Source organism: Kitasatospora sp. NPDC048239 (genome assembly GCF_043202015.1).
In the GTDB taxonomy this organism is placed as follows: Bacteria; Actinomycetota; Actinomycetes; order Streptomycetales; family Streptomycetaceae; genus Kitasatospora.
This window is the reverse complement of record NZ_JBICZP010000007.1, coordinates 1-57,671: the sequence shown is the minus strand read 5'-3', so window position 1 is coordinate 57,671 and position 57,671 is coordinate 1. Positions and strand designations below refer to the sequence as shown.

General features: G+C 72.3%; 42 protein-coding genes and 2 pseudogenes (1 of these 44 running past the window's edge). 32 read left to right on the top strand and 12 right to left on the bottom strand.

Features of this window, described 5'->3' with window-relative positions; translation table 11 throughout:
• From ACGFZP_RS20500 to ACGFZP_RS20475, 6 genes are all read right to left on the bottom strand, one after another.
• On the bottom strand, window positions 1–1,745 hold the 5' portion of the coding sequence (locus ACGFZP_RS20500) for a bifunctional lysylphosphatidylglycerol flippase/synthetase MprF (protein WP_392934797.1). It extends 418 nt beyond the left edge of the window; the window shows 1,745 of its 2,163 coding nt (coding positions 1–1,745); it begins with the start codon at window positions 1,743–1,745; the stop codon falls past the left edge of the window.
• Between the two features lie 430 nt (window positions 1,746–2,175).
• Window positions 2,176–3,543, bottom strand: a complete 1,368-nt coding sequence (locus tag ACGFZP_RS20495; protein WP_392934795.1) for an NAD(P)/FAD-dependent oxidoreductase — start codon at window positions 3,541–3,543, stop codon at window positions 2,176–2,178.
• A gap of 402 nt (window positions 3,544–3,945) precedes the next feature.
• Complete coding sequence (locus ACGFZP_RS20490) at window positions 3,946–5,103, bottom strand: terpene synthase family protein (protein WP_392934792.1); 1,158 nt, start codon at window positions 5,101–5,103, stop codon at window positions 3,946–3,948.
• A 210-nt stretch (window positions 5,104–5,313) separates the two neighbouring features.
• Complete coding sequence (locus ACGFZP_RS20485; protein WP_392934790.1) at window positions 5,314–6,711, bottom strand: cytochrome P450; 1,398 nt, start codon at window positions 6,709–6,711, stop codon at window positions 5,314–5,316.
• A 1,280-nt stretch (window positions 6,712–7,991) separates the two neighbouring features.
• On the bottom strand, window positions 7,992–9,011 hold the full coding sequence (locus ACGFZP_RS20480; protein ID WP_392934787.1) for a BtrH N-terminal domain-containing protein: 1,020 nt from the start codon (window positions 9,009–9,011) through the stop codon (window positions 7,992–7,994).
• Complete coding sequence (locus ACGFZP_RS20475; RefSeq protein WP_392934784.1) at window positions 9,008–9,814, bottom strand: MerR family transcriptional regulator; 807 nt, start codon at window positions 9,812–9,814, stop codon at window positions 9,008–9,010. Before ACGFZP_RS20475 ends, ACGFZP_RS20480 begins: the two co-directional genes overlap by 4 nt.
• Window positions 9,815–9,970: 156 nt before the next feature.
• Here ACGFZP_RS20475 and ACGFZP_RS20470 point away from each other — a divergent pair, with 156 nt between their 5' ends.
• Entirely contained in the window at window positions 9,971–11,035 is a 1,065-nt protein-coding gene (locus ACGFZP_RS20470; protein WP_392934782.1) for a saccharopine dehydrogenase NADP-binding domain-containing protein, read from the top strand.
• A gap of 149 nt (window positions 11,036–11,184) precedes the next feature.
• Window positions 11,185–13,236 carry an NAD-dependent DNA ligase LigA gene (gene ligA, locus ACGFZP_RS20465; protein ID WP_392934780.1) on the top strand — a complete coding sequence of 684 codons (2,052 nt, stop codon included), beginning with the start codon at window positions 11,185–11,187 and terminating at the stop codon, window positions 13,234–13,236.
• Between the two features lie 482 nt (window positions 13,237–13,718).
• On the opposite strand, the gene ACGFZP_RS20460 is transcribed toward ligA, so the two are convergent.
• The gene (locus ACGFZP_RS20460; protein WP_392934778.1) at window positions 13,719–14,633 is read right to left on the bottom strand and encodes a LysR family transcriptional regulator; all 915 of its coding nucleotides are present in this window, start codon (window positions 14,631–14,633) and stop codon (window positions 13,719–13,721) included.
• Window positions 14,634–15,083: 450 nt separating this feature from the next.
• On the opposite strand from ACGFZP_RS20460, the pseudogene ACGFZP_RS20455 reads away from it, so the two are divergent.
• The 3 genes and pseudogenes from ACGFZP_RS20455 to ACGFZP_RS20445 form a co-directional block, all read left to right on the top strand.
• Window positions 15,084–15,233, top strand: a pseudogene (locus ACGFZP_RS20455) (IS5/IS1182 family transposase); the annotation flags it as partial.
• Window positions 15,234–15,671: 438 nt separating this feature from the next.
• Complete coding sequence (locus ACGFZP_RS20450) at window positions 15,672–16,391, top strand: hypothetical protein (protein WP_392934775.1); 720 nt, start codon at window positions 15,672–15,674, stop codon at window positions 16,389–16,391.
• A 536-nt stretch (window positions 16,392–16,927) separates the two neighbouring features.
• Window positions 16,928–16,990 (top strand): annotated as a pseudogene (locus ACGFZP_RS20445) (transposase); the annotation flags it as partial.
• 49 nt (window positions 16,991–17,039) lie between these two features.
• Here ACGFZP_RS20445 and ACGFZP_RS20440 read toward each other — a convergent pair.
• Window positions 17,040–17,417, bottom strand: coding sequence for a nuclear transport factor 2 family protein (locus ACGFZP_RS20440; RefSeq protein ID WP_392934774.1), 378 nt, complete (start codon window positions 17,415–17,417; stop codon window positions 17,040–17,042).
• A gap of 108 nt (window positions 17,418–17,525) precedes the next feature.
• On the opposite strand from ACGFZP_RS20440, the gene ACGFZP_RS20435 reads away from it, so the two are divergent.
• From ACGFZP_RS20435 to ACGFZP_RS20420, 4 genes are all read left to right on the top strand, one after another.
• Window positions 17,526–17,825, top strand: coding sequence for a hypothetical protein (locus ACGFZP_RS20435; protein WP_392934771.1), 300 nt, complete (start codon window positions 17,526–17,528; stop codon window positions 17,823–17,825).
• A 21-nt stretch (window positions 17,826–17,846) separates the two neighbouring features.
• On the top strand, window positions 17,847–18,032 hold the full coding sequence (locus tag ACGFZP_RS20430) for a hypothetical protein (protein WP_392934769.1): 186 nt from the start codon (window positions 17,847–17,849) through the stop codon (window positions 18,030–18,032).
• Between the two features lie 293 nt (window positions 18,033–18,325).
• Window positions 18,326–20,971, top strand: a complete 2,646-nt coding sequence (locus ACGFZP_RS20425; protein WP_392934767.1) for an RICIN domain-containing protein — start codon at window positions 18,326–18,328, stop codon at window positions 20,969–20,971.
• Between the two features lie 318 nt (window positions 20,972–21,289).
• Complete coding sequence (locus ACGFZP_RS20420) at window positions 21,290–23,713, top strand: non-reducing end alpha-L-arabinofuranosidase family hydrolase (protein ID WP_392934765.1); 2,424 nt, start codon at window positions 21,290–21,292, stop codon at window positions 23,711–23,713.
• 94 nt (window positions 23,714–23,807) lie between these two features.
• On the opposite strand, the gene ACGFZP_RS20415 is transcribed toward ACGFZP_RS20420, so the two are convergent.
• Window positions 23,808–23,930 (bottom strand): hypothetical protein, encoded by a 123-nt coding sequence (locus tag ACGFZP_RS20415; protein ID WP_392934762.1) that lies wholly within the window; start codon window positions 23,928–23,930, stop codon window positions 23,808–23,810.
• An 807-nt stretch (window positions 23,931–24,737) separates the two neighbouring features.
• Between ACGFZP_RS20415 and ACGFZP_RS20410 the strand changes: the two genes are divergently transcribed.
• From ACGFZP_RS20410 to ACGFZP_RS20310, 21 genes are all read left to right on the top strand, one after another.
• On the top strand, window positions 24,738–26,222 hold the full coding sequence (locus ACGFZP_RS20410) for a sugar transferase (RefSeq protein ID WP_392935527.1): 1,485 nt from the start codon (window positions 24,738–24,740) through the stop codon (window positions 26,220–26,222).
• A 73-nt stretch (window positions 26,223–26,295) separates the two neighbouring features.
• Window positions 26,296–27,612, top strand: a complete 1,317-nt coding sequence (locus ACGFZP_RS20405) for a nucleotide sugar dehydrogenase (RefSeq protein ID WP_392934760.1) — start codon at window positions 26,296–26,298, stop codon at window positions 27,610–27,612.
• Window positions 27,602–28,882 (top strand): glycosyltransferase, encoded by a 1,281-nt coding sequence (locus ACGFZP_RS20400; RefSeq protein WP_392934757.1) that lies wholly within the window; start codon window positions 27,602–27,604, stop codon window positions 28,880–28,882. The genes ACGFZP_RS20405 and ACGFZP_RS20400 overlap by 11 nt, the downstream gene beginning before the upstream one ends.
• On the top strand, window positions 28,879–30,246 hold the full coding sequence (locus ACGFZP_RS20395) for a Wzz/FepE/Etk N-terminal domain-containing protein (protein ID WP_392934754.1): 1,368 nt from the start codon (window positions 28,879–28,881) through the stop codon (window positions 30,244–30,246). The genes ACGFZP_RS20400 and ACGFZP_RS20395 overlap by 4 nt, the downstream gene beginning before the upstream one ends.
• On the top strand, window positions 30,243–31,772 hold the full coding sequence (locus tag ACGFZP_RS20390; protein WP_392934752.1) for a Wzz/FepE/Etk N-terminal domain-containing protein: 1,530 nt from the start codon (window positions 30,243–30,245) through the stop codon (window positions 31,770–31,772). The genes ACGFZP_RS20395 and ACGFZP_RS20390 overlap by 4 nt, the downstream gene beginning before the upstream one ends.
• Before the next feature lie 3 nt (window positions 31,773–31,775).
• Window positions 31,776–33,710 (top strand): asparagine synthase (glutamine-hydrolyzing), encoded by a 1,935-nt coding sequence (asnB, locus tag ACGFZP_RS20385; protein ID WP_392934749.1) that lies wholly within the window; start codon window positions 31,776–31,778, stop codon window positions 33,708–33,710.
• A gap of 43 nt (window positions 33,711–33,753) precedes the next feature.
• The gene (locus ACGFZP_RS20380; RefSeq protein WP_392934746.1) at window positions 33,754–35,952 is read left to right on the top strand and encodes a bi-domain-containing oxidoreductase; all 2,199 of its coding nucleotides are present in this window, start codon (window positions 33,754–33,756) and stop codon (window positions 35,950–35,952) included.
• A complete protein-coding gene (locus ACGFZP_RS20375) occupies window positions 35,949–37,922 on the top strand; it encodes an alginate lyase family protein (protein ID WP_392934743.1) in 1,974 nt (657 codons plus the stop codon). Before ACGFZP_RS20380 ends, ACGFZP_RS20375 begins: the two co-directional genes overlap by 4 nt.
• 15 nt (window positions 37,923–37,937) lie before the next feature.
• Complete coding sequence (locus ACGFZP_RS20370; RefSeq protein ID WP_392934741.1) at window positions 37,938–39,464, top strand: right-handed parallel beta-helix repeat-containing protein; 1,527 nt, start codon at window positions 37,938–37,940, stop codon at window positions 39,462–39,464.
• A gap of 1 nt (window position 39,465) precedes the next feature.
• Window positions 39,466–40,770, top strand: coding sequence for an O-antigen ligase domain-containing protein (locus ACGFZP_RS20365; protein WP_392934738.1), 1,305 nt, complete (start codon window positions 39,466–39,468; stop codon window positions 40,768–40,770).
• A gap of 2 nt (window positions 40,771–40,772) precedes the next feature.
• Window positions 40,773–42,047, top strand: a complete 1,275-nt coding sequence (locus tag ACGFZP_RS20360) for a glycosyltransferase (protein WP_392934735.1) — start codon at window positions 40,773–40,775, stop codon at window positions 42,045–42,047.
• Window positions 42,048–43,283 carry a methyltransferase domain-containing protein gene (locus tag ACGFZP_RS20355; protein ID WP_392934733.1) on the top strand — a complete coding sequence of 412 codons (1,236 nt, stop codon included), beginning with the start codon at window positions 42,048–42,050 and terminating at the stop codon, window positions 43,281–43,283.
• A complete protein-coding gene (locus ACGFZP_RS20350; protein WP_392934730.1) occupies window positions 43,280–44,083 on the top strand; it encodes a glucose-1-phosphate cytidylyltransferase in 804 nt (267 codons plus the stop codon). Before ACGFZP_RS20355 ends, ACGFZP_RS20350 begins: the two co-directional genes overlap by 4 nt.
• Complete coding sequence (locus tag ACGFZP_RS20345) at window positions 44,080–44,727, top strand: PIG-L deacetylase family protein (protein WP_392934727.1); 648 nt, start codon at window positions 44,080–44,082, stop codon at window positions 44,725–44,727. Before ACGFZP_RS20350 ends, ACGFZP_RS20345 begins: the two co-directional genes overlap by 4 nt.
• 3 nt (window positions 44,728–44,730) lie before the next feature.
• A complete protein-coding gene (locus ACGFZP_RS20340; protein ID WP_392934724.1) occupies window positions 44,731–45,756 on the top strand; it encodes an NAD-dependent epimerase/dehydratase family protein in 1,026 nt (341 codons plus the stop codon).
• Window positions 45,744–47,027 carry a DUF4910 domain-containing protein gene (locus ACGFZP_RS20335; RefSeq protein WP_392934722.1) on the top strand — a complete coding sequence of 428 codons (1,284 nt, stop codon included), beginning with the start codon at window positions 45,744–45,746 and terminating at the stop codon, window positions 47,025–47,027. The genes ACGFZP_RS20340 and ACGFZP_RS20335 overlap by 13 nt, the downstream gene beginning before the upstream one ends.
• Window positions 47,028–47,032: 5 nt before the next feature.
• Window positions 47,033–48,382 (top strand): hypothetical protein, encoded by a 1,350-nt coding sequence (locus ACGFZP_RS20330; protein WP_392935525.1) that lies wholly within the window; start codon window positions 47,033–47,035, stop codon window positions 48,380–48,382.
• The gene (locus tag ACGFZP_RS20325) at window positions 48,379–49,326 is read left to right on the top strand and encodes a glycosyltransferase family 2 protein (RefSeq protein WP_392934720.1); all 948 of its coding nucleotides are present in this window, start codon (window positions 48,379–48,381) and stop codon (window positions 49,324–49,326) included. The genes ACGFZP_RS20330 and ACGFZP_RS20325 overlap by 4 nt, the downstream gene beginning before the upstream one ends.
• Entirely contained in the window at window positions 49,323–50,588 is a 1,266-nt protein-coding gene (locus tag ACGFZP_RS20320; RefSeq protein WP_392934717.1) for a polysaccharide pyruvyl transferase family protein, read from the top strand. Before ACGFZP_RS20325 ends, ACGFZP_RS20320 begins: the two co-directional genes overlap by 4 nt.
• The gene (locus ACGFZP_RS20315; protein WP_392934715.1) at window positions 50,585–51,136 is read left to right on the top strand and encodes a dTDP-4-dehydrorhamnose 3,5-epimerase family protein; all 552 of its coding nucleotides are present in this window, start codon (window positions 50,585–50,587) and stop codon (window positions 51,134–51,136) included. The genes ACGFZP_RS20320 and ACGFZP_RS20315 overlap by 4 nt, the downstream gene beginning before the upstream one ends.
• A gap of 8 nt (window positions 51,137–51,144) precedes the next feature.
• A complete protein-coding gene (locus ACGFZP_RS20310) occupies window positions 51,145–52,479 on the top strand; it encodes a glutamate-1-semialdehyde 2,1-aminomutase (protein ID WP_392934714.1) in 1,335 nt (444 codons plus the stop codon).
• Window positions 52,480–52,538: 59 nt separating this feature from the next.
• Here ACGFZP_RS20310 and ACGFZP_RS20305 read toward each other — a convergent pair whose 3' ends face one another.
• Both ACGFZP_RS20305 and ACGFZP_RS20300 read right to left on the bottom strand, forming a co-directional pair.
• A complete protein-coding gene (locus tag ACGFZP_RS20305) occupies window positions 52,539–53,204 on the bottom strand; it encodes a phosphatase PAP2 family protein (protein ID WP_392934711.1) in 666 nt (221 codons plus the stop codon).
• Window positions 53,205–53,641: 437 nt separating this feature from the next.
• On the bottom strand, window positions 53,642–55,258 hold the full coding sequence (locus tag ACGFZP_RS20300) for a serine/threonine protein kinase (RefSeq protein ID WP_392934709.1): 1,617 nt from the start codon (window positions 55,256–55,258) through the stop codon (window positions 53,642–53,644).
• A 257-nt stretch (window positions 55,259–55,515) separates the two neighbouring features.
• Between ACGFZP_RS20300 and ACGFZP_RS20295 the strand changes: the two genes are divergently transcribed.
• Window positions 55,516–55,788 (top strand): hypothetical protein, encoded by a 273-nt coding sequence (locus ACGFZP_RS20295; RefSeq protein ID WP_392934706.1) that lies wholly within the window; start codon window positions 55,516–55,518, stop codon window positions 55,786–55,788.
• Between the two features lie 147 nt (window positions 55,789–55,935).
• A complete protein-coding gene (locus ACGFZP_RS20290; RefSeq protein ID WP_392934704.1) occupies window positions 55,936–56,979 on the top strand; it encodes a S66 peptidase family protein in 1,044 nt (347 codons plus the stop codon).
• A gap of 79 nt (window positions 56,980–57,058) precedes the next feature.
• On the opposite strand, the gene ACGFZP_RS20285 is transcribed toward ACGFZP_RS20290, so the two are convergent.
• Window positions 57,059–57,457 (bottom strand): DUF4440 domain-containing protein, encoded by a 399-nt coding sequence (locus tag ACGFZP_RS20285; protein ID WP_392934702.1) that lies wholly within the window; start codon window positions 57,455–57,457, stop codon window positions 57,059–57,061.
• Window positions 57,458–57,671 lie beyond the last annotated feature (214 nt).

The window sequence follows — 57,671 nt, the reverse complement described above, 5'->3', positions numbered from 1 at the left end:
ATCCACGACGTCACGCCGTGGATGCGCCGGTCGCCGTCCATCGCCAGACCGACCCGCATCCGGGGGTCCAGGGCCTCCTCCACGCCGCCGAGCGTGAACCCCATCTCCGGCAGGCCCATGTCGCCGACCCACTCCTCGGAGATGCCGCGGACCTGGGAGAGGACGTGCCGGGGCTGTTCGGCGAGCGCGCCCAGGTGGTACTCCACGCCGTCCTTCTTCGCCCGGTTCAGCGCGGTGCGCACGTCCTGCCAGGCCTTGCCGCGGAACTCCAGGTCCGGCAGGTCGATCACGGTGTCCTCGGCTACCTGCACCGACCGCCAGCCCAGCCCGTCGGTCGCCTCGGCGGCCTCGGCGGTGGCCGAGAACAGGCACGGAACCAGCCCCGAGCGGTCACACATCTCCGCGAAGCGCTTGATCGTGCGGGCCCGGTGCTCCGCCGCGCCCACCGGATCGCCCAGCCCGACCGCCACGCCGGCGTGCGCGCGGTAGGCGAGGTAGCTCGCGCTGTCGTCCTCGGGGAAGAAGTAGGCGTTGTCCGGCCAGGTGGTCATCCAGGAGAGGTTTCCGCCGCCGCGCCGCACCAGCAGGTCCGCGGCCCGCTCCCGGGGGCTCCCGTCCGCCGACTGGGCCGGCGGGCGGTCGCCGCGTGCGGCGGCCCGCTTCGCCGCCCGGCTGCGCGGCCGCCGTGCCTGGAACGCGTCCCGGCCGGCGAGCAGCACGAGGAGTTCGGCGGTCCAGACGACGGAGGTGGGGACGAAGACCGCGGCGCCGGTCACCGTCACCTCCTGGTCGAAGGCCTTGCCGATCACGTACACCACCGCGACGAACAGGCCCAGCAGCGCGTTGAGCGCGCAGAGCAGCACCGTCCAGCGCCAGGCGGTCCGGCCGCCGCGGCGCAGGCCGTTGACGAGCAGCCCGACGACCACCAGGAAGGCCAGGATCTGCCAGCCCGGGCCGCCCAGGCCCTTGGTGTCGCCGACCAGGGTGCGGCCCGGCACCAGCCAGACCACCACCAGGATCGCGGCGAGCAGGATCAGCCCGGCCACCGCGAGCAGCCGCCACTCGCGGCGGCTCAGCCGGCCGGAGGTCCGGACGGCATGGGGCACCCGCAGCCAGTGGGTCACCGCCAGGCCGCCGGCCACCGCCAGGGCGTGTTCGAGGTCGTCGAGCCCGCCGACGAAGAGCAGCGAGACGCCGGTGTAGGCGGCCAGGCCCAGGCGCAGCCGCTGGCGCCACGGTGAGGGCAGGGTCGCCGAGGCCACCGCGCCCGCGCAGAGCACGCCCGCCGAGATCCCCACGTCGATGTCGCCGGCCAGGTCCTGCGCCCAGGACCACGCGGTGTGCCGCAGGACGAACAGCACCAGGGCCGCCAGCAGTACGGCGCCGATCTGGCCGGCGGCCGTCACCGCGGCGGTCCAGCGGGTGCCCATCCGGGCCTCTGCCAGACCGCAGAGCAGGACGACCCCGACGATCACCGGGAGGTAGTCGACGGGCGTGGCGCAGAACAGCGGGCCGGTGACCACCGTCCACCAGCGGCCCTTCTCGAACGAGGGCAGCCCGTAGGCGACGTTCGGGTACCAGGAGCGGTCGGACAGCGCGTCCCACAACCCGCCGACGCCGAGTCCCACGAGCAGGATCACCGCGGTCGTGGCGAAGGTGAAGGGGAACCGCCGAACCGCCCCGGCCACCGCGCCCGCAGCGGACCGGGCGCCGCGCCGCCAGCGGGGCTCTGATTCTCCCGGCACCTCGCACCTCCGCACGGTGTGGCCGAACTTCACCCCCACCTCGGGCCCGGAGCCTCCTTGCTCAGCGTATCCGGATTCGGCGGCCGCGGCCGTTCGGGGGGCGGGTGGCCACCACGCCGACGGCCACGGCGAGTTCGCACGGAGGCGGGCACGTACGGCCACGGTCCGTGCGCGGCGAGCGGCCGCCGCGCGGGTCGGGGGGCGGGGGCCGTGGGTGGTGGGTGGTGGGTGCGGTGGTGGGTTCGGTGGTGGGCGGCGGCGCTCACCGGTGGGGAGTCGCGGTCGCCGACCGACCCGGCCCGGGCGGGAACCGGGTCGGGTCGGGTCAGGTCGGGCCGCCGTCCTGTATGGCGGCAGCGGACGGGTCACTGCAGCCGGCCGCCCGGCCCTTCGGTCGCCGTGGCCGGCTCGGTCCTCGCGGTCGGCCCGGTCACCGTGGTCCGCTCGGGCGGGCGGTTCGGCCGGTCGGCCCGCCCGCCGCCGTGAGGACCTTCAGGGCGACGGAGGGGTGGAACAGCAGGGCGGGCGAGGCGGTCATGTTGACGACCCGGACGAACCGCGCCCAGACGCCCGCGTCCCGCACCGCCACGCGGAACAGGCGGGCGTTGTACCAGTGCGCGATCCGCGCGCCGAGTGGCTGCCGGTCGGGGTTCCACATCAGGTCGGAGTTGGTGGAAAGCACCCATGGTGGGAGCAGCAACCGCCCCACCTGCTTCTGGAAGGCCCGGGAGAGGCCGTCCAGCCCCTGCTCCGTGCGCCGCCTCGCGAGCATCCGGCGCAGCAGGTCCGCCTCCATCGCGGCGACCGTCAGGCCCTGCCCGTAGACGGGGTTGAAGACGCAGACGGCGTCGCCGAGGGCGAGCAGCCGCTCCGGCCAGTCGCGGACGGCGTGGAACCGGCGCCACTGGTTGTCGAGGTTGGTGTAGCGGTGGGTGGGTTCCTGGACGGTGCGCCGCTCGATCTGTTCGGCCAGCCGCGGGTTGCGCAGGCCCTTGGCGAAGGCGAGGTACCCGTCGTCGTCCTTCGGCGGTTCGTCCTCGAAGGCGAACAGCGAGCACGTCCAGCGGTCGCGTTCGACCGCCAGGAGCACGCCCGCCTCCCGCACGGTGGGCGCGGAGAGCATCTGGTAGGCGATCTGGTAGTCGGCCTGGTCCTCCGCGGACCGGTCGAAGTTCATCGAGGTGTAGGTGACCTTCGCCCGGACCACCCGCTTCGGCGGTACCGTCACACCGCTTTCGCTCAGCCACTCCGTCAACTTGCTGGTACGGCCGGACGCGTCGATCACCAGATCGGCGGTGACGTCCTGCGGGTCCCCTCCCTCGCTGGCGATCCGGACCCCGGTCACCCGGCCGGACGGCCCGTGGAGCAGCCCCTGGCACCGGGTCGAGGAGAGCAGCGTGACCTCGGGGAGCGCGAGCACCCTGGCCCTGATCCGCCGCTCCAGCTCGTCCCGGGTGAAGGTCTGGATCATGACCCCGGTCCGCTGCCGCGGCGCGAAGCCGGTCGGCAGCAGGAAGTCGATGCCCTCCCCGTAGTCGAACACCGGCGCCCCGAGGGCGGCGAGTTCATCGCGCAGCCCGGGGAACAGCCCCTCCAGCACCTCGCCGCCCCGGGCGAGCATCGCGTGCGCGTGGTACCCCTGCGGAGCGCCCGGATGGACCCCGGTCCGGTCGTCCACGGCATCCCGCTCGATCACCACCACCTCGCCGAAGAACTCGGCCAGAACCCGCGCCGTCACCAGCCCCGCGTAACTGCCGCCGATCACGACGGCCTTCCCCGATGCGTACTTCTCGCCCATACGGCCTCCGCCGGCAGATTCCGATCCCGTTCCGATCCCGGACCAGCCTTGCGCCAACTCCTCCCTTGTCGCAGGGGATTGGCGAAAAGTACACCCAAACGAGGTACGTACGGGCGTTCGATCGCATCCGTCACCCCAGCCGCCGCCCCAGGCGGCACCCGGCGGCCGACCCGCTGACGGCCCGGACCCGGCAAGGGAGCGTGCCGCCCCCCTTCTTTTGCCGGGCCCTCTCCGCCTCATCGGCTGCCTTCTCCAGCGGTCCGTCTCCGATCCAGATCTGCGACCAACCAGCCGCTATTGCAGCAGCGGGCCGCGCTTCCCGGGGTCGTCCAACCGCCTGCTGAAGCACCCGCGACAAGGGGGCGACGGATCCAGGCCCGTCGCCCCCTTTTGGAGGCGGCCTCAGCTCGTCGCAGGGAGGACGAGGACGTCCTCCACCGACGAGTCGCTGCCCCGCACGTAGTAGGTGTCGCCGCCGAAGCGCTCAATGGCGTCGATCTCCCAGTCCGCCGATGCGCGGATGTGCGTGCGCAGTGACTGGACCGCCCTGCGGGCCGATTCCTGCATCGCCGGGTCGATTCCCGCATCCTTCAGCTGGAGGTAGAAGCGCTGCTCGGAGTCGAGGAATGCCCGAAGGTACCGGTTCACCATGGCCACCACCATCGCCAGTCCCTCTTCCTCCGAGCACCCCTTCTCCTTGACCAGGATCGTGATGGCGTCGTCCTGGCGACCGAGTTCGCGCTGCTTCTCGTAGGAGAGGATGTCGTTGGTGAGAGCGACGTGCATGGCCATCGGAATCCGCATCTCCTGATAGGAGGGGAGTCGGCGGACCTGCTCTGACAGCTCATCGCGGTTGGCGAGCTCGCAGAGGTCGCTGTAGGTCCAGCTCGCGATGGAGTCGCGGCGGTACGACAGATATTCCTCCAGTGATGGAACGTGGCCGTCCGCCCAATACCGCGCCTCTCGCGCGTAGGTCCACAGCCACAGTCCCGCGGAGTTCACGAACTGGGAGCGCCAGCTGTCCGTACAGAAGCCGGTGACGCGGCGCCACCAGTCGGCCAGTGCCCTACCCGCCGGCGTCATGGTGGAGGGCGGACTGTCGTTGAGGATGCTGACGAACTCGGCGATGACCGCTGCGGTTCGGTCGGGGTCGAGCCCGACCGTGCAGTCATCCACCTGGTCGTCGATGATGAACCCCCATCCCATGAACTGATCGAGCAGTTCCAGGGTGGGAAGGTCGGCGTTCGGGTAGTAGCAGCCGGTCAGCAGGTCGCAGCGAGATCCCTTCAATACGCTGAGGTTGTTTCCGGGGAGCAGTCCGTAGCCGGAGAGCCAGTCGAACATGCGGTCGTGAGCTGCCCAGATATGCCGGTTCATCCCCCCGTAGGGTATGGGCATGTCGATGGCGAGCTCCGGGTGCCCGGGCACGATGAGTTTCGTCTCCGCATCCGCCCCGACGGCGGAGGCGGCATCAGAGAGCCTGGAGGGGACCGAGAACGGATCCCTCTCCGCACTGGCGACGTATCCGAGGAGGCCACCGGCATGTGCAAGTTCTCGCATGTCCCTGATCTCTCTGTTGGTGGGTTTCGTCTTCTCCGCAAGTGCGGCCGGGTGAACCGATTCCTGGGCCGCCCGGGCAATGCATGAGGAAATGCGGCGGTCGTCCTGTGCACGGGTCGCCGCTTCTCTCGGAAGGTGTGCGCGCTCAAGGTGTGCGCGCTCGCTGGCGCTCCGCTGAACCGTCCAGGGGCCGGCGGCTCAGGCGCGGAATCACGAGCCAGTCGCCTGTGTGACAGCGGCTCCAGGGGAACCCGCCGTATCGCTCGCCGTGGCCGCTCGACGCCGATGCACACGCAGAGTGAGCGGAGGCGGGTTGAGGGTGAGCCTCAGCACCGGGCTGACGCGGGCTGCAGGCTTCCCGAGACGCCAGCGATCGGCGAGGGTGGCCAGGGCGAGGGTGGCCTCGACCAGCGCGAACTCGTTGCCGATGCACTGGCGGGCGCCCGTGGCGAAGGGCATGAAGCCGCTGTCGGGCCGTTCCGAGAGCGCGGGGTCCTGCCAGCGGTCCGGAGCGAACCTCTCGGGCTCGTCGAAGAGGTCCGCGCGATGGTGCAGGAGATAGGGGCTGTAGAAGACGGTGGCACCGGCGGGGAGGGACACGCCGGCCAGTTCGGTGTCATGCCGGACGGTCCGGGTGAACAGCCATCCGGGCGGATACAGCCGCAGTGTCTCGTGGACGACGCGACCGGCCAGTTGGAGGTGGGGCAGATCGTCGAATCGGGCCGCCCTTCCGTTGAGCACGGCGTGGGCTTCGGCGTACACGGCGTCCTGAATCTCGGGGTGACGGGCGAGCAGGTAGCCGGCCCACGACAGTGTGCTGGCGGTGGTTTCGATCGATGCCAGCAGAAGCGTGACCACCTGGTCGTAGACCTCGGAGTCGCTCAGCCTTCCCTCGCCGTCCTCGTCTCGGGCGGCCAGGAGTTTCGACAGGATGTCACCGTGGTCGATGCCGCGACGGCGGTACTCCTTGATGATCTGATCGGATGCGACCCTCAGATGGGTGTTCGCCCGCGCGTACCTGCGGTTCTCCGGGGTCGGCAGCCTACGCAGCATCCGTGGCATGATCATCTGCCGGAATCCGCTGGCGAAGACCGTGTTGACGGACTCCCGCAACTTGGCGGCCGCCGACTCGTCCACGCCCGTGGTGAACAGGGTGTCCGTGGCAACGCTGATGGTGATGCTGCACATCTCCTTGAGCACGTCGATGACTTGACCGTCGTGCCAGGCACCGGTCACCCCGTCGATCCGCTCGCTCATAACCTCCGCGTATCCAGGGATCCGGTCACGGCCGAACGCGGGCTGGAGAAGCCGACGCTGGCGGCGATGGTCGCGATAGGGGCAGGTCGCCATCCCGTTGCCCGCGAAGTCCCGGGCCTGGTCGTAGATCGGGCCGCCCTTGTCGAAGGTCCGGTCGTCCCGCAGGATCTGTACCGCGAGCTCCGCGGAGCAGACTACGTACGCACGCCACCATCCGACCCTCACCTCCACCAGATCGCCGTGCGCGGGCAAGGATTCCAGGAATTCCGGCAGGCCCCGCGCGATGCGGGGAACATGACCAACAAGGGGCCAGGCACCAGGAGCCTTGGCGAATTTCGTTCCTTCGGTCACAGCGCGTTTCTCCTTCGTGTTCGACGGGGAGTGCGTCCCGAGGACGGGCGTTGGAGAGATTGCCAACGCGAGCCGCAGTGGGATTCGAACGGGATTTCCCTCCACAGCCCGGGCAGCAGGGCCCTGCGGGGCGCGGAGTAAAGCTCAGCGCCGCCGCCTCGGAGCTGGTAGGGCGGCCGGGCTGTATGCCGTCTGAGCTGCATTGGACGCCTCATGGATCCGCGCCAGGGCGGCCAGTGTCTCTTCGGCGCTCGTGGTCGAGAACATTACGAGTTCCGCCCGTGCTGCACGCTCGACGTCAGCCCATGCCTGACGTGAGCGCCTGTTGCCGCGACCCGCTGGTCGGTTCGCACATAGCCGAGGACGGCTGTCAGCGCGGCAGAGACGAGAGCAGGTGTCCCGGCAAATACGCGCATTCCGGCATTAGCGAGGCCGCCTCCGCCTGCGCCTGCGGTTCCCATTCCAACTGCACGATGCTCCGGGGCTTGACGCACTGTTTCGCTCGGGCCGCCTTGCCGGCGGCCTGATCCCGGATGCGCGGGAGCTTTCCCGTGCGGGGCCGCAAGAGGCCAGACGATGTCCGTCAGCGTGGCGCGGCCAGCGCGAGCAGGGTCAGGTCGGTGCCACCGCACAGGCGGACGTCGACCGCCGGACCGACTTCATGGTGAACCCCAAGTCTGTGAATGTATTGCGCCGACGCCGTGTCGACACCAAAAAGAAGCTAGCAGCCCGAGCGGCGCCGCGCACGGATTAATATAATTATTCTGACAGATTGCTTGGAGTTATCAATTCCGCTTTTATTCACCCGGCATCGTATGCTGCTTTTTGCCTGATTATTCCTGGAGGATTGTGGGGAATTGCCCGGCGTGCTCCGCCGGTCCGCGCGGGACTTCGTGACTCGATGTGATCACGCAAGAGGGTCGACCGGGGCTGGTCCGCGTGAGGGTGCCGTGGCCACGGGGGCGGGTGCGGCGGACGGGGTCGGAGTGGCCCCGAGCGGGGAACGGTGAGGAGGGCCGCCTCCCGGGGCGGAAGACTCCCGTGCTGCTGTTCCCTCCGGTGCGGGCGGCGGGTCTGTGGAGGGTCCGGGCAGGCACGGCGGAGCGGCCCACCGCTTGGCCGCCCGCCCTCCCCCTGCGCACGAACCCGGGTTCCCGCCGTGTCCGTCGTCCACGTCGTCCTCGCCGTCGTCATTGCCCTGTGGGTCAGTTCTCCCGCGTGACGCTCGCTCGCCGGGCGGAGCTCGTGGCGCAGTCGTCGGTGGAGTACGGGCGCGACGGCTACGCCGTGGAGCCCGCCGGCGCCGGCCCGGGCGCCTCCAGCCGGCTCAACGCCCGCATGGCGTCCCGCTCCAGGCGCGCGAGGTCATGGAGGATGGCGCCCGCCTGCGTGAGGTGCGCCGCATCAGCGGACTCTCCCGCCGCTGCGATCAGCGCGGCCACCTCCGTCCACAACGCGGCGGCCTCGGTGTACAGCCTGTGGCCGGTGCGCAGGTCGCCGCTGTCGATCGACGCGGCGCACTCGCCGAGGAAGTCCCGGTAGAGGTTGCGGAACAGGGCGCCGCCCGTCCCGGCCCGTTCCATGAGGACCGCGGCCTGTGCCAGGTCCACCTGCGGGTCGTCGGTGCGTTGCAGCCACCTCGGAACCAGCGCGGCGGCCCTCTCGATGCCCCGGTAACCCAGGTTCGCGATGGGCGGGTTGAGGAAGGACTCGGCGCAGGATCTGATCGCCGGGACGATCCGGTCCTGCGGGGCGGGCGCGCCGCCGGGCACCGTGAGGGTGAAGGACCGGTTCCTCGCCGTCATCGGGCCGCGTTCAGCCCTGGCCAGGGCCAGGCTGGCGAGGCTGGTGGACACCGCTCCGCCCTGCGGACCGGTGTCCACCAGGTAGGCGTCCTGGTCGTCGTAGCCGTACACGGCCACCACGTGGCCGCCGAAGTGCACCTTGGACGTGAAGTACTCCAGGTGGTGGCTGTCGAGCTGCAGGCCCACCGGTCGGCCGGCATCGATCGCGGCCGCCACGTTCTGCCACGCCTTGCGCGGGGACGCGGTCTCCTGGACCAGCAGCTCCAGCCCCAGCCGGGCGGCCAGGTTCCGGGTGAGCTCGAACGGTTTGACCCGGCCCCCGAGGAAGGGGAAGCCCATGCCCTTGCCGTCCCAGTAGACGAAGGACAGGCCGGAGGCGAGTCCGAACAGCACGGGCTCGGAGAGGTCGAGGCCTTCGTGGCGCAGCAGCACGCCCAGTGCCGTCGTCTCGCAGTGCCGTGTTCCGCGGGATTCGACGCCCGTCACCGTGCTCATGCCGCGCTCCGCTCGACGGGGATGGTCAGCCGGGTCATCAGGTCCTCCTGCGGCGCCTCGCCCGGCCCGACGAGGTAGGCCTCCCGGACGGGTGCCTGCGGGCGCAGCCCGCGCTCGTGGATCGTGGCGAACAAGGCGTTGTAGGCCAGGGGCAGTTGGGTGTACGGGCCGGTGTGCACGGTCTCGGCGACGAGTCCGCCGCGCAGTACCTCGTACTCCAGGCCTGGCGCGTCCGGACCGTGCGGGGCCTGCGCCCCGATGGCGATCCGCAGGCGGTCCTGCAGGTCGAGCGGGTACAGCCCCCACAGCGGCGGCTCCCAGGCGGTCCCGGCCTCGGCGAGCGCGGCCAGCAGGCGGCCAACGCAGGCGCCGGCCGTCTCCCCGAGCTGCTCCCGGGTGCAGACCGCGCGCACCACGGCGAGCCGCCGCTCCGGCTCCCGGCCCGTACTGACCTCGTAGCCGGGCAGACCGCCCTCCACCAGCCGTTCCAGGATCTCCAGCCGCTGTTCGTCCCGGCTGATCCGCTCGGCCAGCCGGTCCCGCTCGGCTCGCAGGATGCGCGCCCTGGAGGCGCCCTCGGCGGCCAGGGCTTCGGCGATCACCGCCAGGGGGAGGTCCATGTCGCGCAGCAGGGAGATCGTCAGGGCATCGCGCGCCTGTTCCGGGGCGTAGTACCGGTAGCCCGTGCCGCGGTCCACCCGGACCGGGGCCAGCAGGCGCAACTCGTCGTAGTGGCGCAGCTGTTTGACGCTCAGCCGGCAGAGGCGGGCGAAGCGTCCGATGGTGAGGAGTTCGTTGGGCACGCCGCCATCGTGGACCCTCCCACCGTGGGAGGGTCCACTGCCACCCGGTCGGACCACCGGCTCGGCCGTGTCCAGGCGCCGCCGGGGAACGGCGACCGGTCCGGGCGAATTCCCCAACTCCGACCGCCCGGGGCGTCCTTGGCTTACGATCACCCGATGAGCACAGTGTTGATCATCGGCGTGGGTGACATGGGTGAGCGGCTCGCGGCCGGGCTGGCCGCCGAGGCCGGGGTCCGGCGACTCGTCCTCGCCGGCCGGTCCCAGGCGACGGTGGCCGCCGCGGCCGCGGGCATCGCCAGCTCCTCGGACTGTCTGGTCGAGGCGGTCCGGCTCGACGCCGAACGGGTTGACGACGTCGCGGAGCTGCTCGTCCGCACGGCTCCCGATCTGGTCGTGCAGTGCGCCGCCCTGCGGAGCCCGTGGGCGCTGGCCGGACGCGAGGACGAGGTGGCGCGGGGCATCATCGCCGCCGGGCTCGCCCTCCGACTGCCCTACCAGCTGCCCGTGGTGCTGGCCGTCATGCGGGCCGCGCAGCTGGCCGGCTACTCCGGGCCCGTCGCGAACCTGTCGTTCCCGGACGTGACCGGGCCGATCCTCCGCTCCCAGGGCCTGGCGCCGACGCTCGGGCTGGGGAACGCGGGGATGGTCCTGCGGCGTGTACGCGCCGCACTGCGAACGGCGGAGCCGGGTGCCGAGCCGCCCCTGGTCCGCATCCTCGGACAGCACGCCCAGGTCTTCGACGTGATGCAGGCCCGTGAGCCGGCCGACCCCGAGGACCGCTGCCGTGTCTACCTGGACGAGGACGGGCGGCGGGAGGACGCACTCGCCTACCGGGCGCCCGCGCTGGAGCCCGGGGTGCGCTACAACCCGGTCACGGCGGCGGCCGCCCTGCCGGTGCTGGGGGCGCTGCTCCCGGGTGCGGCTCCGCTGCGCTGGTCGACCCCGGCGCCGCTCGGCCTGCCCGGCGGGTACCCGGTGCGGATCGCGAACGGTTCGGTCGCCCTCGACCTGCCGCCGGGTCTCACGGTGGACCAGGCGGTCGCGTTCAACGAGCGCATGGGCCGTGGCGACGGGGTCGAGCGGATCGACGAGGACGGCACCGTCCACTTCACCCCGGCCTGCCGGGAGGCGGTCGCCGACTTCGCCCCGGATCTCGCGGAGCCCCTGGCGGTCGGCGAGATGGCGGCGCGGGCCGCCCGGCTGGACGCGCTGCTCGGGTAGGCCCGGTCCGGCGGGTCCTGCCGGGCGCCCGCGGTCCACGATCCGCGATCCGCGACCCAGCGTCCGGGGTCCGGGGTCCGCGACCCGGGGTCCGGGGTCCGGGGTCCGGGGTCCCGTCGAATGTCAGTGCCACCCGTGATGATGTCGGTATGAAGGACGCAGCCGACCAGGCCTCTCCCGTTGTTCTGGCATCCCCGGACGCCTACGCCGACGCCGTCGCCACCGCCGTGAGGGCGGCAGCGGCCTACTACGCCGACGGGGACACCCCGCTGGGCGACGACGAGTACGACGCCCTGGTACGGGCCGTCGAGGCCTACGAGCGCGCGCACCCGCAGGAGGTCCTGCCCGACTCGCCGACCGGGAAGGTGGCCGGCGGGGCCGCGGTGGGCGACGTCCCGCACTCGGTACCGATGCTCTCCCTCGACAACGTGTTCTCCGGCGAGGAGCTGGAGGCCTGGGCGGCCGGGGTGGAGCGGCGGCTGGGCCGACCGGTGGAGGCCTGGTGCGTGGAGCCGAAGCTGGACGGCCTGGCGATCGCCGCCCGCTACCGGTCCGGGCGGCTGGTCCAGGTACTGACCAGGGGCGACGGCCTGGCCGGCGAGGACATCACCCACGCCGCCGACGCCGTCCTCGGCCTGCCCGACCGGCTCACCGAACCGCTCGACGTGGAGCTGCGCGGCGAGGTCCTCCTCACCAACGAGCAGTTCGAACACGCCAACACCCTGCGCACCGCCCACGGCGCCACCCCGTTCGCACACCCGCGCAGCGGCGCCGCCGGCACCCTGCGTGCCAAGGACCGCGCCTACCGCGTCGAGCTCACCTTCTTCGCCTACGACGCCGTCGGGCTGCCAGGCCTCGACCACCACGACCTCCTGACCCGCCTCGCCGCCCTCGGCTCCCACACCGCGGCCACCACCCCCGCGGCCCCACTGCGCTGTCTCGCGGTCGCCGAGGTCCAGCAGCGGATCGAGGAGATCGCCGCGCTGCGCGGGGAGCTGCCCTTCGGCATCGACGGGGTGGTGGTGAAGGCGGACGCCGCGGCGGACCAGGAGCAGGCCGGTTCCGGCTCGCGGGCGCCGCGCTGGGCGGTGGCGCGCAAGCTCCAGGCCCGGCACAAGGTCACCCGCCTCCTGGGCGTCGAGTGGAACGTGGGCCGGACGGGGATCATCGCACCGCGCGCCGTCCTGGAGCCGGTGGTCATCGACGGCGTCACCGTCACCTACGCCACCCTGCACAATCCGGCCGACATCGAACGCCGCGGGCTGATGATCGGCGACCAGGTCTTCGTGTACCGGGCCGGCGATGTGATCCCGCGCGTGGAGGCTCCGCTGGTGGAGGAGCGCACCGGGGCGGAGCAGCCGATCGTCTTCCCCGCGGTCTGCCCGCAGTGCGGTGACGCCATCGACGCCTCCGAGCAGCGCTGGCGCTGTGTCAGGGGGCGCGGCTGCCAGGCGGTCGCGTCGATCCTGTACGCGGCCGGCCGCGACCAGCTCGACATCGAGGGCCTCGGCCGCACCCGGGCCGTTCAGCTCGTCGACGCGGGGCTCGTCGCCGATGTCGCCGACCTGTTCACCCTGGACAAGGCCCGGCTCCTGACCCTGGAGCGGATGGGTGAGGTCAGCGCGGACAACCTGCTCGCCGCGATCGAGACCGCCCGCGGCGCAGCCCTGGGGCGGGTGCTCTGCGCACTCGGTGTGCGGGGCACCGGCCGGACCATGTCGCGGCGGATCGCCGCACACTTCGGCAGCATGGCGGCGATCCGGGCCGCCGACGCCGAGACCCTCGCCGCGGTCGACGGCATCGGCACCGAGAAGGCCCAGCTGGTCGTGGCCGAGCTGGCCGAGCTCGCCCCGGTCCTGGACAAGCTGATCACCGCCGGAGTGGGTACCGCCGTCACCGAGCCCACCGCCCCGGCCCCCACGGGTGAGGGGGAAGAGGCCGCGTCCGGGCCGCTCGCCTCGCAGGGCGTGGTGGTCACGGGAGCGATGACCGGCCCGCTCGCCGCGCTGTCCCGCAACGAGATGAACGAGCTGATCGAGCGGGCCGGCGGCAAGGCCTCCGGCAGCGTCTCCAAGCGCACCGCGCTCCTCGTCGCCGGCGAGAAGGCCGGGTCCAAGCGCGCCAAGGCCGAGGAGCTGGGCATCCGGATCCTCACCCCGGAGGAGTTCGCCGACCTCGTCGCCGACTACCTCGGCACGTGACACCGGCCGGTGGCCGGGCGTGAGGGCCCCGAGGGGTGGGATGCGGGGGTGGGATGCGGGAGAGCGAGTCCGTCCACACCCCAGGGCGGCGTCGTTCAGGCCAAGTATCCGTCTTGATGCCGGGGGCGGGCGGCCAGGACGTTCACGCCGCCCGAGCGCCGCGAGATCACGAAGATCGCCACCGGCGTATGCATCTCGCCCACCACCAGCCGCTTGGCGTGCCGGCCCACGAGATCTGCAACATCCGTGATCGCCGGCCCTGGCCGACGTCCCCTGCGCCTTCCGGGAACTCGCCTTCTGGTGAGCACGCGCGGCCTGGGTTTCGCGCGGACGGCGGGCCGGCGCGCATGCAGGGGAACCGGCACCTGGTCTGCCTTCCCGCTGCTGCCACCGACGACGGGACAAAGCCGAGCGGCTTTACAGTCGCGATCCTCGCAATGGTCCCCGGGCCCATCGCGGTTGTGCTGACGGAACGCTACTGGTCAAAGGTGTGGGGGGGTGGTGAACAGGTCCTGGAGGGTCTGTGTCGCTGTGTTGAGCAGCCAGGTGTGAGCGGGGTCGTCGTCGTAACGCTGGTGCCAGAGCAGATAGAGAGGTACGGGCGGCAGGTCGAATGGCAGCGGCAGCGTGGTCAGGCCCAGCTGGTCACGGGCGGAGCGGGTGACCGCGTCGGGGAGGGTGACCACGACGTCGGCGTCACGGGCGAGCTGCAGCGCGGTGTCCGTCGCGGGGGCGGAGACGATGACACGGCGCTCGTGGCCGAGGTCGGCGAGGACCTCGTCGACCCGGTCGCGCAGGCTTCCATGCCGGGAGACGGCCACGTGATCGGCCGCCGCGTACCGCTCGACGGTCACCGGCCCTTCAGTGAGCGGATGATCCGCCCGGACAGCGACGATGATCCTGTCCTGGCCGATGAGGCGGTGACGGATGGCGGGCTGAGACGGCGGGCTGGCACTTGAGGCCACATCGACCTCCCCGCGACGCAGCTCAGGGGTGTCGTGGCCGGGCTCGACCGTGAGACGCATCCTCACCCCCGGGGCCTGGCGGCGCACCGCGGCGACGAGGGCCGTCCCGCAGGCAGTGGTCAGGGCGTCGTGCAAGCGGACGGTAAACACCCGCTCCAGGCCCGCCAGGTCGAGGTCGGTATGGGCGGACAGCAACTGGTGAGCTTGCTGTACCAGAGCGTGGACCTCGGTGCGCATGGCCAGGGCACGGGGGGTGGGCGTCATGTGGCGTCCGGTGCGAACCAGGATCTGGTCGCCGGTGGCCTTGCGGATCCGGCCCAGCGAGCGGCTCATCGCCGGTGCGGTGACGTGAAGCCGGGCTGCGGCCCCGGCCACGCTGCCTTCTTCCAGCAGCGCGTCCAGAGCGGTGAGCAGATTCAGATCCAGTTGCATGACGGGAACTATACAAGTGAAGCCCATGCACCTATTGCTAACGATGAGGGCTTCCGCCTTCGAGATGAGAGGCCGGGAATACCATCCGACACCGTCCCCCTCTTATCAGATTCAGGGACGTTTCCTGTCCGCGGTGGCCACCGTGTCGAAGGAGGCCGCAGCCGCTGCGGAAGCGCTATACACCCCGGCCGGGGGTGAGCCCGTAGGAGTCGCCGGGAAGGCCAGCGCGAACGACGACGCGATCCTTGCCTAGCCGACGGCCCACGGTCACAGCTCGAACTCCCGGGCCCTGGACCGCCGGTCAGCGTTCGTCACAGCCCCGCCAGAGAGCACAGCGCGGCGCTACGTTCAGTCCGTGGCCAGAACCTCCCCCAGCCCCGCCGACCAGCAGTCGATCGACCTAGCGCTCTAAGAGGACGTTAAGTCCCTTTTCTGACGTCCGACCGGTAGCGGGGTCTGGCCGTCGACGTGCTGGGGCTGATCATCGGCGTCGTGGTCCTGGCCGCGTCGGCACACGACAACGCCGCCGGCACGGCCCTGCTCGACCAGGCGGCCGGGCGGTGCGGCAACCGCCTGGAGAAGGCCCTGGTGGACCAGGGCCTCGGACGCCTCACCCGCCAGGGCTTCCTCACCCAACCCGGACGAGGCGCCTACCAGAAACGGACTTAACGTCCTCCGAGAGAGCCGATCCCATACCAGTCCTCTGGGGGCTTGGAAAGAACGGCGCCATGGTGGCACAGCGGAACGAGATATGACGGTCTATCAGATACCTGCCCCGACCGGCCCGGGGGTGGCGCCGGGGTGTGCTCCGGCGCAATCCGGCGCGGGCATCCTTGGCCGTGGCGGCGTCCGGGCGGGGAGCGCCAGGAGGGGGCGGCGGTGTGCGAGGGGGGAAGGATGGCTGCCGGTTGCACTCTGGCGCCGCCGGGCGATCTCTGACACCATCTCAGCCGACGTGAACGAATCGCATGCTGAATGTTCACTTCACCTGCACAAGAATCCCGCTGTAGAGCGTCGTCGAGAGATCTGAGGCTTGCCATGAAGACCTTACGGACCCACACTTCGCACCTGGTGACGGTCGTGCTGCTGCTCCTGGGCATGATGACAGCCGCGAGCGCGCAGGCGCAGGCGGCCCCGCAGCGGGTCACCGGCAGCACGACCATCTGCTCCTTCTCCCCGATCCCGGCCGGGTGGGTCATCACGAGCTCGTACAGCAGCTGGGGCTGTCCCGGCTCCGGTGTCTCGTATTCGATCACCGACACGGCCGGGCAGACCAATCTGACCATCTGCTCCTTCTCCCCCAAGCCGGCCGGGTGGGTAGTGACCAGCTCGTACAGCACCAGCAACTGCGCGGGCAGCGGCGTCGCCTACGGCTTCCACAACGTGGCCAACGACCTCAACGTCGGCGCGTGCTCCATGACCCCGATCCCGGCGGGGTGGGTGATCAGCAGCTCGTACAGCAGCAGCAACTGCGCGGGCACCGGCGTCGCCTACTCGCTCCACAACACGGTCAACGACACCAGCACCGGCGCCTGCTCGATGACCCCGATTCCGGCCGGGTGGGTCGTCACCAGCTCGTACAGCAGCAGCAACTGCGCCGGCACCGGCATCTCCTACACCCTGTTCAAGATCACCACGCAGACCTCCGAGGTCGTCTGCTCCTTCTCCCCGCTGCCCGCCGGGTGGGTGGTCAGCAGCTACTACCCCAGCAGCAACTGCTACGGCAGCGGCGTCGCCTACTCCATCCGGAAGGCGTGACCTCCGGCCGCCCACGGGGCGTGAGGATGTGAGGGTGTGAGAGCAGGGCCTCCCGGCCTCCGCCGGGAGGCCCTGCCGCCGTCGCCGCGACCGGACCGGACGGCGAGCGGGCGGCGCTGTCACCGCGGCCTGGCGGACCGTCGACGGCCTGGAGCCCTCGCCGGGCTTCAAGGAGGAACGCCGGTCCGCCCTGAACCGCACGTTCGACCAGCTGGCCGACGCCGTCGACCGCGAGGCCGGGCCCACGCGATAGCCGCGGCCCGCGACGCGCGGTCGTCAGGCCGTCTCGAAGCCGAAGCGGCGCCGGTAGGCCGTCGGGTGATGCCGCTCCGCCTCGATCAGGCTCCAGTGCCCGGGACGCGGCGGTGGTGGTAGGCCCGTCCGGAGAGCAGGTAGGCGCGCTGGCGGGCCGGGAATTCGCGGAGTTCCGGTTCCTCTGTGCGGTCGGCGGCCTCGCGCAGACGAGCGCCTTCGAGCTGAAGCGCCTCTTCTATCTCCAGCAGGTCGTAGTGCGGGATCCGTTCCGGCAGCAGGACGGCCGCGAGGCGTTACGCGGCCTGCTCGCCCGCCGTGGAGTCACCTTCCAGCGCACCAAGACTCGGCTGGGCAGACCCGGAGTCCCGAACGGGGCCGGTTCAGGAGAAGGACTCAGGAGGCGGACGGCTCGATCTCCCCCGCGAAGACGATGACCTGGTCGATGAGGTTCCGCCGCAGATGGACGACGTCCGTTCCCGACAGGCGGGGGCCTCCATCCGGCGTCGTGAAGATCCACTGGTACCGCGCCCACTCGTCCGGCATGTCCACCGCCGAACAGCGCACCATCGTGCCGGTCCCCGCGGGGTGGCGCCGGATGTCCAGCACGAACCGCTCGACCGCCTCGATCCCCTCGGTGCGGCCCAACGGTCCCCAGAAGACCACGTCCGAGGTTAGGGCCTGGGAGAGCAGCGCAGTCACATAGCTGTCGTCCGAGGCGTTGAACGCCGAGATGAACGTGTCGATCGCGGACTGCGCGGTCTCTTCCTGCATGCACCATTCATACCAGTTGCCTCGCGGACCGCGCTCGTCCCGTGAGCCGTCTCCCGACCACGGTGAACCATCCCGGTCACAGCACTAGCGGCGCAGCACGGCGCCCGGGTGTCGGCGCGCCATCTTGAGCGCTGGCGCAGCCGTCCGTACCCGCTGCTCCCCTCCAAGCAGCTGAACTACCCCGGCAGGCCTGTCGGCGGCAGCTCCTCGACGGCCGATGACCGGCTGGTCGACCTGGTCGTCTGGCTGGTTTGCAACCGGCGGCCGGGCGCCGACCGTGCCTACCTCGCTTTGCGGGCCTTCGGCGCCGGGTTGCCTGTGCCGGAGGAAGCCGTCCGCGACGCCTTCATCCGCGCGGCACAGGAGATGGCGGACGAGTTGCGCCGCGGGTTCGGACCCCTGCCCTAGGACGGGGACCTCGAGGAGTGGGTGTACGACGGCGCCGACATGCTGGCCGACAGCCGAGAACGCCGCCCAACCGCGGTGGAACGGCGCATCCGAGCGATCGACCAGCAGGTCCAGGCCCGCGACATCCTCTACTCGGATTCCGCGGTGGCTCCGGGTTCCGCGGTGGCCCCGGGCGGCGCCGCCGAGTCCGATCCTGACGGCGAGTAGACGGCCGGCCCCGAGGGGAACGACCACCGGCGCCCGGCCGGGCTCACCCGCGAAGTCCCTTGCGGACGAGGTCGGTGAGCCGCTCGACGACGTCCGCATCCGATGTGACCACTCAGCCGTGTTCTTGAGCCGCTTGTGGGGACGCCGGCCCTCACCACGAGGTGCCCTGAAGAAGTTTCCGGCTCACGGCAACCTTTTGCGGAGCCTGCGACCACAAGGAAGTAGATCCGGCCAGTACCGGTGTCCGGATCCGCCTTCCTCTCATGCACGGTTCGCAAGGAGAACGTCTACCCATGAGCAACCCCCCAAACGGCGGGCGCCGCGGGCGTCACCGCCGTCGCTTGAACGCCACCGCTCTGCTGGTCGGTGTGCCCCTCACCGTCGGGTCGTACTTCGTGTTCACACACGAGGAGTCCCAGGCCGTGACGGTCGACGGCGATGCCTACTACAGGCTGGTCTCCGTACGCAGCGGCCAGGTGTTGGACGTCAACGGCTTCTCCACCGCCGACGGCACCCGGATCCAGCAGTGGACCGACCAGAACACCGCCAACCAGCAGTGGCGACTGAGGCCCACCGGGGACGACTACTACGAGCTGGTGAACCGCAACAGCGGCAAGGTGCTGGGTATAGCGGGCGGCTCGACCGCCCGGGCGGCTGCCGCCGAGCAGCAGACGGACAGCTCCTCCGCCTCCCAGCAGTGGCGGATCGACGGTGTGAGCGGTTCCGAGGCCGTCACCTTCACCTCCCGCAAGAGCGGTCAGGTCCTGGACGTCTCCGGATACTCCAACGACCGTGGCGCGCAGATCATCCAGTGGCCCGGCCAGGGCAGCAGCAACCAGCAGTGGAAGCTGGTGAAGACGGGCGGGAGCCTGGCGCCCGGGTCCGGCGGCGGGCAGACCGGGTCCGGATCGTACGCATGGAAGAACGCCCAGGTGGTGGGCGGCGGTTACGTCACCGGGCTGGTGTTCAACCAGAAGGAGAAGGGCCTGCTGTACGCGCGCACCGACATGGGAGGCGCCTACCGCTGGGACACCGGGGCCGAGCAGTGGATCCCGCTGACCGACTGGATCGGCGAGAAGGACTGGAACCTGCTGGGCATCGACTCGCTGGCCACCGATCCGGTCGACCCCGACCGGCTCTACCTCGCGGCGGGCACCTACACCAACGACTGGGCCGGGAACTCCGCGATCTTGCGCTCCACCGACCAGGGCCGCACCTTCCAGCGCACCGATCTGCCGTTCAAGCTGGGCGGCAACGAGGACGGCCGCGGGGCGGGCGAGCGGCTGGTGATCGACCCCGCGAACCACGACACCCTGCTCCTGGGCACCCGTAAGAACGGCCTGTGGCGCAGCACCGACCGCGGTGCGACCTGGAGCCAGGTCTCCTCGTTCCCCGTCAAGGACGGGGCGAGCAGCGGCGGCGGCATCTCCTTCGTGACGTACGGCCCGGCCGGCAGCAAGACGGTCTACGTCGGCGTCGGCGACAAGTCCACGTCGCTGTACCGCTCCACCGACGGCGGCAACTCCTGGCAGGCCGTCTCCGGGCAGCCCACCGGCCAGCTGCCGCAGCACGGCGTGATCTCCGGTGACGGCTCGCTGTACCTGACGTACACCAACGCCCTCGGGCCCAACGGCGTGACGGCGGGTTCGGTGTGGAAGTACACGCCGGCCGGCGGGGCGTGGAAGGACGTCTCCCCGTCCAAGGGCGGCTACGGCTTCTCCGGTCTGGCCGTCGACCCGCAGCACCCGTCCACGGTGATGGTCACCACCCTCGACCGCTGGTACCCCGAGGACGAGCTCTACCGGACCACCGACGGCGGTACCACCTGGAATGCCCAGGCCGCGAAGTCGGTGCGGGACGCCTCCGGTGCTCCTTTCGTCGGTACCGGCATCGGGCACTGGATGACCGCGCTGGCCATCGACCCCTTCGACTCCGGGCACGTGCTGTACGGCACCGGCAACGGCATCTGGCGCAGCAAGGACGCCACCGCCACCGACGGCGGCGGCACCAGCCACTGGACCCCGGGGGCCCGCGGGCTGGAGGAGACCGCGCTCGCGGACGCGATCGCCCCGCCCGGTGGCGCCACCCTCATCACCTCCATGGGCGACCAGGGCGGCTTCCGGTACGACGACCTGACCAAGGTGCCCGCCGGGCGGCTGAAGAACCCGCTGATGAGCAGCAGCACCGACATCGACTTCGCGCAGTCCAACCCCTCGATGATGGTCCGGGTCGGCCGGGGCGGCGAACAGGACGGCGCCTACTCCACCGACGGCGGCCTCAACTGGATCGGCTTCAAGGCGAAGCCGGTGGGCAGCGCCCAGATGGGCCACGTCGCGCTCGCGGCGGACGGCTCCACCATCGTCTGGACAGGGGCAGGCCAGGTCCCGTACCGCTCGACCGACAAGGGGACGAGCTGGTCGAAGGTCGGCGGCCTGGGCACCGACGCGGTGGTCGTCGCCGACCGCTCCTCCGCCAACACCTTCTACTCGCTGGCCGGCGGCACGCTCTTCACCAGCACCGACGGCGGGGCGACCTTCACCGCCCGCGCCACCAACCTGCCCAACGGCCGGCTCACCGCCGCCCCGGGCATTGGCGGGGACCTGTGGATCGCCGACGGCGGCAAGGGGCTGCTGCACTCCACCGACGGCGGCCGCACCTTCACCACGCTCACCACGGTGAAGTCCGCCTCCGCCCTCGGCTTCGGCAAGGCCGCGCCGGGCGCCTCCTACCAGGCCCTGTACCTGATCGGCACCGTCAAGGACGTCACCGGAGTCTTCCGCTCCACGGACAAGGGCGCCACCTGGCTCCGCATCAACGACGACGCCCACCAGTGGGGCGCCATCGGCAGCACCGGCATCATCACCGGCGACCCCGACACCTACGGGCGCGTCTACATCGGCACCAACGGACGCGGTCTCCAGTACGGCGACCCTTCCTGACCCCACCACCCGTGCGGGGCCGCAGGCTCAACCGCCTGCGGCCCCGCCGTGTCTGACGGAACGCCAAGAACGACACCTACCGCGCCGACGCCGGGACCGCCGCGGGCGCCCTCGCGGTCCGCGGCGGCTTCGCCCCGACGGGATGAGGGCCGCGCCGATCTCCGGCTCGACAAAAAGTCCTCCCGATCACGGCAACCTTTGTGTGCGTGGCGGCAACCGGCAGGTAACCGTGGCCAAGATCAAGGCCCACTGCGCCAGAGGGACAAGCTGTTGCCAGATCAGAACCGCTCTCATCGCCGCCGGCCGACAACCCGCCGCATGATCGCCGCCGCCGTGGTGCTCGCCGCCGTAGGTGCAGCCGTACCGCTGGTCGCCCAGGCCGCGTTCACGTCGAACGCCGGCACGCCGACCGTGCTCGCCGACGCAGCGGCCATCAGCGGCCGCTACTTCGGTACGGCAGTAGCCGCGGGCAGGCTCGGGGACTCGACGTACTCCACCATTCTCGACCGGGAATTCAAGATGGTCACCCCGGAGAACGAGATGAAGTGGGACGCCATCGAGCCCTCCCGCGGGTCGTTCAACTTCGGCCCCGCCGACTCGATCGTCAACCACGCCTCCGCGCACGGCCAGAAGACGCGCGGCCACACCCTGGTCTGGCACTCCCAACTGCCCGACTGGGTCAAGTCCATCAACGACGCCAACACCCTGCGCGGTGTGATGAACAACCACATCACCCAGGAGATGAACCACTACAAGGGCAAGATCTACGCCTGGGACGTGGTCAACGAGGCGTTCGCCGACGGCGGCAGCGGTCAGCACCGCGACTCCGTGTTCCAGAGGGTGCTGGGCAACGGCTTCATCGAGGAGGCCTTCCGCACCGCCCGCAACGTCGACCCCTCGGCCAAGCTCTGCTACAACGACTACAACATCGAGAACTGGACCGACGCCAAGACCCAGGGCGTCTACAACATGGTCAAGGACTTCAAGTCCCGCGGCGTGCCCATCGACTGCGTCGGCCTCCAGAGCCACTTCGGCGCCGGCGGCCCCCCGGCCGGCTTCCAGACCACCCTGTCCAGCTTCGCCGCGCTCGGCGTGGACGTCCAGATCACCGAGCTCGACATCGCCCAGGCGTCCGCCACCGCCTACACCAACACCGTCCAGGACTGCCTCGCCGTCGCCCGCTGCACCGGCATCACCGTGTGGGGCATCCGCGACAGCGACTCCTGGCGCACCGGCGAGAACGCGCTGCTGTTCGACAACAACGGAAACAAGAAGCCCGCCTACAACGCCGTCCTCACCCCGCTGGCCGGCGCCGGCGGCACCCCGGGCGGCGGCATCAACTCCGGCACCGTCTACACGCTCTCCGGCGTGGGCGCCGCCGGACGTGTCCTCGACGAGCCCGCCGGACAGAACGGCAACGGCACCCCGCTCCAGGTATGGGACGCCAGCGGCGCCACCAACCAGCAGTGGCGGGCCACCAAGAACGGCGACGGCTCCTACACCCTCACCAACGTCGCCAGCGGCCGGGTCCTGGACGAGCCCGGCAACCAAACCGGCAACGGCACGAAGATGCAGGTCTGGGACTCCCACGGCGGTGCCAACCAGCACTGGAAGGCCGCCCGGAACAAGGACGGCTCCTACACCCTCACCAACGTCGCCAGCGGCCGAGCCCTGGAGACCCCCGGCAACCAGACCGCCAACGGCACCCCCGTCCAGATCTGGGACTCCTGGGGCGCTGCCAACCAGCACTGGAACTTCAGGTCGTCCGGGTCGTCCACCCCGACGCCGGCCCCGACGACGCCCGCGCCGACGGCCGGCGCCTGCACCCTTCCGTCGACCTACCGATGGAGCTCGACCGGTGCGCTGGCGCAGCCGGCGAACGGGTGGGCCGCGCTGAAGGACTTCACCACCACGACGTACAACGGCAAGCACCTGGTCTACGCAACGTACTCCGACGGAAACTGGGGCTCGATGGGCTTCAGCCCCTTCACGAACTGGTCGGACATGGCGACGGCCACCCAGACCAAGATGAACCAGGGCGCGGTGGCACCCCAGCTGTTCTACTTCGCGCCCAAGAACATCTGGGTACTGGCCTCACTGGGGTGGGGCACCAACTGGACCTTCACCTACCGCACGTCCAGCGACCCCACCAACCCCAACGGCTGGTCCGCGCCGCAGAACCTGTTCACCGCCCGCTTCCCCGCCGGCGAGGGCGGCGTCCCGATCGACCCGACCCTGATCGCCGACGGCCAGAACATGTACCTCTTCTTCGCCGGTGACAACGGCAAGATCTACCGGGCGAGTATGCCGATCGGAAACTTCCCGAGCAGCTTCGGCTCGTCGTACACGACGGTCATGAGCGACACGGAGAAGAACCTGTTCGAGGCGCCGCAGGTCTACAAGGTCCAGGGCCAGAACCAGTACCTGATGATCGTCGAGGCCCGGGGCGCGAACGAGCAGCGCTACTTCCGCTCGTTCACCGCCACCAGCCTCAACGGCTCCTGGACCCCCCAGGCCGCCACCGAGAGCAACCCCTTCGCGGGCAAGGCCAACAGTGGCGCCACCTGGACCAACGACATCAGCCACGGCGACCTGGTCCGCAACAACCCCGACCAGACCATGACCATCGACCCCTGCAACCTGCAGTTGCTCTACCAGGGCAGGTCCCCCAGCGCGCCGGGGGACACCACCCCCTACGACAAGCTGCCGTACCGGCCGGGCGTCCTCACCCTGCAGCGCTGACCCGCCCGATCCACGGTGATCGCGACGTGGTGCGGTCCGCCGACTCGTAGACGAGCGGTCTACGGCGTGGGCAACTCCACCTGCTGACCGGCACTCACCGCCTGGAGGAACCCCAGCCGTGCGTCGGCTGGGGTTCCTCTCTTTCGTGGACCTTCATCGCGGCGTCGGCGGCGCGCCCGGCGGCGCGTCGGGCCGTCATCCTGCCCAGGATGCTCATGACGGTTCCTCGGGTGGGGAGTTGGCTGGCTCAGGAGATGGCGGAGGGCCTCACCCGGAGTCCGTGCCTGCCTCCGTTCCAGCCCGATCCATGAACACCGCAGCCGCATCCCATGCCTGAACCGGCATCAAGACGGATACTTCCCCTGAACGACGCCGCCCTGGTCCACACCCCGGCCGTGGGGGGGGGGGGGGGGGGGGTTGTGGGGGGGGGGGGGGGCGGGCCCCCCCCCCCCCCCCCCCCCCCCCCCCATCCCCAGTCACATTGGACGTCTTCCGCCTCAGGATATCCCTGTAATCACCGGCCGGAAGGCCAGGCTTCAAATATCGAGCACGCGTTTCACACATCGCCCCCTTCGGATGGCCCCGATGCCCTAGATTGATTTTCGCTTCGCACAGTTGGACGCGAAGCGGCACATCGTGATCTACAGATCCGGTGCTGCGGATAGCCGGCAGTCGCGTCCCCAGCGGCAGACGTGGAGGTGATCGATTCTCGGCACCCGAGAGGGGGCCTGGAATGTGGAGAGCAACCGTCGACGGCTTCCCACGCACTTCGGGACTCCGGCAGGACATGCGCGTCCGGCCGACGCCCAGGTGGGACGTTCACGTAGCGCCGCAATAGGCGGTTTGCCATTCGGGGGGTCGGGGCCCCCTGGAAACGGGAGCAGCGCGGCACGGGAGGCGGGGCCTCCCGAGGGGAGGAGCGGGGCCTCCCAAGGGGAGGAACAGTGCGGGAGGCGCAGGCCTCCCGGGGGGAGGAACCGTGTGGAGCGAACACGTCGAACCCACTGCTGACCTGGAAGGGGCCGTGAAGCAGGGGGAAGGAGAATTAGTCAGCCCGTTTCCACCGCCGCGGGGGCGTCCGGTGAACGGGAGGATCAGCCGGCCCGAGATCGACTGGGAGCAGCAGTACCGCCGTACTGTGATTATCAGCGACACCGTGGCCACCGCCTTCGTAGTGGCGGCGATAGGACGATTCTTCGGGGTTCGGGACGCGGCCAACTGGCACGAGAAATGGGGAATTCTCGCCTTCGGCACCGAACTGCTGGTGCTGGGAGCGCTGGCGATGACCCGGTCGTGGGCTCCGGCCGTACTCGGCCAGGGCGCCGAGGAATTCCGCCGGCTCGGGCGCTCGCTGTTCACGGCGGCCGTCGTCCTGGCGCTCGGCGGAATCGCCCTCACCTCGCACAACATCAAACTCTGGATCTTCGTCGCGATCCCTGCGATCACGCTGGTCACCATGACCGAGCGGTATCTGCTGCGTCTCTGGCTGCACAAACAGCGGAAGGAGGGACGGTGCCTGCGCCCGGTGCTCGCCGCCGGGAGTCTGGCCACCGTGCGCGACCTGATCAGCCGCACCCGCAAGCTCCCGCACCTCGGTTGGCGCGTGGAGGCGGTGTGCACGCCGTACGATCTCGGGCACAACCGTGACCGACTGGACGGAGTGCCGGTCGTCGGCCGGCTCGCGGACGTCGCCAACCACGTCCGCCGCGACGGCTACCGGGTCGTTGCGGTCACCCCGGACCCGCACTGGTCACCGGACCGGCTGCAGCGCCTGGCCTGGAACCTCGAGGGCGGCGATGCCGAGATGGTCGTGGCCCCCGTGCTGATGGAGGTGGCCGGCCCGCGGCTGCACGTCGACGCGGTGCTCGGGATCCCGATGCTGCGGGTCAGCATGCCGGCCTTCACCGGGGGCCGCCGGGCGGTCAAGGAGGTCGTCGACCGACTGGGTGCCGCGGTCCTGCTGGTCCTGTTCGCGCCGCTGATGGTGGTCGTCGGACTGCTCGTGCTGATGGACAGCCGGGGCGGGGCCTTCTACCGGCAGCACAGGGTCGGCAAGGACGGCCGGGAGTTCACCCTGGTGAAGTTCCGCACCATGGTCGCCGGGGCCGACCGGGCACGTGCCGAGCTGGCCGACCGCAACGAGGGTGCCGGCCTGCTGTTCAAGCTCCGCCGGGATCCGCGGGTGACCCGGGTGGGAGGGGTGCTGCGCCGGTACTCGATCGACGAGCTCCCGCAGCTCCTCAACGTGCTCACCGGTTCGATGTCGCTCGTCGGTCCGCGGCCCCCGCTGCCAGAGGAGTCCGCCGCGTACGGCCCGGACATCCGGCGGCGGCTGCTCGTCAAGCCCGGGCTCACCGGCCTGTGGCAGATCAGCGGACGCAGCGACCTGCCGTGGGAGGAGGCGGTCCGACTGGACCTGCGGTACGTGGAGGACTGGTCGCTCGCCCTGGACACGGTGATCCTCTGGAAGACGCTGCGTGCGGTGCTCCAGGGGCAGGGGGCCTACTGATGCGTGGGGGGCGTCGACCGATCGACGCGCGGACGGCCGGCCACAGGGGTCGGCCCGAGGGGAGGAACGGGTCATGAGGGTCAGTGTCCTGGGGCTCGGCTACGTGGGCTGTGTGTCGGCCGCGTGCCTGGCCAGCCTGGGTCACGAGGTCATCGGGGTGGACGTGAACCAGGTGAAGGTCGACCTGGTCAACGAGGGCAGGGCCCCGGTGGTCGAGGAACGGATCGGCGAGCTCATCGCCGAGGTCGTGCGGACCGGGGCGCTGCGCGCCACCGGAGACGTCCGCGAGGCGATCACGGGCAGCGAGGTGACGCTGGTCTGCGTGGGCACGCCGTCGGAGCCCAACGGCAGCCTGTGCACCACCTACCTGGAGCGGGTCACCGAGCAGATCGGTGCCGCGGTGGCCGAGCGGGGCGGGCGGCAGACCGTCGTGTTCCGCAGCACCATGCTCCCGGGCACCTGCCTGAACCTGCTGGTACCGATCCTGGAGAAGTACGCCGGCGGAACGGCCGGGGTGGACTTCGGGGTCGCGGTCAACCCGGAGTTCCTGCGCGAGGGCACGAGCGTGCGGGACTTCTTCGACCCGCCCAAGACCGTCATCGGCGAGCTCGACCCGGCGAGCGGCGACGTGGTCGCGGCGCTGTACGGCGACCTGCCCGGCGAGGTGTTCCGGGTGCCGGTCCCGACGGCCGAGGCGATCAAGTACGCGGACAACGCGTTCCACGGACTCAAGATCGGCTTCGCGAACGAGCTGGGCGCGGTGTGCCGGGCGCTCGGGGTGGACTCGCACCAGGTGGTCGACGTGTTCCTGGCCGACCGCAAGCTGAACATCAGCCCCGCCTACCTGCGGCCCGGCTTCGCCTTCGGCGGCTCCTGCCTGCCCAAGGACCTGCGCAGCCTGGTCCACGCGGCGCGGCAGGCCGACGTCGCGGTGCCCATCCTCTCCCATGTGCTGCCCTCCAACTCCGAACACCTGCAGCGCGCGGTGGAGTTGGTCGAACGCACCGGCCGGCGTCGGGTGGGCCTGTTCGGCCTGTCCTTCAAACCCGGCACCGACGACCTCCGCGAGAGCCCGCTCGTCGAGCTGGCGGAGAGGCTCTTCGGCAAGGGCTACGACCTGCGGATCTACGACCCCAACGTGAACATCTCCCGGCTGCTCGGCGCGAACCGCGAGTACATCGAGACCAGGCTGCCGCACCTCGCGCAGCTGCTCGCGGAGTCCGTCGACGAGGTGCTCGACCATGCCGAGGTGTGCGTGGTCGGGACCAGGGACCCGGACGTGCTGTCGGCGTTGCCCCATGGCGACGGCCCGGTGATCGTCGACCTCATCCGCCTTCCCGACGCCGAGGCGCGCCGGACCGAACCGGGGTACGTGGGCCTTGCCTGGTGACACATCGTTCGGTGATGCGACCGGCGGCGACGGGCGGGGCCGTCGCGCGCTGGTCCTGGTGGAGAACCTGTCGGTGCCGTTCGACCGACGGGTGTGGCAGGAGTGCACGACGCTGCGCGACGCGGGCTGGACGGTGCACGTCATCTGTCCCCAGGGGAGCAAGCGGGACACGGAGCCGGAAGCGGAGATCGAGGGGGTGCGGATCCACCGCTACCCGTTGCGCGCGGCCACCGGAGGGCCGGCCGGCTACCTGCGGGAGTACGGATCGGCGCTGTGGCACACGGCCCGGCTGGCCCGCAGGGTCGGTCCGGTCGACGTGGTCCACGCCTGCAATCCGCCCGACCTGCTGTTCCTGCCCGCGCTGTGGCTGAAGCGGCGCGGCGCCCGGTTCGTGTTCGACCAGCACGACCTGGTCCCCGAGCTGTACCTCTCCCGGTTCGACCGCGGTGAGGATCTGCTCTACCGCGCCGTGTGCGCGCTGGAACGGCTGACCTACCGGGCCGCGGACGTCGTGCTCGCCACGAACGAGAGCTACCGGGACGTCGCGCTGCGCCGTGGCGGCCGGCGGCCGGAGGACGTCTTCGTGGTGCGCAGCGCGCCCGACACCGACCGGTTCCAACCGGTACCGCCCGAGCCGGAGCTGAAGCGCGGCAAGCCCCATCTGCTGTGCTACCTCGGCGTGATGGGCCCGCAGGACGGCGTCGACTACGCCTTGCGGGCCCTCGCGAAGCTGCGCGACGAGCTCGGGCGGACCGACTGGCACGCGGTGTTCGTCGGCGCCGGCGACACCTTCGACGCGATGGTGGAGCTGTCCCGGCAGCTCGGGCTCTCGGAGCAGGTGGAGTTCACCGGGCGCGTTCCGGATGCCGACCTGGTGCGCTACCTGTCCACCGCGGACGTGTGCCTCTCCCCCGACCCGCGCAATCCGCTCAACGACGTGTCGACCATGAACAAGGTCCTGGAGTACATGGTCATGGGCCGGCCGATCGTCTCGTTCGACCTCCGGGAGGCGCGGGTCTCCGCCGGTGACGCCGCCGTCTACGCGGCCGCCGACGACGAGGCCGAGTTCGCCGGACTCATCGCGCTGCTGATGGACGATCCGGAGAAGCGGGCCTGGATGGGCAAGCTCGGCCAGGAGCGGATCAACGGGCCGCTCTCCTGGCGGAACTCCCAGCGACAGCTGCTCGCCGCCTACGCCGCTGCCTGCCGTGACGGCGCCCCGGTGGCGGCGGGTGGCCCGGGCCGGGCCGGGAGAAGGCCGCGCCGTTGAGCGACGACACCATACGCCTGGTCACGATCGGTCGGATCCTCCGTCGGCGCTGGCGGCTGCTCGCCGTCCTCACCGTGGTGGGTGCGCTGGTCGGCTACGGCAGCTCGCTGCTGTTTCCGCCCCAGTACACGACGTCGGCATCGGTCCTGCTGCCCGGGGCGTGGCAGGAGCGCGAGCTGCTGACCCAGACGGAGATCGCGACCAGCTCGGTGGTCATCGACCGCGCGGCCGCCGCACTCGGCTGGTCCGGGGTCGGCGGCAACGAGCTGCGGGACAAGGTGAGCGCCGCGGCCTCGGACGGGAACATCATCAAGATCTCGGGGACGGCCGACACCCCGGAGCGCGCGCAGCAGCTCTCGGACCAGGTGGCCCGGCAGTTCGTCACGTTCGCCGCGCGGATCTCGGGCGACAGCACCGACCCCGAGGCGGCGCAGCCCGAGGCGCTGCGGCAGCTGGTGGCGCAGGCCAGCCGCCGCATCACCGACCTGGCCGACACCGCCGCGCCGGGGCAGAGCGTGGAGAACGTGCAGACCCGCACCGAGCTCGTGAAGCTGCGCACCGCACTGCAGGACGCGGTGAAGAAGCTCGACCAGGTCGACCCGGCCGCCACCAAGGCGGTCAACCTGGTCGTCATGGGACCGGCGGCCCGACCGACCGGCGAGGCACCGCCGACGAAGACGCAGCTCGTGGCGGGCGGGGCGGCGCTGGCACTCCTGCTCGGGGTCATCGGCCACCTCACCGCCGCCCGGATGAGCCGTCGGCTGCGCACCGAGACGGAGATCGCCGCGGCGCTGGGTTCGGTGCTCCTCGGCACCGTCGACGTGCCCGGTGAACGGCTCGCCCACCGGTCGGAAGGCCGCGGCCCGCGGGCCCGGATCCGCCGGCTGCTGGGCATCGACGTCCGGTGGGACCAGCCGGCCCCGCGCGCCCCCGGTGACGAGGCCGGTCGGCAGATCCGCTACCGGCGGGTGTGCGACCGTCTTCGGGACCGCCTGCCGCACCCCCGGCCGCTGCTGGTCGTCGTCCCGGACGGCGACGAGATGGCCGGCCGGGCGGCCGGGCAGCTCGTCGCCGAGGCAGGGGGCGATCCGCTGCTGCGGGTGGTGGAGGTCTCGGTGTCCCGGCCGCTGGTTCCGGACCGCGACGGCGAGTCCGGTGCGCTGGTCGTGCTCAGCGCGGGCAGCTGGACGGCGCCGGAGCTCGTCGGCATCGCGGAGGCGTGTGCGGACGCCGGGCACGAGGTCGCCGGCGCCATCGTCGCCGGCGTGGTCCGGGCCCGTCCGAAGCGGTCCGCCGGCCGTCGTCCGGACGGCGCCGCGCCGGCGCTCGCGGGCGGCGACGACACGAGGAGCGCCGCGGGGTGACGACGCGTACGACTTCGGACTCGCCGGCCGCCGCGCCGCTGGTGGACCTGCAGGCGCTGGTCGTCTCGGTGCGCAGGCGGCGCCGCCTCTGGTGCGTCCTGGCGCTGCTCGGGCTGCTGGCCGGCGCGGCGCTGGCGGTCCTGCAGCCGGCGCCGCCGACCGCGGTGGTCAAGGTGCTGGTCGCGCACCAGGAGGACCAGCCGAACGACCCCGGGACGCTGATCCGCACCGACGTCGCCCTGCTGCAGACCACGGGGATCGCCGGCAAGGCCCTGCAGTCCCTCGGGTCCTCGGAGAAGCCGGAGGACTTCATGCAGGACTACGGGGGCATCGGCCTGACCAACACGGTGCTGCAGATCACCGTGACGGCTCACAGCGAGGGGGAGGCGGTGGCCCGGGCCAAGGCGCTGGCCGACGCGTTCGTCGCGGACCACCTGCGGCGGATCCAGGAGGCCGCGGACGCCCAGGCCAAGGCCCTGCTCGACCAGCGGGACCGCCTGCGCGAGGAGCTCGCCAAGGTCAACCAGTCGATCGCCGACGCTTCGGCGCCGAGCGCACCGAAGGCCTCGGCGAACCTGGAGTCGCTCTACGCCGGCCGGGCCGAACTCACGTCGCGGATCACGGACTTCGGCCAGCGCGCCGCGGAGGCGCGGGTCGGCACGCCCCGGCTCGTGGCCGGCACGCAGATCGTGGACGCCCCGCGCGCGGTGCGGCGGTCCCCCGTCACGACCCTCGCCACCGACGCCGGGATGGGGTTCGTCCTCGGGCTCGTCCTCGGGCTCGCGGTGGCCGCGGTCGGCACGGTGGTGGCGGACCGTCCCGTGCTGCGCCGGGACATCGCGGCGAACCTCGGTGCCTCGGTCATCGCGGAACTGCGCCGGGTGTCCGGCCGGCCGGCCGGCCGGTGGCGGGGCCGACGGGCCCGGGAGGCGCGGACGAGGCTCACCAGGACCCTGGCCCGCACCGTGGGCGGCTCCTCGGAAGCGGTGTCGCTGCTGGAACTGGGCTGTGCGCGCAGCACGAGCGCGATCGCCCTGGACCTCGCCGGGGCGCTCGGGGAGGAGCGGCCGGTGGTCCTCGTCGACGAGCTGCCCGGCCCGCGGCTCGCCAGGCGCGGCCCGACGGCCGGTGAGCCGACCGTGGTCGGCGGCGGGCGTGGCACGGCCGCGGCGGGCCAGGAGCGCCGGCTGGGCGTCGGCTCGGTGGCGCCCGGCACGGCGTGGACCGACCTGCGGCACCTCGGCACCCGGACCGTGCTCGTCGTGCGGGCCGGGCACGGCAGCACCGCATGGCTGCACACCGTGGCGCGGCAACTCGCGGACCAGGACATCCCGGTGATCGGTGTGGTGCTGATCGACCCCGATCCGCGGGACCGGACGGACGGCACGCTGTGGGACGGGCCGCGCACCCCGGCGCGCGGCCGCGACGAGCGGCCGGCCCGGCAGAACGGGACGGGCCGGCGGCGGACGGAACGACGACCGATGTGGACCGCACGGGTCCCGGACAGCGACCAGGAGGTGCGGTAGCACATGTGTGGCATCGCAGGCACGTACCGGTGGCCGGACGGGAAGGCCGTGACCGACCTGCTCACCGACACCCTCGCCCACCGCGGTCCGGACGGGGCGGGCCGGTACGGCCACCCCGTCGGTGACGGCGAAGTGCAGCTGGGGCACCGCCGGCTGGCCATCGTCGACCTGTCCGAGACCGGCGCCCAGCCGATGGTCTCGGACGGCCTGGTCCTGACGTACAACGGCGAGCTGTACAACGCGCCCGAGCTGCGGGCCGAACTGTCGGCCGCCGGGGTGCGCTTCCGCGGCACCTCCGACACCGAGGTGCTGCTGGAGGCCTGGCGGCGCTGGGGCACCGACTGCCTGCCCCGGCTGCGCGGCATGTTCGCGTTCGGGATCTTCGACGAGCGGACCGGCGAGCTGGTGCTCGCCCGCGACCAGCTCGGCATCAAGCCGCTCTTCCTGATCCGGCGCGGTGAGGGCCTGGTGTTCGCCTCCGAGCTCAAGGCGCTGGCCGCCGCCACCGGCGGATCGCTGGAGGTGGACAACGCGGCGCTGGTGGCCTCGTTGCTGTACTACTGGGTGCCGGACTCGCGCTGCGCGTTCCGCGAGGCGGAGAAGCTGCCGCCGGGGAGCTGGCTGCGGTGCCGGCCCGACGGCCGGGTGGAGCGCGGCCGGTTCTGGCACCTGCGGGACGTCGCCGCCGAGGGCCGGGAGCGGGCCCTGGCCGGCGAGCGGCCGGACGTCGCCGCCGTCGTCGAGGAGTCGACCCGGCGTCACCTGCTCTCCGACGTGCCCGTGGCGACCTTCCTGTCCGGCGGGCTGGACTCCAGCTACCTGACCGCGCTGGCGGCCCGCGACCACCCCGGGATCTCCGCCTACACGATCGGGTTCCGCGCCGAGGACGCCAGGTTCGAGGCGATGCCGGACGACCTGCGCTACGCCCGGCAGGTGGCCGAGCGGTTCGGCGTCGACCTGCACGAGATCGAGATCGCCCCGGACGTCCTCGACCTGCTGCCGCGGATGACGTACCACCTGGACGAGCCGATCGGCGACCCCGCCGCGATCAACACCTTCCTGATCTGCTCGGCCGCCCGGGAGGCCGGGGTCAAGGTGATGCTCTCGGGGATGGGCGCCGACGAGCTCTTCGCCGGCTACCGCAAGCACCTGGCCAACCAGATCGCGCTGCGCTACCAGCGCGTCCCGCGGCCGCTGCGGCGCGGCCTGTCCGCGGCCGTGGACCGGCTGCCGGTCGCCACGGCCCGCCGGGGCCTGCGGTCGGTGCGGTTCGCGAAGCGGTTCCTCTCCTTCGCCGACCTGCCCGAGGAGACCGCGTTCCGGCGCAGCTACACCATGTACGACCAGGACGAACTGCTCGCCCTGGTCGATCCGGACCTGGCGGGGACCGTCCAGGACGTGCTGACCGAGCACGCGGACGTCTACCGGGACAACGACCTCGACGACTTCGTCAACCGGATGTGCCTGGGCGACGCCCGGATGTTCCTGCCGGGCCTGAACCTCGCGTACACCGACCGGTCGAGCATGGCCGCGTCGACCGAGGTGCGGGTGCCGTACGTGGACGTCGAGGTGGTCAGGGCGGCGTTCGCCGTGCCCGGCGACCGCAAGATCGTCGGACGCCAGGGCAAGGCCGTCCTCAAGGAGGCGGCCACCTCGGTCCTCCCCCGGGAGATCGTGTACCGGCCCAAGGGCCTGTTCAGCGCCCCGCTGCGGGCCTGGATGAGCCGGGACCTGGCGCCGCTGGTGCGCGAGGTGGTGCACGACGGCGTGCTCGTCAACTCCGGGCTCCTGCGCCGCGACGCGCTCGCGCGCATGGTCGCCGCGGACGCCGCCGGGCAGCAGGACTACTCCAAGCACCTCTGGCACGTACTGACCCTCGAGTACTGGTACCGCGGCGCGACCTCCGGGTCCGACCGCGGCACCGGCTCGGCGGCGTAGAAGTCGGCAGCGTAGAAGACGGCTCGGAAACAAGGGGACTTCGGTGAAACAGGTTGTGCAGAACTACAAGAGCGGCGAGCTGGCGGTGCTCGACGTGCCCGTGCCGGGGTGCAAGCCGGGCGGCGTGCTGGTCCGCACCGCCTACTCGCTGATATCCACCGGGACCGAGCTCATGAAGGTGTCCGAGGCCGGCATGTCGATGCTGGGCAAGGCCCGTTCCCGTCCGGACCAGGTGGCCAAGGTGATGCAGAGCGTGGCCGCCAACGGGCTGCCCGCCACCTACCGCAAGGTGATGGGCAAGCTGGACTCCTACACGCCGCTGGGCTACTCGCTGTGCGGGGTGGTCGAGCAGGTCGGCGCCGGGATCGACGACGTGAAGGTCGGCGACGTGGTGGCCTGCGCCGGCAACGAGCACGCGCTGCACGCGGAGCTGAACTGGGTGCCGAGGAACCTCTACGTCCCGGTGCCGGACGGCCTCGCTCCGCGGCACGCGGCCTTCGGCACCGTCGGATCGATCGCGATGCAGGGTGTCCGCCAGGGCGAGCCGCAGCTGGGCGAGGTGGCGCTGGTGATCGGCCTCGGGCTGATCGGGCAGCTGGTGGTGCAGCTGCTCACCGCCTCGGGGGTGCGCGTGGTCGGGGCCGACCCCGACCCGGCGCGCTGCGAGCTCGCCGCGCGGCTGGGGGCCGTGGCCTGCGGCGATCCCGGGTCCGCGGCCGTGGAGGCCGCCGTCGCCGAGCTGACCGACGGACACGGCGTGGACCAGGTGTACCTGGCCGCCGGCGGCGGCAGCAACCAGCCGGTCGAGCTGGCCGCCAGCCTGGCCCGGGACCGCGGCCGGGTCGTCGACATCGGCAAGTGCCGACTGGACCTGCCGTGGAACGCGTACTACGAGAAGGAGCTCGACGTCCGGTTCTCCCGTTCGTACGGCCCCGGGCGCTACGACCCGGAGTACGAGCTGGAGGGCCGGGACTACCCGATCGGCTACGTGCGCTGGACCGAACGCCGCAACCTGGCGTGCTTCCTCGACCTCCTCGCCCGCGGCCGCGTCGACGTGGAGCCGCTGGTCTCCCACGTCGCCGAGTTCGACCACGCGGTCGAGACGTACCAGCGGCTGAAGGACGGCGACCTGAAGGCCGTGGCCGTGCTGTTCCGGTACCCCGAGCCCACGGGGGAGGAACAGGCACAACGGAGCGCGCAGGCCCCGGCGGTGGCGGTGCCCTCGGTGCGCCGCGGCGACAGGTCGCCCGCCCCCGCCCGGTCCGCCGCCTCGCCGGTGCGGCTGGCGTTCGTCGGCGCGGGGAACTATGCGACCTCCATGCTGCTGCCGCACCTGGCGCAGCGCGACGGGGTCACGCTGTCCACGGTCGTCACGACGACGGCGCTGTCCGCGGCCAACGCGCAGCGGAAGTTCGGCTTCGCTCAGGCGACCACCGATCTGGACGCCGTGCTGGAGGACCCGTCGGTGGACGCGGTGTTCGTGGTCACCCGGCACAGCTCGCACGCCGAACTGACCCGCAGGGCGCTGCTCGCCGGCAAGGCGGTGTTCGTGGAGAAGCCGCTGGCCCTCACCGAGGAGGAACTGGCCGGGGTGCTAGCGGCGGTGGAGGAGTCCGGCAACGACCGCTTGCAGGTGGGCTTCAACCGCCGGTTCGCGCCGCTGCTGCGGGAGGCCAGGACCAGGCTCGGCGTCCGGAGCGGTCCGGCGAACCTGCGCTACCTGGTCAACGCGGGCCGGCTGCAGCACGGCAGCTGGTACCTCCGCCAGGGCACCGAGGGCACGCGGTTCGCTGGCGAGGGCGGGCACTTCGTCGACACGGCGAGCTGGCTGCTCGAGGCCGACCCCGTCTCGGTGTACGCGGTCGCCACGTCCGGCAACGAGGACCTCCAGGTCGTGCTGCGCTACCCGGACGGCTCCACCGCCACCCTCAGCTACGTCACCACCGGCGCGCCCGGCTTCCCCAAGGAGACGCTGGACCTCGTCGCGGACGGCAAGGTGCTGAAGCTCGACGACTTCGTCCGCGCCTCGGTGCACGGCCCCAAGCGGTGGGTCAGCTCGCGCCTGCCCAAGGCCCGGGACAAGGGCCAGTCCGCCCAACTGGCCGCGTTCATCAAGGCCGTGCGCACCGGCGGGCCGATGCCTGTACCGCTGGAGTCGCTGGTCGCCACCACGGCGGCCACCCTCGCCGTGCAGACCTCGCTGGCCGCCGGCGCGCCGGTGGCGTTGGCGGGGCCGCGATGACCATGAGCGCGGGCTGGTACCTGCGGCGGCTGTCGCGGATGGGGCCGCGGGAGGTCGGCGGCCGGGTGGGCGACGCGGTGCGCAGGCGGCGGTGGCGGTCGGCGCCGCCGCGCAGCCCGCGCGTGACCGGCGTCGGGTTCACCGCCGTCCTGCCCGCCGGGGCGATCGCCGCGGTGTCGCCGGAGGCCGCGAAACGGCTCGTCGCCGAGGCGGACCGGTTGATGGACGGACGGGCCGAGTACTTCGGGGTGGCCCGCGACGACCTGGTCGCCCCGGACTGGTGGCTCGACCCGAAGACCGGGCGCCGGGCGCCGGGCGGCTACGCCTTCGACGTGCCGTACCGGGACGAGGACGCGGTCGGGGACGTCAAGCAGATCTGGGAGCCGTCCCGGCACCAGTACCTGACCGTGCTCGCCGCCGCCTACGCGGTCACCGGGAACGAGCGGTACGCCGGGCGGGTGGCCGAGCACCTTCGGTCCTGGTGGGCGGCCAACCCGCCGCTGCGCGGCGTGCACTGGATCAGCGGCATCGAGCTGGGCATCCGGCTGCTGTCCTGGGTGTGGGTCCGCCGGCTGCTCGACGGCTGGCCGGGCGCGGCCGGGCTGTTCGAGGGCAACCCGGTGGCGCTGGAGCAGATCTGGCACCACCAGCGCTGGCTGGCCGCCTTCCCCAGCCGGGGGTCCTCGGCGAACAACCACGTCATCGCCGAGGCGGCCGGGCAGTTCGCCGCGGCCTGCGCGTTCGGGTGGTTCCCCTCCTCGGCGCACTGGCGCTCCGGAGCGCTGCGGTCGCTGGAGCGGCACCTGCGCGCCAACACCTTCCCCTCCGGCCTCAACCGCGAACTGGCCACCGAGTACCACGGACTCGTCCTGGAGCTCGGCCTGGCCGCGGTGGCCGAGGCGGACGCCGCCGCCGTGCCCGTCCCCGCGACGATCCGGCTGGTCCTGCTGCGGATGACCGACGCGCTCGCGGCCGTCGTGGACGACCGGTTGCGGCCGCCGCGCCAGGGTGACGCGGACGACGGGCACGGGCTGGTCGTGGACGGCGCGGGCACCGACCGCTGGGCCTCCCTGCTGGCCACCGGGGACGCCGTGTTCGGGCGCCTCGCCTGGTGGCCGGCGGTGACCGGCACCGACGTGCGCACCCCGCTGCTGGCCTCGCTCGTCCGGCCGTACGGGAGGAGCGCCGGTGCCGACGGCCGCGGCACACCGGCCGTGGCCCGACCGGCGAGCCGACCGGCCCACTTCGCCGACGCGGGGATGACCGTCCTGCGCGGTCCGGCGGGGATCTGGTGCCGCTGCGACGGCGGCCCGCACGGGTTCCTGTCCATCGCCGCGCACGGCCACGCGGACGCGCTGTCCATCGAGGTCCGGCACGACGGGGTCGACGTGCTCGCGGACCCGGGGACGTACTGCTACCACGGGCAGCCCGCGTGGCGGCGGTACTTCCGGTCGACTCTGGGCCACAACACCCTGGAGCTGGGCGGCGACGACCAGTCCGTCTCCGGCGGCCCGTTCCTGTGGACCCGGCACGCCCGCACCCGCGTCCTGGTCGCGGAGACCTCCGAGGAGGGGGTGGCCCGCTGGTGCGCCGAGCACGACGGCTACCGGCCCTCGGTGCACCGCCGCCGGGTGGAGCTGACCGCCGCCGACCGGGAGCTGCGGGTGGTCGACGAGGTGCGCGGCCCGCGAGGAGCCGTGCGCCTGGCGTTCCACCTCGGCCCGGCGATCACCGCGGACCTGGCGGGGAACCGGGCCGTGCTGACCTGGACCCGGGACGGCGAGGACCGCTCCGCGGTGCTCGACCTGCCCGGGCAGCTGTCCTGGCGGGCGCACCGCGGCGAGAGCGACCCGCCGCTCGGCTGGTACTCCGCCGGCTTCGGACGCAGGGAACCCGCCACCACGCTGGTCGGCACCGGCTTCACCGACGGCACGCAGGGGTTCACCACCGTGCTCGGGTTCCGCGGCTAGGGGGGCGGGGTGGGGATGAGGAGGCGCCGGGGGGTGTCGGCGGTGGCGCGGCTGACGCTGGCCCTGCTGGTGGCGGCCGGCTGTACGAGCGGGGCGGACGCCCCGGCGGAGCCGACCGCGCCGCCGTCCGCGAGCGCGGCCGCGGCCGTGGCGCGGGCGTGCTCCGATCCCGCGGCCGGGCCGACGAGCGCGCCGGCGGGCGCGGTGACGGTCGACCCCGCGGTGGTCGACGACCTGGCCGCGAAAACCAGGAGCAACCCCCCGAACACCACGTTCTGGCTGCTCCCGGGCACGCACACGCTCCAACCGGAGCGCTACGCGCAGGTCATGGCCAAGGAGGGGGACACCTACCTCGGCGCGCCGGGCGCGGTGCTCGACGGCCGGCGGACCAACAACTACGCGTTCAGCGGCACCGCCCCCGGCGTCACCATCCGCCACCTGACCGTGCAGGGTTTCGTCGCGCCGCACGACGAGGGCGTGGTCAACCACGACATGGCCGACGGGTGGGTGATCGAGCACGCGACGATCCAGCACAACTCCGGCGCCGGGCTGATGGCCGGTGCCCGCCAGCAGGTCCGCGCCAGCTGCCTGCGCGACAACGGGCAGTACGGAATGAACGCGTACAAGACCGGCGACTCCATCACGGGCCTGCTGGTCGAGGGCAACGAGATCGTGGGCAACAACACCGACGACTGGGAGCGGCTGCAGCCGGGCTGCGGCTGCTCCGGAGGCATCAAGTTCTGGGCCGTCAACGGCGCCGACGTCCGGGGCAACTGGGTGCACGACAACCGCGGAGCCGGGTTGTGGGCGGACAACAACAACAACGACTTCCGCATCGAGGACAACCTGCTGGAGTCCAACGACGGCGCCGCGCTGGTGTACGAGAGCAGCTACAACGCGGTCATCCGGAACAACACGATCCGGCGCAACGACTGGGTCGAGGGCCGTCGGCACGCCGCCGCGGGCGACGACTTCCCGTACGCGGCCGTCTACCTGTCGGAGGCCGGCGGCGAGCCGCGGATCCCGGCCCGCACGGACAGGATCGAGATCGAGCGGAACCTGCTGGAGGACAACTGGTCCGGAATCACCCTGTGGGAGAACGCCGACCGCTTCTGCAACAGCCCGGCCAACACCTCGACCGGCTACTGCACCCTGCTGGTGAAGGACACCCAACGCTGCGCGAAGCCGGCGATCGACACCGCGCCGCTCTACTCCGACTGCCGGTGGAAGACCCAGCGGGTGGACATCCACGACAACCGCTTCGCCCTCGACACCTCCGTCGTCAAGTGCGCGGCGGCGTGCGGCCGGATGGCGGTGCTCGCCAACTACGGCACCTATCCGGACTGGTCGCCGTACCAGGGCAAGCGGGTGGCCGAGGCGATCACCCTCAAGCAGGACAACCGCTGGCACGACAACGCCTACCGCGGACCGTGGAGCTTCGTCGTCGACGACCCGGGCCGCCGGCTCGACTCCGGGCAGTGGCAGGGCCTGCCGTACCAGCAGGACGCGGGCAGCACCTTCACCCCGCAGGCCGGTGGTTGAGATGGCCGGGGACCCGACGCGCGGCGGGCCGACGGGCGGACCGGGTGCGGCGCTCACCCGGCCCGGCGCCGGACAGGACCCCGACGGCACGCCGAGGGCCGTCTGGATCGTCTGGGCGCTGCTGGGCCTCAACACGCTCGGCTCGGCCGGGGCGAAGACCATCGTCAGGCTGCCGCGCTCCCTCATCCAGATGGCCACCATGGGCGCACTGGTCTCCGCGTTCACGCTGGCGCTCGTGCTCAACCTGCGGCTGCGCGTGCGGGCCGGCGCCTTCCTGTTCCTGCTCACCCTGCTGCTGGTGCCGAGCGTGATCTCCAGCCTGAAGCTGGAGGTCGGGCTCGGCGCGCTGTTCCGCTGCACCCGGCTGGCCATCTTCGTCGCCACGCTGTGGCTGATCAGCCGCTGGTGGGACGGCAGCCTGACGCTCGTGCGGACCCACGTCCGGATGTACTACGCGGTGCTCTGGTCGGTGGCCGCGGGCCTCGTCATCTCACCGGGCACAGCCATGCCCGAGTACTACGGCGGGCGCCTGGTCGGCGCACTGTGGCCGCTCACCCCGCCGCAGATCGGCCAGTACTCCGCAGTGATCATCGGGCTCACCGTGCTGCTCCTGCTGGGCCGCCGGACCACCGGGAGGAGCGCGGCGCTGGTCATCGTGCCGACCTTCGTCCTGCTCGCGATGACCCACACCCGGACGGCCACCATCGGCCTGCTCGTCGGGCTGGCGCTGGCGATCGGCTCGCTCGTCCTGACCAGCGCCGCCGCCCGCCGGTTCTTCTCCTGGTCGCTCGTGTGCGCCACGGTGGCCGCGGTGGCGTTCGCCTCCGCGCTGGAGACGTGGTTCATGCGCGGACAGAGCAAGGAGAACTTCTCCAACCTCACCGGCCGGGCCAAGGTCTGGGACGCCCTGCTGACCCAGCCCCGGACGATCCCCGAACAGGCGTTCGGCATCGGTCTGGGCGACAAGTCGTTCGGCGGGCTGCCGATCGACAACAGCTGGCTGGCCGTCTACAACGAGCAGGGTTTGGTCGGCATCGCCCTCGTGGCGGCGATCCTCCTCGCGCTGGGCGGTGTCGCCCTGCTGCGCCCGCCCTCGCTGGAGCGCGCCTGCGCGATCTTCCTGATCAGCTACGTCGCGATCTCCTCGTACACCGAGGCCGGGCTCGGCGACGCCTCGCCGTACCTGCTGCACCTGACCCTGGCCGCCTCGCTGCTCGCGACGCCTGCCGGGGCCACGCCCCTGACGACACCCGCGGTCCCGCGACGACGCATCCCGCGCCGGGACCGCAACCGGGAGGTGACCTGACCATGCACGTCCTCGTGGTGCACAACCGGTACTCCTCGGCGCAGCCGAGCGGGGAGAACAGGGTCGTCGACGAGGAGGTGGAGCTGCTGCGCGCAGCCGGCCACCGGGTCGACGTCTTCGAGCGGCGCAGCGACGACATCGCCGCCCGTTCCCTGCTCGGCAAGGTCGCGGTGCCCCTCCTCGTGCCGTGGAACCCGGCGGTCCGCGCGCAGCTCGCCGCCCGGCTCCGCGCCGACCGGCCGGACGTGGTGCACGTCCACAACGTCTTCCCGCTCCTGTCGCCGGCGGTGCTCGCCGCCTGCGCCGACGTCGGCGTGCCCGTCGTGGCCACGCTGCACAACTACACCCAGGTGTGCCCGCCCGGCACGCTGCACCGGGACGGCCGGCTGTGCACCGAGTGCGTCGGGTCGGCGGTGCCACTGCCCGCCGTCCGGCACGGCTGCTACCGCGACTCCCGGCTGGCGACGGTCCCGCTCGCGGTCGGCATGGCGGTCAACCGGCGGCGGTGGTGGTCCGGCGTGGAGCGGTTCTTCTGCATCTCCGCGGCGCAGCGCGACGTCCTGGTGCGGTCCGGCATGCCGGCCGAACGGCTGCTGGTGAAGCACAACTTCGTACCCGACCCGGGTGCCCGCCGAGCGGGCCCGGGCGAGCACCTGCTCTTCCTCGGGCGGCTCGCGGAGTCCAAGGGCCTGCGACTGCTGATGGCCGCCTGGGACGCGCTCGCCGCGGACGGCGGTGTCGGCGTGCCGCTCGTGCTCGCCGGCGCGGGGCCGCTGGAGCCCGAGGTGAGCGCCTGGGCGGCGGGCCGGGACGACGTGCGCTACGTCGGCCTGTACGACCCGGCCCAGTGCCGGGAGGCCATCGCGCGATCGGTCGCCGTGGTGGCCCCCTCGATGTCCCCGGAGACCTTCGGCCTGGTGGTGGCGGAGGCGATGGCGGCCGGGGTCCCGGCCGTCGCCGCCGGTCACGGCGCCTTCGTCGAGCTGGTCGAGGACGGGGTGACCGGGCTGCTGCACCGGCTGGGCGACGCCGCCTCGCTCGCGTCCTGCATCCGCCGGGTCACGGCCGATCCGGGCGGCAACCGGGAGATGGGCCGCACGGCCCGGCGCCGGTACGAGCAGGCCTTCAGCCCGGCCGTCGGGCTGGAACGCCTGGTGGAGGGGTACCGCACCGCGATCGCGGGGCGGTCCGGCGGCGCGGACGGCGCGCCGCCGGTAGGGAACGGAAACGCTGGCTCGCGGCGGGGCACCCCGCGCGGGCAGGAATGGGGGCAGTAGATGACACGATGCCGACTGTGCGGCTCGACGGCGCTGGGGAGCGTCGTCGACCTGGGGGCGACCCCGCCGTGCGAGAGCTTCCTCTCCGCGGACGAACTGGACCGGCCGGAGCCGGCGTACCCGCTGCACCTACGGGTCTGCACCGAGTGCTGGCTCGCGCAGATCCCGCCGCTGATCACGCCGGAGGAGACGTTCACGCAGTACGCGTACTTCTCCTCCTACTCGACCTCCTGGGTGGACCACGCGCGCACCTTCGTCGCCGACGCCGCCCAGCGGCTGGAACTGGGGCCCGACGCCTTCGTGGTCGAGGTCGCGAGCAACGACGGCTACCTGCTCGGGCACGTGGTCGACCGGGGGATCCGCTGCCTCGGCATCGAACCGTCGGTGAACGTCGGCGCCGCGGCACGGGAGAAGGGCGTGCCGACGCTCACGGCGTTCCTGGACCCGGCCACCGGCGCCGCCGTCCGCGCCGAGCACGGCCCGGCGGACCTGGTCGTGGCCAACAACGTGTACGCGCACATCCCCGACGTGGTCGGGTTCACCCGGGGGCTGCGCGCCCTGGTGTCCGACGACGGCTGGGTCTCCATCGAGGTGCAGCACCTGCTGACCCTGATCGAGGAGAACCAGTACGACACGATCTACCACGAGCACTTCCAGTACTACACGGTGGCGTCCGCGGCCCGGGCGCTGGCCAGTGGCGGTCTCACGCTCGTGGACGTCGAGCTGCTGCCCACGCACGGCGGTTCGATCCGGCTGTGGGCCCGGCCGGCCGAGGCGGCCGGCGAGCCGACCGCGCGGGTGGCCGAGGTGCTGGACCGGGAGAAGGCCGCCGGGCTGCAGGAGCTGTCCGGGTACACCGAGTTCTCCGCCCGGGTGGCCAAGGTGCGCCGGGACCTCCTGCGCTTCCTGATCGACGCGGCCGAGCGGGGCGAGACGGTCGTCGGCTACGGCGCCCCGGGCAAGGGCAACACCCTGCTCAACCACTGCGGCATCCGGCCCGACCTGCTCCCGTACACGGTCGACCGGAACCCCTACAAGCACGGCAGGTTCACCCCGGGCACCCGCATCCCGATCCTGGCGCCCGAGCAGATCGCCACCGACCGGCCGGACTACGTCCTCGTGCTCCCGTGGAACCTGCGGGCCGAACTGGTCGAGCAGTTGTCCTTCGTGCACGCCTGGGGCGGCCGGCTGGTCTTCCCCATCCCGGAACTGAGCATTGTCGAGGTCACGCCATGAAGGTCGTCCTGTTCTGCGGCGGTTACGGGCTGCGCATGCGCAGCGGAACCTCCGACGACGTGCCCAAGCCGATGGCGATGGTCGGGCCGCGGCCGCTGATCTGGCACGTCATGCGCTACTACGCGTACTTCGGGCACACGGAGTTCATCCTGTGCCTCGGGTACGGGGCCCAGCACATCAAGAACTTCTTCCTCAACTACGAGGAGACGGCCTCCAACGACTTCGTGCTGCGGGGCGGGCAGACCGAGCTGCTGTCCACCGACATCGCCTCCTGGACGATCACGTTCGCGCAGACCGGCATCGAGTCGCCGATCGGGGAGCGGCTGCGCCGGGTGCGCCACCACCTGGACGGCGACGAGATGTTCCTCGCCAACTACGCCGACGTGCTCACCGACGCCCCGCTGCCGGAGATGATCGACCGGTTCGCCCGGCGCGACGCCGGTGCGTCGATGATGGTGGTGCCGCCGCAGCAGTCGTTCCACTGCGTGGAGCTGGGAGAGGACGGCCTGGTGGGGGGCATCACCGCGGTGAGCGATCTGCCGCTGTGGGAGAACGGCGGCTACTTCGTGCTCCGTCAGGAGGTCTTCGACCACATACCGGAGAACGGGGACCTGGTCGCCGACGGGTGCGCCGGACTGGCCAAGCACGGCCGGCTGGTGGCGCACCGTCACCGCGGCTTCTGGAAGCCCACCGACACCGTGAAGGAGCGGGCCGCGCTCGACGCCGCCTACACCCGGGGCGACCGCCCGTGGGCCGTCTGGGAGAAGGACGGCTCCGGCTCCGGCGTGAGGACCGCGTGATCCGGCTCGGGGCCGGGCGCCCGGACCGGATCGTCGCGGTGGGGGCGCACTGCGACGACATCGCCATCGGCGCCGGCGGGACACTGCTGACGATGTGCCTCGCGCGGCCGGGTCTGAGGGTCGAGGCGCTGGTGCTCTCCGGCGGTGGCGGCGAGCGCGAGCAGGAGGAGCGGGCCGCGCTCGCCGCCTTCTGCCCGGACGCCGACCTGAACCTGACCGTGCTCAAGCTGCCGGACGGCCGGCTGCCCGCGCACTGGGACGAGGCCAAGGCCGCGGTCGAGGAGCTGCGCGGGCGGAGCGAGCCGGACGTGGTCCTCGCACCGCGCACCGAGGACGCGCACCAGGACCACCGCGGCCTGGCGCGGCTGGTGACCACCGCGTTCCGCGACCACCTGGTGCTCGGCTACGAGATCGTCAAGTGGGACGGCGACCTCGGCCGTCCGGTGGCGTACCAGCCGCTGTCCCCGCAGACCGCCGAACAGAAGGTCCGGCTGCTGCAGGAGCACTACCCCTCGCAACGCCACCGGCCCTGGTACGACCGGGAGGCCTTCCTCGGGCTGGCGCGGATCCGCGGCATCGAATGCCACGAGCGCTACGCCGAGGCGTTCGCCGTCACCAAAGTCACACTCAATCTGGGGGGATGAACCATGCGCGTACTGCTGACCGGACACCAGGGCTACCTGGGCACCGTGATGGCCCCGGTCCTCGCGGCCGCCGGGCACGAGGTCGTCGGGCTGGACGCCGGCCTCTTCGCGGACTGCGTCCTCGGCCCGGCGCCCGCCGACCCGCCGGGGCACCGGGTGGACCTGCGCGACGTCACGGCCGACCACGTGGCCGGGGTGGACGCCGTGATCCACCTGGCCGCACTGTCCAACGACCCGCTGGGCTCGCTGGCACCGGACCTCACCCACGACATCAACCACCACGCCTCCGTACGGCTGGCCCGGCTGGCCCGCGACGCCGGGGTGCGGCGCTTCCTGTACGCGTCGACCTGCTCGGTCTACGGTGCCGCCGGCGGCGGCGACCTGGTCACCGAGGACGCCCCGCTGCGCCCGGTGACCCCGTACGCGGAGTCCAAGGTGCGGGTGGAGGAGGACCTGCACGCGCTGGCCGACGGCGACTTCAGCCCGGTGTACCTGCGCAACGCCACCGCCTTCGGCTTCTCCCCCAGGCTGCGCGCCGACATCGTGCTGAACAACCTGGTGGGCCACGCGCTGCTGTCCGGCGAGGTGCTGGTGCTCTCCGACGGCACCCCCTGGCGCCCGCTGGTGCACGCCGCCGACATCGCGCGGGCCTTCACGGCCGCGCTGGTCGCACCGCGGGAGGCGGTCCACGACCGGGCGTTCAACATCGGCAGCGAGACCAACAACGTCACCGTCGCCGAGATCGCCGGACAGGTGGCCGAGGCGGTGTCCGGCGCGAAGGTGGTGATCACCGGGGAGAACGGTGCCGACCCGCGGTCCTACCGGGTGGACTTCTCCCGGTTCCGCGCGGCGCTGCCCGGCTTCGAGTGCGAGTGGACGGTGAAGCGGGGTGCGCTCGAACTCGCTGATGCCTACCGGCAGTTCGGGCTGACCCGGGAGGGATTCGAGCAACGCTTCACCCGGCTGGCCGTGCTGCGCGCGGCCTCCGACGCCGGCACCGTCGACGACACCCTGCGGTGGCGCCGATGACCGCGGTGGGCGACCGGATGCACGCGCTGGTGGAGCGGCTGTACCCGCTCTGCCGGAGCATCACCGGCGACGGCGTGCGCGCCACCCTGGACATCGTCGGCGAGTACGTCCCGCTACAGGTGCACGAGGTGCCGACCGGGACGCGGGTGCTCGACTGGACGGTGCCGCAGGAGTGGAACATCCGGGACGCGTACATCGCCGACACCGCCGGCCACCGGGTCGTCGACTTCGCCGCGTCCAGCCTGCACGTGCTCGGCTACAGCGTCCCTGTGGCGGCGACCATGCCGCTGGCCGAGCTGCGCGGGCACCTGCACACCCTGCCCGACCACCCGACCTGGGTGCCGTACCGGACCAGCTACTACACGCCGCAGTGGGGGTTCTGCCTGGCCCAGGAGACCCTGGACGCGATGCCGGACGGCGAGTACGAGGTCCGCATCGACTCCACGCTCGCGGACGGCCACCTCACCTACGCCGAGCACGTCGTCCCCGGGCAGGTCGCCGACGAGGTGATCGTCTCCTGCCACGTCTGCCACCCGTCGCTGGCCAACGACAACCTGGCGGGCGTCGCGGTGGCGGTCTTCCTGGCGCGGGAGCTGGCGCAGCGGTCGCCGTACTACACCTACCGGTTCATCTTCGCGCCCGGCACCATCGGGGCGATCACCTGGCTGGCCCGCAACGCGGAGCGGGTGGGACGGGTCAGGCACGGGCTGGTGCTGGCCTGCGCCGGCGACCGGGGCCGGCTGACGTACAAGCAGAGCAGGCGCGGCGACGCGGAGATCGACCGGGTGCTGCAGCACGTCCTGCGCACATCCGAACGGCCGCACCACGTCACCGGGTTCACGCCGTACGGCTACGACGAGCGGCAGTACTGCTCGCCCGGGTTCGACCTCGGTGTCGGCTCGCTCACCCGGACCCCGTACGCCGGGTACCCCGAGTACCACACCTCGGCCGACAACCCGGACTTCGTCTCCCCGGAGACGATGGCGGACACCCTCGCGGTCTGCCGCGAGGCGTTCGCCGTCCTCGACCGCAACCGGCAGTACGTCAACCTCAGCCCGTACGGCGAACCGCAGCTTGGCCGGCGCGGGTTGTACGACTCGCTGGGCGGCCGCAGCGACGCCAAGCAGGCACAGCTGGCCATGCTCTGGGTGCTCAACCTCTCCGACGGCGAGCACAGTCTGCTGGACGTCGCCGAGCGGTCCGGGCTCGCGTTCGACACCGTCGCCGCCGCGGCCGACGCCCTGCACGGCGCCGGGCTGATCAAGGCATGACGCCGATGACCACCGAGGGGACGAAGACGACGGCACCGCCGGGTCCGCCCGGGCGGACCCGGCGGGCCGCCGGCCGGGGCATCGCCGGCCGGCTGTCCTGGGGACTGGCCGACCAGGCGGTCTCCAGCATGACCAACTTCGCGGTGGGCGCCTTCGTGGCCCGCTCGCTGGGGGTGACGGCGTTCGGCGTGTTCAGCCTGGCCTGGCTGACCTACGGCCTGGTGCTCAACGTCTCCCGCGGGCTGGCCACGGACCCCCTCGTGGTGCGGTTCAGCGGCGTGCCGGAGACGGCCTGGCGGTCGGCGGCGGCCCGGTCGTCGGGGACCGCGCTCGTCATCGGATCCTCCCTCGGCGCCGTGTGCCTGCTCATCGGTCTCGGCCTCGGCGGCCGGATCGGGCCCGCCTTCGGCTGCCTCGGCGCCGCCCTGCCGGCGCTGCTGCTCCAGGACTCCCGGCGGTTCGCGTTCTTCGCCGCCGGAGCGGGGCGGAAGGCGTTCGCCAACGACCTCGTGCAGGCCGTCGCGCTCGTCCCGGCCATGGTCGTGGCGGCCCGGGTGAACACCGTGGCCGCCTTCCTACTGGCCTGGGGCGCCGCCGCCGCCGCGGCCGCCGGCTACGGCTTCCTCCAGTCCGGCATCCGGCCGCGGGTGACCGCGGCCCGCGGGTGGCTGCGCGAGCAGCGCGACCTCGGCACCCGGTACCTGGCCGAGAACGTCAGCCTCAGCGCCGCCGGCCAGCTCCGGGCCTACGGGCTGGGCGCGATCGTCGGGGTCGGCGCGGTGGGGACGGTCCGGGGCGCCGAGCTCCTGCTCGGCCCCTTCCTCGCCCTGCTGATGGGGCTGTCCCTGGTCACCGTGGCGGAGGCGGCCCGGGTGCTGCGGCAGGCCCCGCGCCGGCTCGGCGGGTTCTGCCTCCGGCTGGGCGGCGGGCAGGCCGCCGCAGCGCTGCTGTGGGGCGCCGCCCTGCTGCTGATGCCGGACCGGATCGGCGAGCTCGTCCTCGGCGACGTCTGGCACGCGTCCTCGGAGCTCATCGTGCCGGCCACCCTCGGCGTCGCCGGGGCAGGCCTCGGCAGCGGCGCGGCGGCCGGGCTGCGCGCGCTCGCCGCGGCCCGGCGCAGCCTGCGCTGCCAGCTGTTCGCCTCCGCCTGCTACCTCGGCGGCGGGCTCGGCGGAGCCGCCCTGGCCGGCACGGCCGGCTCCGCCTGGGGCGTCGCCACCGCGACCGCCTGCGGCTCGGCCGTGTGGTGGTGGCAGCTGAGGACCGCCCTGCGCGAGCACCACCGCGCTCCCGCTCCCGCGTCTGCTCCCGCTCCCGAAGTAGCGGACGACATCCCCGAAGTGAGGACTCCATGACCGCCGTACCCCGGTTGACCATCGGGCTGCCCGTGTACAACGGCGAGGAGTACCTCGCCGAGTCGCTCGACGCCCTGCTCGGCCAGACCTACGAGGACTTCGAACTGATCATCTCCGACAACGCCTCGGTCGACGCGACGCCGGACATCTGCCGGCGGTACGCCGCGCGGGACTCGCGCATCCGGTACCTCCGGCTTCCCCGGAACATCGGCGCCACGCCGAACCACAACCGCGTGTTCGCCGAGTCCCGCGGCGAGCTGTTCAAGTGGGCCTCGCACGACGACCTGTACGGCCGGGACCTCCTGCTGCGCTGCGTGGAGGCGCTGGACGAGCGGCCGGACGTGATCCTCGCCCACGCCGACCAGGCGGTCGTCGACGGCGACGGCCAGGTGAAGGTCCCCTACGAGTACGGGCTCGCCACCGCCTCGCGGCACGCGCCGGAGCGCTTCCGCAGCATGCTGTTCGAGCCCGGCGGCGACGACTTCTACGGGGTCGTGCGGGCCGACGTGCTGCGCCGGGTGAAACCGCTGGACAGCTACCACCACGCGGACCGCACGTTCGTCGCCGAGATCGGCCTGCACGGGCCCTTCCACCAGGTGCCGGAGCTGCTGTACTTCCGCCGCGACCACCCGACCCGCGCCGAGCGGGCGAACCCCTCCAAGCGCTCCCGGTGCGTCAACCTGGACCCGCGCCGGGCCGGCCCGCTGCACCCGACGCCCCGGCTGCTCGCCGAGTACGTCCTCGGCTTCGTCTCGGCGCTCCGGCGGGCGCCGTTGTCCTCGGCCGACCGGCGCGCCTGCTACCGCCACCTGGCCGCGTGGCTGACCAGCCGGGCCAGGCCGGGCGCGGGCGAGCGGGTCGAGGACCGCGCCCCGGTCGACCCGGCCGCGCTCACCGTCTCCGTCGACGCCCTGGTGGCCGGCCGCGAGGGGCGGCAGACATGACGTCCACGGACGGAAACCCGGTGCGGGTCGGGGTGTTCGGGCTGCTCGGCTCCGGCAACCTCGGCAACGACGGCTCGTTGGAAGCCGTGCTCGGGTACCTGCGCGCCGAACACCCGGACGCGGTCGTGGACGCGCTGTGCGGCGGGCCCGAGGCCGTGACGGCCCGGTTCGGGATCCCCGCCACGCGGCTGCACTGGAACCGCGCCGAGTACCGGACCGCGTCGCGGGCGGGCGCGATCACGGCGAAGGGCCTCGGCAAACTCGTCGACGCCGTCCGCACCGCCGCGTGGGTGCGCCGGCACGACGTGGTGATCGTGCCGGGCATGGGCGTCCTGGAGGCCACCCTGCCGCTGCGGCCGTGGGGCTTCCCGTACGCGCTGTTCCTGCTCTGCGCGAGCGGCCGACTGCTGCGCACCCGGGTCGCGCTGGTCAGCGTCGGCGCCGCCGAGATCCGAAGCCGGCCGACCCGCGCCCTGGTGCGCTGGTCGGCCCGGCTGGCCGCGTACCGCTCGTACCGGGACGCGCCGTCCCGCGACGCGATGCGGGCGATGGGCGTGGACACCGCCCGCGACGAGGTCTACCCGGACCTCGCGTTCTCGCTGCCGACGCCGGCGGCGGGCGCGCCCTCGGGCGCGCCGGGCACGGTCTGCGTCGGTGTCATGGACTTCCACGGCGGCAACGACGACCGCGCCCGGGCCGAGGAGATCCACCGGCGCTACCTGGAGGGGACGATCCGGTTCGTCCGCACGCTGGTCGGGGAGGGCAGGCCGGTCCGGCTGCTCACCGGCGACGCCTGCGACGCTTCGGTGGTCGCCGCGATCCTCGACGCGGTGGACTCGCCGCTGGTCACCGCTGCCGAGCCGTCCTCACTGGCCGACCTGATGACGGAGATGGCGGCCGCCGACACCGTGGTGGCGGTCCGCTACCACAACCTGATCTGCGCACTGAAGACCGGTACGCCGGTGCTCGCGCTCTGCTACGCGGCGAAGAGCGACGCGCTCATGGCGGGGATGGGCCTCGGCGCGTACTGCCACCCGGCGCGCGAGGTCGACGCCGACCGGCTGCTGGAGCAGTTCCGGGACTTGGAGAAGCGGTCGGCGGAGCTGCGGCGGACCCTCGCCGAGCGGAACCTGGCCGCCGCCCGGCACCTGGAGCGCCAGTTCACCGCCCTGAGCGCGGTCCTCTTCCCGGCTGACCCATCCCCGGCGGGCGGCCGCGCCGACACCCATGCCCATGCCCACACCCTGCGGGAGACTCCATGAAAGCGACCGAAGTCCCGGCGATCACCGGCGCGTACCTGTTCGAGCCGACACCGTACGCGGACGAGCGCGGCTTCTTCTGCCGCACCTTCGACGCCGACGTGGTCCGCTCGGTGGGCCTCGACCCGGACGCCTTCGTCCAGGACAGCGTGTCCCGCTCGGTCGGGGGCGTGCTGCGCGGCCTGCACCTGCGCTCCGGGGCCGGCGAGGCCAAGCTGGTGCGGTGCTCGTCCGGACGGGTCTTCGACGCCGTCGTGGACCTGCGGCCCGACTCGCCGACCTACCGCAACCGGGCCTTCTTCGAACTGTCCGGCGACACGCAGGTGACCCTGTACGTCCCGGCGGGGTGCGCACACGGCTTCCAGGCGCTGACCGGGACCGCCGACGTCTCGTACCGGATCGACCGCGCGCACGATCCGGCCGAGGACGTCACGATCGCCTTCGACGACCCGGAGCTCGCCATCCCCTGGCCACTGCCCGTCACATCGATGTCCAAGCGGGACAGCGAGGCACCGAGCCTCGCCGAGGTCCTCCGACACGGGGGGCGGTGAAGGTCGGCGTGGGCACCGAGAACAGCGAGGAGTTCACCCTGCCCCGGTCGCGGACGGCGAACGAGAGGCTGCACGCCCTGATCCCCGGGGGCGCGCACACCTACGCCAAGGGCGACGACCAGTACCCCGAGGACCTGGCCCCGGTTATCAGCCACGGCCTCGGCAGCCACGTGTGGGACGTCGACGGCAACCGCTACGTCGAGTACGGCTCCGGCATGCGGTCGGTCAGCCTCGGCCACGCCCACCCGCGCGTGCTGGAGGCGGTGCGGCGGGAACTCGACCGCGGCAGCAACTTCGTCCGGCCGTCCATCGTGGAGGTCGAGGCCGCGGAACGCTTCCTGGCCACGGTACCGACCGCCGAGATGGTGAAGTTCGGGAAGAACGGCTCCGACGTCACCACCGCCGCCGTACGGCTCGCCCGCGCCGCCACCGGGCGCCCGCGGGTGGCCGTCTGCGGCGACCACCCGTTCTTCTCCGTCGACGACTGGTTCATCGGCACCACGCCGATGTCCGCCGGCATTCCGGCCGCGACCACCGAGCTCACCGTGGCGTTCCCCTACGGGGACCTGGCCGCCACGGAGGAGCTGCTCACCCGGTACCGGGACGAGATCGCCTGTCTGATCCTCGAACCCGCCGGCCACACGGAACCGCCGCCCGGGTACCTCGCCGGCCTTCGCGAGCTGGCCGACCGGCACGGCTGCGTCCTGGTCTTCGACGAGATGATCACCGGCTTCCGCTGGTCCGAGGCGGGCGCCCAGGGCCTGTACGGCGTCGTCCCCGACCTCTCCACCTTCGGCAAGGCACTGGGCAACGGGTTCGCCGTCTCCGCGCTGGCCGGGCGCCGCGACCTGATGGAGCTGGGCGGGCTGCGCCACTGCGGCGACCGGGTGTTCCTGCTGTCCACCACCCACGGTGCGGAAACGCACTCGCTGGCCGCCGCGATGGCCGTGCAGACCACCTACGCCGAGGAGGGCGTCACCGCCCGGCTGCACGCCCTCGGGGAGCGGTTGGCCGCCGGTGTCCGCGAGGCCGCCGCCTGCACGGGCGTCGGCGACCACCTCGTCCTCCGGGGCCGGGCCAGCAACCTGGTCTTCGCCACCCTCGACGAGAACGGGCAGCCGTCGCAGCAGTACCGCACCCTGTTCCTGCGCCGACTCCTCGCGGGTGGAGTGCTGGCTCCGTCGTTCGTGGTGAGCAGCGCGCTCGGCGATGCCGACATCGACCGCACCGTCGACGCGGTGGCCCGGGCATGTGCCGTGTACCGGAAGGCACTGGACGCCGCCGACCCCACTCCCTGGACCGGTGGGCGGCCGGTGAAGCCCGTGTTCCGCCGCTTGGCGTGACGTCACGTCACGCCCGGTGGCACACGCCTTTGTCTCATGCCCTGTCAGGTGGTGTGACGTCAGCGGTGCTCCCGCCGGACGGCGTCGGCCGTCCGGTCGACCAGCCACGCGGTCGCCGGTATCACCGCCAGCGCGGTGCACCAGCCGCCGAGGGTGTCGGTCGGGTAGTGCGCGCCCAGCGCGACCTCCGCCCAGCCCATGGCGGCGCCGGCCACCAGCGCCGCGGCGAGCACGGGCACGGTGCCGACCGTCCTGGCGAGGCCGGGCCCGTCCCGGCCTCGGCGGCGAGTGGCGAGCATCGCCGCCACGAGGGCGAGCGCGGTGGCGAAGGCGGTGTGCCCGCTCGGGTAGGACAGGAACCCGCCGTGGATGGTGCGTCCCACCAGGTGCTTGAGCAGCGTCGTCGCCCCCACGGTGATGCCGACGCCGGCGACCAGGAACACCGCTGCGCGAGGACCCCGGAGCAGCAGGCAGCCCGTCACAGCGGCTGCGACCAGCACCGTGGCTCCCATCGGCTCCCCCAGGGAGTCCATCGCCAGCGCGACGTACCGCCACGGCGGCCCCACACCGTCCACCAGTGCCAGGATCCGCGCGTCCACCGGGCCGGGCTCGCTCCTGCCGGCGTACAGGATCCCGAGCACGAGGACCGTCAACGCGGCGAGGGCCGCAATCAGCCCGAGCCGCCCGCCCGGCGGTGTCCGCTCGGGCCCCACCTCTTCAGGCATGGGCCGAGTATGTCAGCGGCCCACCGGCGTCGGCAGCCGTTCACGAAGACGGGAGCCCGAGGGGCAGGGCCCTCACCACTCCGGTCGACACCACGACGGGCCGGCTCACGGCGATCGGCGACGTCCAGGCCCATGGCACGGGCCCGGATCCCGCCACCGACAGCTGGGTCGAGGTGACCGGCGTGTGGAGGCCGGCACCGGGCTCGCCCGCCACCGCGTCGCCCGTCCTCGACGTCCTGGAGGTCCGTGCCGTGCCCAAACCGCGGAACCCCTACCGCGATGCGCCGCCAGAGAGCAGCACCTCCTGAGACATCCCCGGGGCGCCCCCGCCCCATCGGTCGCCGTCAGGTCCGATCGGCACCGCCGTCCTGTCGGCGGTGCCGGCGGCCACGGCGCGACAGGCGCGCAGCCGCCCTCGGCGGCCCACGGCGCCACGCTCACATCCGCCAGTCCTGACCCGTGGAGCTTCCGCAGGGGCTGAGCACCAGCTTGACGAAATCGGCCGGAGGGCCGGCCGTGTCCAGGCAGAGGCCGCTCGACGGATTGGTGAAACGGCGGGTGGCGGCGTCGTACTCCCATTGCTGGCCGGTGAAGTTCCCGCACGCTCTGACCACCACGGCGACTCCGCTGACCGGGGGTCCGGCGGTATCGAGGCACAGCCCGCTGGGCGGATTGAGGAGACGGCGACCGGACGTGCTGTAACTCCAGATCTGGCCGCTGTAGTACCCGCAGTCACTGATGCGCACGGCCACGTCCGCTCGCTGCGGGCCGTCGGTGTCGAGGCACAGTCCGCTGGCGGTGTTGGTGATCGGCACCGGGGCGGCAGCGCTGCTCGCCGGAGCGTTCGGCAGCGGCGCCTGGGTGTGCGGAGCGGACTTCGACGGTGTGACGGGGCTGTCGGCGGGCGAGTTCGGCAACGGGGTGGAGCCGTGCGGCTGCTGGGAGGCGGTGCCGCCGCCCTGGGGCAGGCCGCCCTGGTGATCTGCCGCACTCCGGATGCCCAACACCGCACCGGCGGTGAGCGTCACGGCGCACACCGCGGCCGCGGCGAGCAGGGCCGTGCGGCGCGGCCGGTGCGGCAGGGGCGGCACGGTCGGGGGAAGGGGGTAGGGGACACGCCCCGGAGTCGTGGTCCGGACTGCCGACCGGTCCGGAGCGGTCACCGTCACCGGGAGCGTGTCCAGACGGTCCGACAGCTCGCCCTCCCGCTCGGCGATCATCGTGGCGACGGCCGCCGGGAACCACGAACCGGCCGTTGTGGAGAGCGCTGCCAGCCGGTTCAGGACGTCGGCCAGGCCGGGCCGGTGTGCCGGGTCCTTGGCCAGGCAGGAACCGATCAGCTCGGCGAGCGGTGCCGGCAGCCCGGCCAGGTCGGGCTCGGCGTGCACGATCCGGTAGACGATCGATTCGAGCGACCCCGCCCCGAACGGGCCGCGCCCGACCGCGGCGAAGGCGAGCACCGCTCCCAACGCGAAGACGTCACCGGCCGGCCCGACGTCCAGCCCCTTCACCTGCTCGGGGCACATGAATCCGGGGGTTCCGACGATGGTGGTCGAGACGTGCGTCGCATCCAGCGCACGGGAGATGCCGAAGTCGATCACCCGGGGGCCGTCGCCGGCGAGGATGATGTTGCCGGGCTTGAGGTCCCGGTGCACCAGACCCGCGCCGTGGATCGCGGTCAGCGCCTCCGCCAGTCCGGCTCCCAGGGCGGCGACGGCCGGAGCCGGAAACGGCCCGTACGCGTCGATCGCCTGCTGCAGGGACGGGCCCGGAACGTAGGCGGTGACCAGCCACGGAGGATCGCCGTCGGGATCCGCATCGACCACCTGGGCGGTGTAGAAGCCACCCACACGCCGCGCGGCGGCGACCTCCTGGGCGAAGCGTCGGCGGAACTGCGCGTCGCCTGCGAACTCGGGGTGGACCAGCTTCACCGCGACCACGCGCCCGCCACGCGACCGGCCGGCGAACACCCGGCCCATCCCGCCGTGACCGAGGCGCCCCAACAGGCGGTACGGGCCCACCTGCTGCGGATCTCCGGCCTTGAGGGGTTCCATGAATACTGGTCCTGTCGAATCATGAGGAGCCGATGTCTGCCCGCGTGATTCTTCCAGGGATCCGGTCCGTTCCGGGGGTGAGTCGGCGAAGCCCGCACACCGTCACATCACCGCGGGACCCGCAGCGTCGGGCCCCGCCGGAAGCCTCCCGGCCGAGCCGCCGAAGTCCCCCACCACGGATCGTCCTGCTGGTGGCACGCGCTCGGGGGCGGGGCAGGCGGGCGTCGTTGTCGGTGGGGGTTGGGATGCTGGCAGGTATGGACGATGACGCGCTGATGCGGGGCCGGGTGTACGGGGCGGACCATGATGACCCGGAGTCGGGTCGGCGGCCGGGTCGTGTCTACCGCGAGCTGGTGGCCGGCCCGCTCGACGGTCTGCTGCTCGATGTCACCGGCTGGAGCAGGGAGGATCTGGCGGACGGGGCGTCGCTGGCCACGGAGATCGGTTCCTACGGGGCGGGCGGGCACGCGCACTACGGGCCACGCGCCGGGGATCCGCGCCACTGGGACTGGGAGGGCGACAGTGCCTGACCCGGTGCAGCCGACCACGGCCGCCGCCGTTGACAGGGGTAGTCCCTTGTCCCCGGCCGAGTGGTTCCCGCCGACCGGTATGACCAAGCCCGCCGTCCGACCGCGAATCTCCGCAGCTCAGCGGCATGGCGGTACTACGATGCCGCCATGACAGAGCCTGCCTACCCGGCCAAGCCCCGCCGCGGCGACCGCGTCGCCGTCCTCTCGCCCGCCGCCGGGCTGCCCGGGGTGCTGCCGCTGCCGTTCGAGCTCGGCCTGCGCAGGCTGGTGGAGGAGTACGGCCTGGAGCCGGTGGAGTACCCGACCACCCGCCGGCTCGGCGCACGCCCCGAGGACCGGGCCGCCGACCTGCACGCCGCGTTCGCCGACCCCGGGATCAGGGCGATCATCGCCAGCATCGGCGGCAACGACCAGATCACCGTCCTCCCCCACCTGGACGGCGAGTTGATCCGCGCCAACCCCAAGCCGTTCTTCGGCTTCAGCGACAACACCAACCTGCTGGCGTACCTGTACGACCTCGGTATCGTCGGCTACCACGGCGCGAGCGTGATGACCCAGTTCGGCCGGGCCGGCGCGATGCACCCGGTGACGGACGCCTCCGTCCGCGCCGCCCTCTTCACCTCCGGCGCCTACGAGTTGGCGCCCTCCCCGGACACCGGCGACATCGAGCGACCCTGGGACGACCCGCGCACCTTCGAGTCCGCACCCGTGATGGAGCCCGCGGGGGGCTGGCACTGGCACAACGACGACCGGGTGGTCGAGGGCGTCGCCTGGGGAGGCTGCGTGGAGGTCCTCGCACAACTGCTGATGGCCGACCGGCAGATCCGGCCGGTGGCGGAGTACCGGGGCGGCGTGCTCTTCCTGGAGACCTCCGAGGCGCTGTCGAGCGCGGACGAGGTGTTCCGGATCCTGCGGAGCATGGGGGAACGCGGGCTGCTGCGGCAGTTCCCCGCCCTGCTGATGGGCCGGGCCAAGGCGTGGTCCTTCGCCAGGCCGAACGACGCCGCCGCCCGCGAGCGCCACCGCGCCGACCAACGCGCCGCCGTCCTACGGGCGCTGGCCGACTACGCGCCCGCCACCATGGCGGTGTTCGACGTCGATCTCGGCCACACCGATCCGCAGGTGGTGATCCCCTACGGCGGGCTGGTCCGCGTCGACGGCCCGGCCCGGCGCATCACCGTCACCTACTGAGCCGTGACGGTGCCTGACTCCGCGGGCAGCGGCGGGCCACCGCACCCGGCGAGGCGCCGCGGCCGGTCCGCTTCCGCGGTCAGGGCTTGTCGTACCAGGAGAACGCCGCGATCCGCCAGCCCTCCGGAGTGCGGACGAACTGGATGGTCTTGGTTCCGCCGCCCTCGAGCGGCTTGCCGTCCAGGATCCCGGACTTGCGGTACTCGCCGAACCTCGAGGCGATGTCGCCGACGATCTCGGTGCGCTCGGAGGTCTCCCACTCGGTGAAGTCGACCAGCCGCCCGCTGTTCAGGAGCTGCTCGCGGGGCTCGATGAACTCGTCGACCGTGTAGACCCGGTAGTCCGGGCCGGTCAGGACGATGACGCCACCGGGGATGACCAGCCGACGGATCCTGCCCACGTCGGCGGTCTTGCCGCCCTGGTTGTCGAAGGCCCCGAAGAACTCGGCGGTCAGCACGTCAATCTCGCTCTTGGACATGGCGCGACAGTAACACCGAAGGGGCGCCGGGGATCACCGGTTCCGAAGGGTGGTGGCCTGCCGAAGCGAGCAGGCCCGCGCGCCGCGCCGACCCCGCGCCGCCGACCCTCATCCCACGCGCACGTACCGTCCGCCGCCGGCCGCCTCACCCACCACAGCCGCGCCCGCGCCACCCACACCCGCGCCCGAACCGCCCGCAGCCGCACCCGCTGCC

Excerpts from the sequence above, each read along its gene's own strand:
- ACGFZP_RS20495 (WP_392934795.1), bottom strand. The coding sequence starts at position 3,543 with ATGGGCGAGAAGTACGCATCGGGGAAGGCCGTCGTGATCGGCGGCAGT.
- ACGFZP_RS20490 (WP_392934792.1), bottom strand. The coding sequence starts at position 5,103 with ATGCGAGAACTTGCACATGCCGGTGGCCTCCTCGGATACGTCGCCAGT.
- ACGFZP_RS20480 (WP_392934787.1), bottom strand. The coding sequence starts at position 9,011 with ATGAGCACGGTGACGGGCGTCGAATCCCGCGGAACACGGCACTGCGAG.
- ACGFZP_RS20470 (WP_392934782.1), top strand. The coding sequence starts at position 9,971 with ATGAGCACAGTGTTGATCATCGGCGTGGGTGACATGGGTGAGCGGCTC.
- ligA (WP_392934780.1), top strand. The coding sequence starts at position 11,185 with ATGAAGGACGCAGCCGACCAGGCCTCTCCCGTTGTTCTGGCATCCCCG.
- ACGFZP_RS20460 (WP_392934778.1), bottom strand. The coding sequence starts at position 14,633 with ATGCAACTGGATCTGAATCTGCTCACCGCTCTGGACGCGCTGCTGGAA.
- ACGFZP_RS20450 (WP_392934775.1), top strand. The coding sequence starts at position 15,672 with ATGAAGACCTTACGGACCCACACTTCGCACCTGGTGACGGTCGTGCTG.
- ACGFZP_RS20440 (WP_392934774.1), bottom strand. The coding sequence starts at position 17,417 with ATGCAGGAAGAGACCGCGCAGTCCGCGATCGACACGTTCATCTCGGCG.
- ACGFZP_RS20425 (WP_392934767.1), top strand. The coding sequence starts at position 18,326 with ATGAGCAACCCCCCAAACGGCGGGCGCCGCGGGCGTCACCGCCGTCGC.
- ACGFZP_RS20420 (WP_392934765.1), top strand. The coding sequence starts at position 21,290 with ATGATCGCCGCCGCCGTGGTGCTCGCCGCCGTAGGTGCAGCCGTACCG.
- ACGFZP_RS20415 (WP_392934762.1), bottom strand. The coding sequence starts at position 23,930 with ATGAGCATCCTGGGCAGGATGACGGCCCGACGCGCCGCCGGGCGCGCC.
- ACGFZP_RS20405 (WP_392934760.1), top strand. The coding sequence starts at position 26,296 with ATGAGGGTCAGTGTCCTGGGGCTCGGCTACGTGGGCTGTGTGTCGGCC.
- asnB (WP_392934749.1), top strand. The coding sequence starts at position 31,776 with ATGTGTGGCATCGCAGGCACGTACCGGTGGCCGGACGGGAAGGCCGTG.
- ACGFZP_RS20375 (WP_392934743.1), top strand. The coding sequence starts at position 35,949 with ATGACCATGAGCGCGGGCTGGTACCTGCGGCGGCTGTCGCGGATGGGG.
- ACGFZP_RS20370 (WP_392934741.1), top strand. The coding sequence starts at position 37,938 with ATGAGGAGGCGCCGGGGGGTGTCGGCGGTGGCGCGGCTGACGCTGGCC.
- ACGFZP_RS20365 (WP_392934738.1), top strand. The coding sequence starts at position 39,466 with ATGGCCGGGGACCCGACGCGCGGCGGGCCGACGGGCGGACCGGGTGCG.
- ACGFZP_RS20360 (WP_392934735.1), top strand. The coding sequence starts at position 40,773 with ATGCACGTCCTCGTGGTGCACAACCGGTACTCCTCGGCGCAGCCGAGC.
- ACGFZP_RS20355 (WP_392934733.1), top strand. The coding sequence starts at position 42,048 with ATGACACGATGCCGACTGTGCGGCTCGACGGCGCTGGGGAGCGTCGTC.
- ACGFZP_RS20350 (WP_392934730.1), top strand. The coding sequence starts at position 43,280 with ATGAAGGTCGTCCTGTTCTGCGGCGGTTACGGGCTGCGCATGCGCAGC.
- ACGFZP_RS20340 (WP_392934724.1), top strand. The coding sequence starts at position 44,731 with ATGCGCGTACTGCTGACCGGACACCAGGGCTACCTGGGCACCGTGATG.
- ACGFZP_RS20330 (WP_392935525.1), top strand. The coding sequence starts at position 47,033 with ATGACCACCGAGGGGACGAAGACGACGGCACCGCCGGGTCCGCCCGGG.
- ACGFZP_RS20325 (WP_392934720.1), top strand. The coding sequence starts at position 48,379 with ATGACCGCCGTACCCCGGTTGACCATCGGGCTGCCCGTGTACAACGGC.
- ACGFZP_RS20320 (WP_392934717.1), top strand. The coding sequence starts at position 49,323 with ATGACGTCCACGGACGGAAACCCGGTGCGGGTCGGGGTGTTCGGGCTG.
- ACGFZP_RS20315 (WP_392934715.1), top strand. The coding sequence starts at position 50,585 with ATGAAAGCGACCGAAGTCCCGGCGATCACCGGCGCGTACCTGTTCGAG.
- ACGFZP_RS20305 (WP_392934711.1), bottom strand. The coding sequence starts at position 53,204 with ATGCCTGAAGAGGTGGGGCCCGAGCGGACACCGCCGGGCGGGCGGCTC.
- ACGFZP_RS20300 (WP_392934709.1), bottom strand. The coding sequence starts at position 55,258 with ATGGAACCCCTCAAGGCCGGAGATCCGCAGCAGGTGGGCCCGTACCGC.
- ACGFZP_RS20295 (WP_392934706.1), top strand. The coding sequence starts at position 55,516 with ATGGACGATGACGCGCTGATGCGGGGCCGGGTGTACGGGGCGGACCAT.
- ACGFZP_RS20290 (WP_392934704.1), top strand. The coding sequence starts at position 55,936 with ATGACAGAGCCTGCCTACCCGGCCAAGCCCCGCCGCGGCGACCGCGTC.
- ACGFZP_RS20285 (WP_392934702.1), bottom strand. The coding sequence starts at position 57,457 with ATGTCCAAGAGCGAGATTGACGTGCTGACCGCCGAGTTCTTCGGGGCC.